The sequence below is a fragment of the Sporosarcina beigongshangi genome (assembly GCF_033485195.1).
Classification (GTDB): domain Bacteria; phylum Bacillota; class Bacilli; order Bacillales_A; family Planococcaceae; genus Sporosarcina; species Sporosarcina beigongshangi.
Genome location: NZ_JAWLIR010000013.1, coordinates 57,672 through 115,342 on the forward strand (window position 1 = coordinate 57,672; position 57,671 = coordinate 115,342).

General features: G+C 41.1%; 56 protein-coding genes (2 of these 56 cut by a window edge). 48 read left to right on the plus strand and 8 right to left on the minus strand.

The annotated features are described in order from the left end of the window. From R2B77_RS08570 to sstT, 3 genes are all read left to right on the plus strand, one after another. Positions 1-279, plus strand: the final stretch of a protein-coding gene (locus tag R2B77_RS08570; RefSeq protein ID WP_203248055.1) for a GNAT family N-acetyltransferase. It extends 588 nt beyond the left edge of the window; the window shows 279 of its 867 coding nt (coding positions 589-867); its start codon lies beyond the left edge, outside the window; the stop codon is at positions 277-279. Positions 280-644: 365 nt separating this feature from the next. Then, positions 645-1,889: a mechanosensitive ion channel family protein gene (locus R2B77_RS08575; protein ID WP_203248054.1), complete on the plus strand. Its 1,245-nt coding sequence runs from the start codon at positions 645-647 to the stop codon at positions 1,887-1,889. 294 nt (positions 1,890-2,183) lie between these two features. Beyond that, on the plus strand, positions 2,184-3,431 hold the full coding sequence (gene sstT / locus R2B77_RS08580; RefSeq protein WP_203248053.1) for a serine/threonine transporter SstT: 1,248 nt from the start codon (positions 2,184-2,186) through the stop codon (positions 3,429-3,431). Positions 3,432-3,759: 328 nt separating this feature from the next. Here the strand turns inward: sstT and R2B77_RS08585 are convergent, their stop codons facing one another. Next, the gene (locus tag R2B77_RS08585) at positions 3,760-4,422 is read right to left on the minus strand and encodes a hypothetical protein (protein ID WP_203248052.1); all 663 of its coding nucleotides are present in this window, start codon (positions 4,420-4,422) and stop codon (positions 3,760-3,762) included. Between the two features lie 208 nt (positions 4,423-4,630). On the opposite strand from R2B77_RS08585, the gene R2B77_RS08590 reads away from it, so the two are divergent. Then, on the plus strand, positions 4,631-5,449 hold the full coding sequence (locus R2B77_RS08590) for an MBL fold metallo-hydrolase (protein ID WP_232843478.1): 819 nt from the start codon (positions 4,631-4,633) through the stop codon (positions 5,447-5,449). Between the two features lie 65 nt (positions 5,450-5,514). Here the strand turns inward: R2B77_RS08590 and chrA are convergent, their stop codons facing one another. Further along, entirely contained in the window at positions 5,515-6,699 is a 1,185-nt protein-coding gene (gene chrA, locus R2B77_RS08595; protein WP_203248050.1) for a chromate efflux transporter, read from the minus strand. Between the two features lie 336 nt (positions 6,700-7,035). On the opposite strand from chrA, the gene R2B77_RS08600 reads away from it, so the two are divergent. The 21 genes from R2B77_RS08600 (at position 7,036) to R2B77_RS08700 (ending at position 24,078) form a co-directional block, all read left to right on the plus strand. Beyond that, positions 7,036-7,542, plus strand: coding sequence for a hypothetical protein (locus R2B77_RS08600; RefSeq protein WP_203248049.1), 507 nt, complete (start codon positions 7,036-7,038; stop codon positions 7,540-7,542). A gap of 57 nt (positions 7,543-7,599) precedes the next feature. Beyond that, positions 7,600-8,013, plus strand: a complete 414-nt coding sequence (locus R2B77_RS08605) for a VOC family protein (RefSeq protein ID WP_203248048.1) — start codon at positions 7,600-7,602, stop codon at positions 8,011-8,013. A gap of 156 nt (positions 8,014-8,169) precedes the next feature. Next, on the plus strand, positions 8,170-8,433 hold the full coding sequence (locus R2B77_RS08610) for a metal-sensitive transcriptional regulator (RefSeq protein ID WP_203248047.1): 264 nt from the start codon (positions 8,170-8,172) through the stop codon (positions 8,431-8,433). A gap of 64 nt (positions 8,434-8,497) precedes the next feature. Then, positions 8,498-8,974 carry a DsrE/DsrF/DrsH-like family protein gene (locus R2B77_RS08615; RefSeq protein WP_203248046.1) on the plus strand — a complete coding sequence of 159 codons (477 nt, stop codon included), beginning with the start codon at positions 8,498-8,500 and terminating at the stop codon, positions 8,972-8,974. Positions 8,975-8,993: 19 nt separating this feature from the next. Beyond that, positions 8,994-9,341, plus strand: a complete 348-nt coding sequence (locus R2B77_RS08620) for a rhodanese-like domain-containing protein (RefSeq protein ID WP_203248045.1) — start codon at positions 8,994-8,996, stop codon at positions 9,339-9,341. A gap of 5 nt (positions 9,342-9,346) precedes the next feature. Further along, positions 9,347-9,649, plus strand: coding sequence for a rhodanese-like domain-containing protein (locus R2B77_RS08625; protein WP_203248044.1), 303 nt, complete (start codon positions 9,347-9,349; stop codon positions 9,647-9,649). 34 nt (positions 9,650-9,683) lie between these two features. After that, positions 9,684-10,247, plus strand: a complete 564-nt coding sequence (locus tag R2B77_RS08630; RefSeq protein ID WP_203248043.1) for a sulfurtransferase TusA family protein — start codon at positions 9,684-9,686, stop codon at positions 10,245-10,247. Positions 10,248-10,330: 83 nt separating this feature from the next. Further along, a complete protein-coding gene (locus tag R2B77_RS08635) occupies positions 10,331-11,458 on the plus strand; it encodes an MBL fold metallo-hydrolase (RefSeq protein ID WP_203248042.1) in 1,128 nt (375 codons plus the stop codon). Between the two features lie 48 nt (positions 11,459-11,506). After that, entirely contained in the window at positions 11,507-11,734 is a 228-nt protein-coding gene (locus R2B77_RS08640; RefSeq protein WP_203248041.1) for a sulfurtransferase TusA family protein, read from the plus strand. 62 nt (positions 11,735-11,796) lie between these two features. After that, on the plus strand, positions 11,797-12,573 hold the full coding sequence (locus tag R2B77_RS08645; RefSeq protein WP_203248040.1) for a sulfite exporter TauE/SafE family protein: 777 nt from the start codon (positions 11,797-11,799) through the stop codon (positions 12,571-12,573). 122 nt (positions 12,574-12,695) lie between these two features. Beyond that, entirely contained in the window at positions 12,696-13,043 is a 348-nt protein-coding gene (locus R2B77_RS08650; RefSeq protein WP_203248039.1) for an ArsR/SmtB family transcription factor, read from the plus strand. Between the two features lie 14 nt (positions 13,044-13,057). Beyond that, complete coding sequence (locus R2B77_RS08655) at positions 13,058-14,353, plus strand: arsenic transporter (protein WP_212391616.1); 1,296 nt, start codon at positions 13,058-13,060, stop codon at positions 14,351-14,353. 27 nt (positions 14,354-14,380) lie between these two features. Then, on the plus strand, positions 14,381-14,800 hold the full coding sequence (gene arsC, locus R2B77_RS08660; protein ID WP_203248038.1) for an arsenate reductase (thioredoxin): 420 nt from the start codon (positions 14,381-14,383) through the stop codon (positions 14,798-14,800). Positions 14,801-15,023: 223 nt separating this feature from the next. Further along, positions 15,024-15,812, plus strand: a complete 789-nt coding sequence (locus tag R2B77_RS08665; RefSeq protein ID WP_203248037.1) for an ABC transporter ATP-binding protein — start codon at positions 15,024-15,026, stop codon at positions 15,810-15,812. 38 nt (positions 15,813-15,850) lie between these two features. Then, on the plus strand, positions 15,851-16,906 hold the full coding sequence (locus R2B77_RS08670; RefSeq protein WP_203248036.1) for a FecCD family ABC transporter permease: 1,056 nt from the start codon (positions 15,851-15,853) through the stop codon (positions 16,904-16,906). Next, a complete protein-coding gene (locus R2B77_RS08675; protein ID WP_203248035.1) occupies positions 16,903-17,940 on the plus strand; it encodes a FecCD family ABC transporter permease in 1,038 nt (345 codons plus the stop codon). The genes R2B77_RS08670 and R2B77_RS08675 overlap by 4 nt, the downstream gene beginning before the upstream one ends. Positions 17,941-17,987: 47 nt before the next feature. Continuing rightward, on the plus strand, positions 17,988-18,971 hold the full coding sequence (locus R2B77_RS08680; protein ID WP_203248034.1) for an iron-hydroxamate ABC transporter substrate-binding protein: 984 nt from the start codon (positions 17,988-17,990) through the stop codon (positions 18,969-18,971). Between the two features lie 69 nt (positions 18,972-19,040). Continuing rightward, the gene (locus R2B77_RS08685) at positions 19,041-20,012 is read left to right on the plus strand and encodes an ABC transporter substrate-binding protein (protein WP_203248033.1); all 972 of its coding nucleotides are present in this window, start codon (positions 19,041-19,043) and stop codon (positions 20,010-20,012) included. Further along, positions 19,993-22,008, plus strand: a complete 2,016-nt coding sequence (locus tag R2B77_RS08690; protein WP_203248032.1) for an iron ABC transporter permease — start codon at positions 19,993-19,995, stop codon at positions 22,006-22,008. Before R2B77_RS08685 ends, R2B77_RS08690 begins: the two co-directional genes overlap by 20 nt. Before the next feature lie 36 nt (positions 22,009-22,044). After that, positions 22,045-23,004: an ABC transporter substrate-binding protein gene (locus R2B77_RS08695; RefSeq protein ID WP_404830747.1), complete on the plus strand. Its 960-nt coding sequence runs from the start codon at positions 22,045-22,047 to the stop codon at positions 23,002-23,004. 15 nt (positions 23,005-23,019) lie between these two features. Beyond that, positions 23,020-24,078 carry an NAD(P)/FAD-dependent oxidoreductase gene (locus R2B77_RS08700; RefSeq protein ID WP_203248030.1) on the plus strand — a complete coding sequence of 353 codons (1,059 nt, stop codon included), beginning with the start codon at positions 23,020-23,022 and terminating at the stop codon, positions 24,076-24,078. Between the two features lie 57 nt (positions 24,079-24,135). Here R2B77_RS08700 and R2B77_RS08705 read toward each other — a convergent pair whose 3' ends face one another. Continuing rightward, complete coding sequence (locus R2B77_RS08705; RefSeq protein ID WP_232843483.1) at positions 24,136-24,819, minus strand: ZIP family metal transporter; 684 nt, start codon at positions 24,817-24,819, stop codon at positions 24,136-24,138. Positions 24,820-25,173: 354 nt separating this feature from the next. Here R2B77_RS08705 and R2B77_RS08710 point away from each other — a divergent pair, with 354 nt between their 5' ends. The 16 genes from R2B77_RS08710 (at position 25,174) to R2B77_RS08785 (ending at position 43,542) form a co-directional block, all read left to right on the plus strand. Further along, positions 25,174-25,464, plus strand: coding sequence for a metal-sensitive transcriptional regulator (locus tag R2B77_RS08710; RefSeq protein ID WP_203248028.1), 291 nt, complete (start codon positions 25,174-25,176; stop codon positions 25,462-25,464). Positions 25,465-25,539: 75 nt separating this feature from the next. Continuing rightward, positions 25,540-25,740, plus strand: coding sequence for a copper chaperone CopZ (gene copZ, locus R2B77_RS08715; protein WP_203248027.1), 201 nt, complete (start codon positions 25,540-25,542; stop codon positions 25,738-25,740). A gap of 128 nt (positions 25,741-25,868) precedes the next feature. Continuing rightward, positions 25,869-28,280, plus strand: a complete 2,412-nt coding sequence (locus tag R2B77_RS08720) for a heavy metal translocating P-type ATPase (protein ID WP_203248026.1) — start codon at positions 25,869-25,871, stop codon at positions 28,278-28,280. 1,114 nt (positions 28,281-29,394) lie between these two features. Next, positions 29,395-30,210, plus strand: coding sequence for a ZIP family metal transporter (locus tag R2B77_RS08725; protein WP_322555678.1), 816 nt, complete (start codon positions 29,395-29,397; stop codon positions 30,208-30,210). A gap of 68 nt (positions 30,211-30,278) precedes the next feature. Further along, positions 30,279-30,488: a hypothetical protein gene (locus R2B77_RS08730; protein WP_203248024.1), complete on the plus strand. Its 210-nt coding sequence runs from the start codon at positions 30,279-30,281 to the stop codon at positions 30,486-30,488. Between the two features lie 47 nt (positions 30,489-30,535). Then, on the plus strand, positions 30,536-31,180 hold the full coding sequence (locus tag R2B77_RS08735) for a sugar transferase (protein WP_203248023.1): 645 nt from the start codon (positions 30,536-30,538) through the stop codon (positions 31,178-31,180). Positions 31,181-31,231: 51 nt separating this feature from the next. Next, a complete protein-coding gene (locus R2B77_RS08740) occupies positions 31,232-32,530 on the plus strand; it encodes a polysaccharide biosynthesis tyrosine autokinase (protein ID WP_203248022.1) in 1,299 nt (432 codons plus the stop codon). Positions 32,531-32,545: 15 nt separating this feature from the next. Beyond that, positions 32,546-33,298, plus strand: coding sequence for a tyrosine-protein phosphatase (locus R2B77_RS08745; protein WP_203248021.1), 753 nt, complete (start codon positions 32,546-32,548; stop codon positions 33,296-33,298). Positions 33,299-33,352: 54 nt separating this feature from the next. After that, the gene (locus R2B77_RS08750; RefSeq protein ID WP_203248020.1) at positions 33,353-34,441 is read left to right on the plus strand and encodes a glycosyltransferase family 4 protein; all 1,089 of its coding nucleotides are present in this window, start codon (positions 33,353-33,355) and stop codon (positions 34,439-34,441) included. Positions 34,442-34,469: 28 nt separating this feature from the next. After that, the gene (locus R2B77_RS08755; protein WP_203248019.1) at positions 34,470-35,405 is read left to right on the plus strand and encodes an NAD-dependent epimerase/dehydratase family protein; all 936 of its coding nucleotides are present in this window, start codon (positions 34,470-34,472) and stop codon (positions 35,403-35,405) included. 15 nt (positions 35,406-35,420) lie between these two features. Next, positions 35,421-37,109, plus strand: a complete 1,689-nt coding sequence (locus R2B77_RS08760; protein ID WP_203248018.1) for a GNAT family N-acetyltransferase — start codon at positions 35,421-35,423, stop codon at positions 37,107-37,109. A gap of 63 nt (positions 37,110-37,172) precedes the next feature. Further along, entirely contained in the window at positions 37,173-38,687 is a 1,515-nt protein-coding gene (gene murJ, locus R2B77_RS08765) for a murein biosynthesis integral membrane protein MurJ (RefSeq protein WP_322555679.1), read from the plus strand. Next, on the plus strand, positions 38,684-39,820 hold the full coding sequence (locus R2B77_RS08770; protein WP_203248016.1) for a glycosyltransferase family 4 protein: 1,137 nt from the start codon (positions 38,684-38,686) through the stop codon (positions 39,818-39,820). Before murJ ends, R2B77_RS08770 begins: the two co-directional genes overlap by 4 nt. Before the next feature lie 17 nt (positions 39,821-39,837). After that, positions 39,838-41,019: a glycosyltransferase gene (locus R2B77_RS08775; protein WP_203248015.1), complete on the plus strand. Its 1,182-nt coding sequence runs from the start codon at positions 39,838-39,840 to the stop codon at positions 41,017-41,019. A 38-nt stretch (positions 41,020-41,057) separates the two neighbouring features. Next, positions 41,058-42,380, plus strand: a complete 1,323-nt coding sequence (locus tag R2B77_RS08780; protein WP_203248014.1) for a hypothetical protein — start codon at positions 41,058-41,060, stop codon at positions 42,378-42,380. Positions 42,381-42,534: 154 nt separating this feature from the next. After that, entirely contained in the window at positions 42,535-43,542 is a 1,008-nt protein-coding gene (locus R2B77_RS08785) for a polysaccharide deacetylase family protein (RefSeq protein ID WP_203248013.1), read from the plus strand. Here the strand turns inward: R2B77_RS08785 and R2B77_RS08790 are convergent. From R2B77_RS08790 to R2B77_RS08800, 3 genes are all read right to left on the minus strand, one after another. Beyond that, positions 43,519-44,421, minus strand: a complete 903-nt coding sequence (locus R2B77_RS08790; RefSeq protein ID WP_203248012.1) for a M20/M25/M40 family metallo-hydrolase — start codon at positions 44,419-44,421, stop codon at positions 43,519-43,521. The two genes, R2B77_RS08785 and R2B77_RS08790, sit on opposite strands and share 24 nt — an antisense overlap. 135 nt (positions 44,422-44,556) lie before the next feature. Then, positions 44,557-46,074, minus strand: a complete 1,518-nt coding sequence (locus tag R2B77_RS08795; protein WP_203248011.1) for a glycine betaine uptake BCCT transporter — start codon at positions 46,072-46,074, stop codon at positions 44,557-44,559. A 441-nt stretch (positions 46,075-46,515) separates the two neighbouring features. After that, a complete protein-coding gene (locus R2B77_RS08800; protein ID WP_203248010.1) occupies positions 46,516-47,358 on the minus strand; it encodes a hypothetical protein in 843 nt (280 codons plus the stop codon). A 339-nt stretch (positions 47,359-47,697) separates the two neighbouring features. Between R2B77_RS08800 and R2B77_RS08805 the strand changes: the two genes are divergently transcribed. The 6 genes from R2B77_RS08805 to R2B77_RS08830 all read left to right on the plus strand — a co-directional run bounded on the left by R2B77_RS08805 (position 47,698) and on the right by R2B77_RS08830 (position 55,687). Continuing rightward, positions 47,698-48,219 carry a sigma-70 family RNA polymerase sigma factor gene (locus tag R2B77_RS08805; RefSeq protein WP_203248009.1) on the plus strand — a complete coding sequence of 174 codons (522 nt, stop codon included), beginning with the start codon at positions 47,698-47,700 and terminating at the stop codon, positions 48,217-48,219. Beyond that, positions 48,212-49,546, plus strand: a complete 1,335-nt coding sequence (locus R2B77_RS08810) for a DUF4179 domain-containing protein (protein ID WP_203248008.1) — start codon at positions 48,212-48,214, stop codon at positions 49,544-49,546. Before R2B77_RS08805 ends, R2B77_RS08810 begins: the two co-directional genes overlap by 8 nt. 406 nt (positions 49,547-49,952) lie before the next feature. Continuing rightward, positions 49,953-51,629, plus strand: coding sequence for a urocanate hydratase (gene hutU / locus R2B77_RS08815; protein ID WP_203248007.1), 1,677 nt, complete (start codon positions 49,953-49,955; stop codon positions 51,627-51,629). Continuing rightward, complete coding sequence (gene hutI, locus R2B77_RS08820; protein WP_203248006.1) at positions 51,626-52,891, plus strand: imidazolonepropionase; 1,266 nt, start codon at positions 51,626-51,628, stop codon at positions 52,889-52,891. Before hutU ends, hutI begins: the two co-directional genes overlap by 4 nt. A 199-nt stretch (positions 52,892-53,090) precedes the next feature. Further along, on the plus strand, positions 53,091-54,569 hold the full coding sequence (gene hutH / locus R2B77_RS08825; protein WP_203248005.1) for a histidine ammonia-lyase: 1,479 nt from the start codon (positions 53,091-53,093) through the stop codon (positions 54,567-54,569). 230 nt (positions 54,570-54,799) lie between these two features. Further along, complete coding sequence (locus R2B77_RS08830; RefSeq protein ID WP_203248004.1) at positions 54,800-55,687, plus strand: 5'-3' exonuclease; 888 nt, start codon at positions 54,800-54,802, stop codon at positions 55,685-55,687. Positions 55,688-55,782: 95 nt separating this feature from the next. Here R2B77_RS08830 and R2B77_RS08835 read toward each other — a convergent pair whose 3' ends face one another. Beyond that, positions 55,783-56,841 carry an LLM class flavin-dependent oxidoreductase gene (locus R2B77_RS08835; RefSeq protein ID WP_203248003.1) on the minus strand — a complete coding sequence of 353 codons (1,059 nt, stop codon included), beginning with the start codon at positions 56,839-56,841 and terminating at the stop codon, positions 55,783-55,785. A gap of 123 nt (positions 56,842-56,964) precedes the next feature. Between R2B77_RS08835 and R2B77_RS08840 the strand changes: the two genes are divergently transcribed. After that, positions 56,965-57,312: a winged helix-turn-helix transcriptional regulator gene (locus R2B77_RS08840; RefSeq protein WP_203248002.1), complete on the plus strand. Its 348-nt coding sequence runs from the start codon at positions 56,965-56,967 to the stop codon at positions 57,310-57,312. A 30-nt stretch (positions 57,313-57,342) separates the two neighbouring features. On the opposite strand, the gene R2B77_RS08845 is transcribed toward R2B77_RS08840, so the two are convergent. Next, positions 57,343-57,671 carry the 3' portion of a cysteine peptidase family C39 domain-containing protein gene (locus tag R2B77_RS08845; protein WP_203248001.1) on the minus strand. Its footprint extends 205 nt past the window's final position, so only the last 329 of its 534 coding nucleotides appear in the window; its start codon lies beyond the right edge, outside the window; it ends in the stop codon at positions 57,343-57,345.

Genomic DNA, 57,671 nt, shown 5'->3' on the forward strand with positions numbered 1-57,671 from the left:
ATGATTTCAAAGAATGGAGAGGTGCAGGCAGCTTGTCTGATTCGGAAAAAATGTGTGTTTGGCAATAAGACGGAAAGCATTACTTTATTTCAGGTAAAGGAAAATGGGAATGAAGATGCTCTAAACAAACTCCTCGCTTACGCATTGGAATATGACCAATCAATCAATCGTACAACGTATAATTTTCTAAAAGGAAATGGCCTAGCAGTTTCATCTTTATTGGCAAGTGGTTTTGAAAATACGCCAATATCACAAGTTTTTATGACGAAAACTTTTTGAAATTGCCGATCGATCACTCGAAAGAAATTTATTGCGTAGGTTCACTATAAGAACGTCACGGGCTTTTGCTACGAACCGTCGATGCCGATTGAAAATGGGACCACCGCTAGGGTGAATGCTTCATCCCTATTAGCTAACGGTTACGTTAACAAGAATCGTGTTAGTTTTGGATTATAGATGTGGGTAAAATAAGCTACAATCGCAATTCAAAGTCTAGAGTCAATCGTAGCATGATTGACAACGAAATTCAGCACGATTTATTTATGTGACTATAACCCGAAATAATTGAAGCGTATATTCGTTCGTGGTATGTTACTTGAATAGCAGTGGTCATTTTTCGACTACAGATACAGCGGAGGATATACATGGATTTTATCAGTAACCAACTTTTAAAAATTGAAATGGACCCTACCTTAGTTCGTTATCTTTCCATTATCATTATGATTATTTTTATAACACTTGTCTGCGTAATTGCGAATTTTATCACGCAAAAGGTAGTTATCCAAATCATTACTCGAATTGTGAAAAAAACTAAATTCAAGTGGGATGACATTTTGTTGGAGCGCAAGGTTTTCCGCAGGTTATCGCATATTGTTCCTGCCGTTATCCTTATTAACTTTTCGACAACCTTCCCAATGTTTCAACAGCTAATCGAAAAAGGGGTAATTGCTTATCTCATCATCATGGGGTTAGTCATTATCAATAGCTTGTTGAATGTCATTAATGACATTTATCTCACGTATGAAATCGCAAAGACTAAACCTGTAAAAGGGTATATACAGGTCGTAAAAATTGTTGTCGTCTTAATAGGGGTCATCTTAGTGGTCGCGAACTTGATAGATAAGAGTCCACTTCTTTTGCTAAGTGGGATTGGAGCTCTTTCAGCGGTGCTCATGTTAGTGTTTAGGGATTCGTTATTAGGCCTAGTTGCAGGAATCCAGTTGACGACCAATGATATGGTTCGAGTCGGAGATTGGATTGAAATGCCGAAGTATGGGGCAGATGGAGATGTTATCGATATCTCATTACATACAGTCATGGTGCAAAACTGGGACAAAACAATTACAATGCTTCCGAGCTATGCTCTCATATCAGATTCCTTTAAAAATTGGCGTGGCATGCAAAATTCTGGCGGACGACGGATGAAACGATCGTTATTTATTGATACAACGAGTATTTCATTTTGCACGGAAGAGATGATTGATCATCTGAAAAGTATCCATTATCTTTCGGATTATCTTATTACGAGGGAACACGAAATCGCGGAGTACAATACTCAAAATGAAATTAATCAAAGCAATCCTGTGAATGGCAGGGCACTTACGAATATTGGTGTATTTAGAGCATATATTAGTAATTACCTTCAACACCATCCTGGTATTAATCAAGAAATGACCTTGATGGTGAGGCAGTTGGCACCTAGTGAACACGGGTTGCCCATAGAAATATACGGATTTACCAATGATATACGATGGGCTGTGTACGAGTCAGTTCAAGCGGACATTTTTGACCACCTTTTTGCCGTAGCGTCTGAGTTTGGGCTTCGAATATTCCAAAATCCATCGGGGAATGATTTGAAATCGATTGGATTAGTCGATCCAAAACGGTAAAATTTATGAATTGCAAGAGCTACAGTTACTGAAGAAAATTTAGTGATTGTAGCTTTTTCATTGCGCTCCTCAAATGACTGTATTATCCGAATTTATGATTAATTCATAGAAGATTTTCATAAAAAATACCAAACGTTTTCTGATATAAAAAAATCATTGCGCAATTCGGAAAGGACATGTTAGAATAAGGCATCAATCTACTTCGAGGCGAGATAAACAGACAGTGCCTTAATGGGGAGAAGTGATTGGGCATTTTTATCATTTAAGTTATCAGAAGAATCTGGGGGGAGTATAATGAAGAATTTATTTGTTAAATGGAACCAAATAAGCTTAGTAAAAAGGATTGTTATCGGTATTATTGTTGGTATTATTTTAGCTTTAATCGTTCCTAATGTAAGCGGAATCTCGATTTTGGGTTCTTTATTTGTCGGTGCATTAAAGGCGGTTGCACCAATCTTGGTTTTATTCTTAGTCATGCACGCAATTGCAGCGCATAAAAGTGGCACGAAAACGAATATGAAATCGATTCTCGGGCTATATGGGATAGGTACACTCCTAGCAGGAGTTGTCGCTGTTGCTGCAAGCTTTATGTTCCCTGTTAAACTAACACTAACAACAGGAGCAGAGGACCTTTCTCCACCAGAAGGTATTTTGGAAGTTTTACAAACATTACTATTTAACGTAGTTGCCAATCCAATTGATGCATTAATTAGTGCCAACTATCTTGGTATATTAATGTGGGCAGTTGTTCTTGGGATTGCATTGAAACAGGCTAATCAAAATACGAAAGATGTATTAGGTAGTTTTTCGGATGCCATTACTAAAGTCGTACAATGGATTATTAATTTAGCACCAATTGGAATTATGGGTCTTGTTTTTGACGCAATTGTCACAACTGGTTTTTCTGCTTTAAAAGTTTACGGTGAATTGATTTTAATTTTAGTGGGATGTATGTTGTTTATCGCACTTGTAATGAATCCGTTAATCGTGTACATCTATACGCGGAAAAATCCTTATCCCCTTGTTTTTATGGTGTTAAGAGAAAGCGGTATCACAGCATTCTTTACACGTAGTTCAGCTGCAAATATTCCAGTAAATATGAAATTGGCTGAAAAACTTGGGTTAGATGAAGATACGTATGCAGTATCCATCCCTCTAGGTGCTACGATTAATATGGCTGGTGCAGCGGTTACGATTTCCGTACTGACGCTTGCAACAGTTCATACACTTGGCATTGAAGTTGACTTTATGACTGCACTTCTGCTTTCTGTTGTAGCGGCTGTCTCTGCTGCAGGTGCTTCAGGTGTTCCAGGCGGATCACTATTACTAATCCCACTAGCATGTGCTTTGTTTGGAGTTCCAAGTGATATTGCTATGCAAGTTGTTGGTGTAGGCTTTATCATCGGTGTAATTCAAGATTCTTGTGAAACTGCACTGAACTCATCTTCTGACGTATTGTTCACAGCTACAGCTGAATATGCTCAAGAGCGTAAGGAAGGTAAACCAGTTTCTATGAAATCTTGGGGATTCCAACAAAAGTAAAAATGCTCATGTGATTTAATGAAAGGCTAAAAGCCACGATTACCGAAGAGGACTCGGTGATTGTGGCTTTCTTTTGGGTTATACTTTATATCTTGTAAAACTTCTGGTTCGTCTCTTCATCAAAAACAACCTCAATCAGCTTGATGTCGCAGATATCCACATGGATTTCAATATTGGAGTCTAGCCTTATTTTACGTTTATACTTATTTCCGCCTAGGCGATTGCACTTTCAGAAATGACCGTTTCGAAGGGGGGTACTGTGTTGACGATCAATTATTTTTGGGTATCATCGATGAAGTGGGTTAATTTACTAGTTGCAGAATCATAACTAATAGCCTTTAACAGCAGTTTTAAACCCGTTGAGTAAGTCTTCCTTCTCTTTAAATTCATCTGGTCGCAAATACGTGCGTTCAAATTGCATATAAGCTAGCATGTCTTCAGCTAATTTTGTATAGGAAAAGCCTGGTTGCTTGAAAATATCAACATAACCGGGATCTCCTTGACGATGAATTTGCCAGCCTCCGCTACTATTCCGATAAGCATTTGCGATTAATTTTTGCACACTAACGGCTATCATTAAGCTCATTTTCCCTCTTAACGATAAGGTACCTTCATAGTCTTTCAATGACTGTGGTGCATCCTCTGGGAATAAACCTTGTCTCGAGGACTCTTGTTCTTTAGCTGGTTGTCCCTCTTCAACAGCTGCTATTTGCTGAATACCTTCTTGAATGGTTTTCTTCCAGTCGTTTAGAGTATCGGTATACTGCCGATGGCTAATCAAATCTCCATGTTTAAAAGCAGCAGCAGCTTTCGTTTCTATTTCCAGCATTTCATCAACTGACATTGTTCTCACATCGTAATGGTCAGCACTTTTGATATTCGCCCTTTGTTCAGCTGTAGCTGACAGTACTGTGTCAAAGCTCACTTTATTTTGATTTGAAGTGATCGTGCTAATATGGATTGCTTTAGTGCCTACTGATTCAACTTTCACATACAACACCCCTTTGAAATGATAAAAACTAGTCTAATTATACTATCGGCATATTGTCCTCTTAATAAAGTGAAGGGTCTTGGATTTGTTAGGAAATTAATCTTAAAATATGATGAAAATGACTAGTTGTGGTTAAATCTGATTATTCGTGAAGAAGCATATACTTTACTGCTATAATTATGGTATGTTTCAGAATAAAGGAAGGGAGATGACGGAAGTGCTGTTAAAGAAATCATCAAACCTTGGGAAGAAAAATGGCGTTTCATTTTTGAATGGCGAAGTGAAATTTCAGGGTGTCGCACTGAATGTCTATAGCTATGTGGTGGATGGTGTGTTGATTGACACGGGGGCGCAGTCCTTGCGCAAGCATTTTGAAACCTTTATAGATGCAGCTGATTTTGATCAAGTGATGCTTACGCATTTCCATGAGGATCATACGGGCTGTGCCGCTTATGTTGAAAAAGTGAAAAAATCTCCAATTTATATACATGAAAAAACGATTGATTATTGTATGCAGCGAGCGGATTATCCATTATATCGGCAGCTTTTTTGGGGAAGAAGAAAGCCGTTTCAAGCGCAGGCGATGCCTGAAACATTTATGTCTAGAAATGCAATATGGGATGTCATTGATACGCCCGGACATGCGCATGATCATAAGGCTTTTTTGAATCAGGGAACAGGTCAGTTGTTTACGGGAGATTTATATGTGAATGAGAAGACAAGAGTCATCTTGAAGGAAGAAAGTGTGCCTACCATCATTCAGTCATTGGAGCGAGTGTTGACGTATGATTTTCAAGAGGTGTTTTGCAATCATAAAGGATTTGTAGAGGATGGACGCCTTGCGCTAGAGCGAAAGTTAAACAACCTACTAGCCCTTCAACAAGATGTATTAACGTTGCACCAACAAGGAAATCCTGCTGAAGTGATTTGCAACCAGCTATTTCCTAGGAAATATCCCATTACCAGATTTTCAGGCGGGGAATGGGATTCCATACATATTGTTACGTCGATTGTGAAAGGGCTTTAGTGCTGTCTTTTCTTTAAAAATACCTGATTCTCAAATGAACCATTTTGAGAATCAGGTATTTTTCATTAGAATAAAGTTAACAGTGAACCCCCAACAGCCCCAGCGACCACGACAATCCAAGGCGGTAGCTTCCAATAAGCGAGCATACTAAACAAAATAGCAGCTAAGGCGAAGTCAGCGGGTATTAAGATTGCACTTGTCCAAATCGGGAAATAAAAGGCGGAGATGAGTATCCCAATCACTGCAGCATTGACGCCCATGATGGCACCTTTAATGGTAGGGTTGCTTCGTAATTGATCCCAAAATGGGAGTGCTCCTATAATGAGGAGGAAGGCAGGTAAGAATACTGCAAACGTTGCGACCAGACCACCTTGCCAGCCTTTCATGACAGTTCCTAAATAAGCGGCGAATGTAAATAATGGGCCAGGCACGGCTTGTGTAGCGCCATATCCCGCCAAAAATGCTTCCTCACTAATCCAGCCAGTTGGCACCAATTCCTGTTCCAGTAAAGGTAACACAACATGCCCTCCACCAAATACTAAAGAACCTGAGCGGTAAAAGCTATCGAACATCGCTACCCAATTGGAGCCAGTGAATTCTCTTATGACTGGTAATAAAAATAACAAACCAAAAAATAACGATAGACAAATTGCTGAAACGCTTTTAGCAATTGGAAATGTCGAACTGACTTCAGTTTTGTCTTCATGCTGTTTAAATAAAAGAAATCCGACGAACGCGGCAAGTAAAATGACAGCGACTTGGGTGAAAGCTGTTTGCCAAAGAAGGGTCCCAAGTAGGGCACACAAAGCAATCGCCTTGCGCTTTAAATCAGGTGTCAAACCTTTAGCCATCCCAATAATGGCATGTGCAACGACTGCTACGGCTACAATTTTTAAGCCATGCAGCCAGCCAGCATTTCCTACGTCAAATCCAGTAAGCAGTAAGGCAAAAAGAATAAGTGCAATAACCGAGGGCATTGTAAAGCCAATGAAAGAAACGATTCCGCCTAAGACGCCAGCGCGCATCACGCCAATTCCGATGCCGACCTGGCTACTCGCGGGACCCGGTAAGAATTGTGCTAACGCGACTAAATCAGCATAACTTTTTTCATCCATCCATTTTCTTCTACGTACATACTCTTCATGGAAATAGCCTAAATGGGCGGTAGGCCCACCGAAGGATGTTAGCCCAAGTCGTGTTGAAACTAACAGTATTTCTAAAAGTAATTTGAAACGATTGGTTGTATTCATTGTGAGCTCCTTCTTATTGATGTGAACTACTTGAATATAACATTGTTTGTAGTGCCCTCCAAGGTACGTTTAAAAATTTACACAATCTTAACATTGTGCAGAATTAGAACTTTGTCAACATGAGAAAGATTTTTCGAAGAGCAATATTTTTGACTATATAGCATGTAAGGGGCTTATTGATTATATAAACTTAAGCTGTTATTATTTGTTATTTCAAGTACGATATGAAGAGTAGTTAGATTAATGACCAAGTGTAATTTAAGGGAGCAAAGAATTAGACTGGATTGATGTAGAAAAGTTTTCTTCGGGTTGACAAATTTACAAGGAGGGTGAGAATTGGTTATTGTTAAACTTTTATTTTTTATGTGTATATTTATAACTTCGTTTTATAAACTGTTTATCAAATCAAAAAATGATGTCTTAGTACGTTATGTAGTTTTCATAATGATTATATCCTTTTTCTTTTTCTTTATTTTTAATGTTAAATCAGTGCTATGGATTACGCTGATTTGCGCTTTTGGATTAATCTTGCATACAAAATCACCACTGAAAAGTAAAATCATTTTTTTGTTTATAGGAATTTTTGTTTTTTGTATGTATCGTGTTCCTACAAACCCAGCCGAATTTGAGACGTACTTAATGGAAGAACATGCGATTCATTGTTCAGTAGTGGAATGTGTAGAGGTTGTTGAAGTTATGAATGATGACATGCTTCAAATGCAAACGACTAAATATACAATTCAAGGGTTAACTTTTGATTGGTATTTCATTTTTTCACAGGGAGAAATCATATTGAACAATGAAACGATAAAGGCTATCAATATCGCTGGCTTTTGGATTTAAGTAAATTAAATAGACATAGCCTTTTTAAGAATATCAATGTTGAACGGAGGAACTAGATTGGACTATGTTTTAGATCACGTTGGAATTGCTGTTAGAAGTATTGATGACGCTCTTCCCTTTTATTTAAATGTGTTAAATGGAGTATTGGAGGACCGTTATACAAGTGATGCACCTGGTGTTGAAGTGCATGTTGCTGTTGTCAGAACGAGTGATAAGGTAATTGAATTACTAGCACCAACGAATAAAAATTCTCCGATGGCTCGGTTTATCAAGCAACGTGGAAAAGGGGTACATCATATTGCCTATCGAGTGGACGATTTGGACACAGCAATACTTGAGGCAAGAAAAACAGGCGTACGTTTTCTAGAGGACACGCTACGTACTAACGCGCGTGGAAGAAGGCTTATTTATTTGAATCCCATATCAACAGATGGAACTTTGATTGAGCTTTGTAGCTATTTGAGTAAGTAAAGAAGAGCTAATTGCTGGCGAGTACTAATGAAATGGTAGAAAAAAAGGGGATAAAAAGATCAACTTAAGTTTATCTATTGACATTATACCTGATGGGGTATAGTATGAAGGGCATAAAGAAGATGTTAATCACGATAAAGAGGGGGGGTACGCGTAATGGCGACATATGATAACAAGTTAGCGAACCGCATCAAACGTTTGGAAGGTCAGCTACGGGGGATTCTGCGTATGATGGAAGAAGGAAAAGATTGCAAAGAAGTCATTACACAACTTTCAGCTGTACGTTCTGGCGTAGATCGTGCGATTGGGGTCATCGTTAGTGAAAACTTAGTAGAGTGTGTGCGAAATGCAGAAGGCGATGATTCAAAAATGAATGAGTCTGTGCAAGAAGCAGTTAATCTACTTGTTAAAAGCCGTTAATCTTCGGTTTTTATTTTTATTTAAATTAATACCTATACAGGTATGGGTAAAAGGAGACGGCAGAATGGAAAAGAAAAGAACAACGATCGTTTTATTTAGTGGAGATTATGATAAAGCAATGGCGGCGTATATTATCGCAAATGGTGCAGCTGCCTATGATCATGAAGTGACAATATTCCATACATTTTGGGGCATTAATGCACTACGAAAACAAGAGCATGTGCCAGTGAAAAAAGGTTTCCTAGAGAAAATGTTCGGTCATATGATGCCGCGTGGAGCAGAAAAAATGGGTCTATCGAAGATGCAAATGGCGGGTATGGGTCCCGAAATGATAAAGCATGTTATGAAAAAGCATAATGCACTGACATTAACGCAACTCATTGAAATGGCACAGGAGCAAGACATTAAAATGGTATCGTGTACGATGACGATGGATCTGCTAGGTTTACAACGAGAAGAGCTATTGGACGGCGTACAGTACGCAGGTGTTGCAGCTTATTTAGCGGATGCAGAACACGGTAATGTAAATCTGTTCATCTGATTATAAGAGGAGGACCATAATGGAGATAGCTATTATAGTCGGCTTAGTCATTGCGTTTATCGCATGGCGTATGATGCCGACAAAAGGTATTCAAACAATTTCAACGGATCAGCTAAAGGGAATCGTTAACGATAAAGATAAAATATTTGTCGATGTACGAACACCAGCTGAATATAAAGGACGCAACATACGACAGTTTAAAAATATCCCACTGGGCTCAGATTTTTCAAAGTTGCCAAAGGACAAAGAAATTATTGTCATTTGTCAAAGTGGTATGCGGAGCAACCAAGCATGTAAGCAATTAAAAAAATTGGGGTATGACAATGTAACGAATGTCCGTGGTGGCATGAGTGCATGGAGAGGGTGAGTAGAATGAAGGAAATATCAGTCAAAGAAGTGGCATTAAAAATCGCGAATGGTGAGCCATTAAACCTAATCGATGTGCGTGAAGTAGCAGAAGTACAAGAAGGACATATTGAAGGAATTACGAATATTCCACTAGGTTTACTCGAATTCCGTATGCATGAACTTGATAAAAATAAGCCGTACATCATGGTGTGCCGTTCAGGTGGACGAAGTGGTCAGGCGACATCCTTTTTACAAAATCAGGGCTTTGATGTGACAAATATGGTAGGCGGTATGATGGCTTGGGAAAGTGAAACAGAGATTAAATAAAATAGTACCCCTTAAGGTATAAGGAGGATTTTACATGACAATTAAAGCAGATGTACAGTTAGATGCAAAAGGATTGGCTTGTCCAATGCCTATCGTTAAAACAAAAAAGGTAATGGCAACGCTAGTAGATGGGCAAATTCTAGAAGTCATTGCAACAGATAAGGGATCAAAGGCAGACTTAGCTGCTTGGGCTGAAGCAGTTGGCCATCAATATATCGGTACGACAGAGCAAGGTGATGTGATGATGCACTATATCCGTAAGTGTTCAGACGATGAATTGATTGAAAAAACGTTTGAACAAACAATTTCTACTGATGAAATCATTGCACGTACAGCTAAAGGTGGCATTATTCTAGATGTCCGTGAGGAAGCAGAATTCGCATTCGGACACATCACAGGGGCAAAATCGATTCCGATGGGGGAATTAGAGGCACGTCTCGGTGAGCTAGACAAAGGACAAGAAATATATGTGATTTGTCGTACAGGTAAACGTAGCGATTTAGCTGCACAAAAATTAGAACATAACGGCTTTACAAACGTATACAATGTCATACCAGGTATGACATCCTGGTCAGGCGATTTAATAAAAACATTTTAATGGCAATGAAAAACAAAGTGAAAGGGTTGAACAGCTCTTTCACTAAAAAATCGCAAAAATAATACCTATGGGGGTAATGAGTTATGACAGTAAATAAATGGACAGCAGCAGATGTTGCACGCAAAGTAATCGACAACAAAGAACTACTTATTTTAGATGTACGAAATGCAGATGCATTCGCAGATTGGAAGATTGAAGGCCATCAATTCGACTACATCAACATTCCTTATTTCGAGCTATTAGATGGTGTAGATGAGATTCTACCTCAAATTCCAACAGATAAAGATGTACTTGTTGTCTGTGCGAAAGAAGGTTCTTCAATTATGATAGCTGAAATGCTAGCAGAAGAAGGGCGTGAAGTGGGGTACTTAGCGGGTGGCATGAAGTCTTGGAGCACCTACCTTGAGCCAATCAAAGTAGGCGATTTAGCGAATGGCGGCGAGCTCTATCAATTCGTTCGATTAGGAAAAGGCTGTCTTTCCTATATGGTGATTTCTGAAGGAGAAGCGGCGGTTATTGATGCTGTGCGCTTTACAGAAGTATTTACAAACTTTGCGGCAGAGAAAAATGTCACAATCAAGCATGTGTTTGATACGCATTTACATGCAGACCATATTTCAGGCGGTCGTCATATAGCTGAAGCAACGGGTGCAACATACTATTTACCCTCGAAAGATGCAGAAGAAGTCGTGTTTGACTACACAGCACTTGAAGATGGGTTAACGGTACAAATTGGTGCTTCGAAAATGGATGTTGGTGCACTGTATTCACCGGGTCACACCATCGGTTCTACCTCGTTCATTGTTGACGGACGCTATTTGCTGACAGGTGATATTTTATTCATTGATTCAATTGGTCGCCCTGATTTAGCAGGTTTAGCTGAGGACTGGGTAGGCGATTTACGTGAAACTTTGTATAGTCGTTACCGTGAATTAGCAGAGGACTTAATTGTTTTGCCAGCGCACTTCATGATTATTGAGGAATTAAATGCAGATGGAACAGTGGCCAAACGCTTGGGTAATCTATTCGCTGACAACCACGGTTTAAACATTGAGGATGAAACAACGTTCCGAAGTATGGTTACTGATCACTTACCGCCACAACCGAATGCTTATCAGGAAATTCGCCAAGTGAACATGGGCAAAATTACGCCAGATAACGACGAACAAACAGAGATGGAAATTGGTCCAAACCGATGTGCAGTACGTTAATACAATGCGTATGTATAAGAAACTAAAACATGAAATGGAGATCGTAAAATGAATTCAAACAACATAGTAGACGCAAAAGGATTAGCATGTCCAATGCCAATCGTTCGCACAAAAAAAGCGATGGATGCAATCGCTACAGGAGAAGTATTAGAAGTTCATGTAACAGACAAGGGCGCTGCAGTAGATTTTCCGGCATGGGCAAGTGCAGGCGGCCATGAGATTTTGGAACTAACAGACGATGAGGGCGTACTAAAAATATTTATTAAAAAAGCGTAATGGTATCGGCGGGCTTTCGACTTTCGAAACCCGTCATTTTTATAAGGAAGAAGGAAAAAAATATGGATTTTACATTTATAGTTGTCATATTCTTAATTGGATTTATCGGCTCTTTCCTATCGGGTATGCTCGGTGTCGGTGGCTCCATTATTAAATATCCAATGCTTCTCTATATCCCACCCTTATTTGGATTAGCGGCTTTCTCAGCGCATGAAGTATCAGGCATTAGTGCAGTTCAAGTATTATTTGCTTCACTTGCGGGTGTTTGGGCTTACCGTAAAGGTGGCTATTTAAATAGATCACTTATCCTTTATATGGGTGGTTCGATTTTAGTGGGGAGCTTTATCGGTAGTTTTGGCTCTTCTTTTTTATCGGAACAAGGTGTGAATATTGTGTATGGCGTGCTGGCAACAATTGCAGCGATTATGATGTTTATTCCGAAAAAACAAGTGGATGATAAACCCTTACATGAAGTGACATTTAATAAGCCGTTAGCTGCCATTTTAGCGTTAATTGTTGGCGTTGGGTCTGGTATTGTCGGGGCGGCAGGTGGCTTTTTGCTTGTACCGATTATGCTTGTTGTCCTTAAAATTCCAACCCGTATGACAATCGCAACGAGTCTGGCTGTTACGTTTATTTCATCCATTGGGGGGAGTATCGGTAAGGTCATGACGGGACAAGTCGATTACTGGCCAGCGTTCATTATGATTATTACCAGTATTATTGCGGCTCCACTTGGCGCGAAAATTGGTAAAACGATGAATACAAAGATGTTACAAGCAATTTTAGCAACGCTTATTTTGGCAACAGCCATTAAAATTTGGGTGGACTTAATTTGAATGACATTACTAAAAAAGTTGGCATTCATTGGATGCCAACTTTTTTTATGAGAGAAACAATTAATACACTTGCACATATAAGCATATGATTATATGATATTCAAGAAACGGAGGGATGGTCGATGAATAAAACTGTGAAAACAGATATGCAAAGAGCATCACAATTACTAAAATTACTGGGAGATCAAACTCGTTTGACAATGATGAAATTGCTGCAGTCGCATGATTGTTGCGTGTGTGAGTTTACTGCGATGTTCAATATGAGTCAGCCGGCGATTAGTCAGCATTTGCGTAAACTGCGAGACATTGAGCTAGTGAAAGAAACGCGCAAAGGAAAATGGATTTTTTATTCGATTAATGAAGATCATGAAGATTATCCATTTATACAGAATGTCCTTGAAGAGCTGCCAGGACAAGATGGATTGGTCACTGATTTGGAAACGCAAGGATTGCGTATTTGTTGTGAGTAGGGGGAGGGCGTAAGATGTTTTTAGTGATAATGGCTGTATTGATTTTCATTGTTACACTTATTTTAGTTATTTGGCAGCCGCGGAATTTATCGATTGGCTGGTCTGCTTGTGGCGGGGCGATTGTTGCTTTGCTAGTGGGGGTTGTTAATTTTCAAGATGTCATAGATGTTACGGGGATTGTTTGGAATGCGACGCTCGCTTTTGTTGCTATTATTATTATTTCTTTAATTTTAGATGAGATTGGTTTCTTTGAGTGGTCGGCTTTACATATGGCACGCTTTGCCAAAGGCTCGGGTGTCCGTATGTTCATTTACGTGAGCATTCTTGGTGCGGTCGTGGCTGCTTTATTCGCGAATGACGGGGCTGCGTTGATATTGACGCCAATTGTGCTGGCGATGGTACGGAATTTAAAATTTAGTGAAAAGATGATTTTTCCATTTATTATGGCGAGTGGATTTATCGCGGATACGACTTCGTTACCACTTGTCGTGAGTAACTTAGTCAATATCGTATCGGCTGACTTTTTCGGCATTGGCTTTGTTGAATATGCATCACGCATGATTGTACCAAACTTATTTGCGTTAGTGGCAAGTATTGCGGTGTTGTATTTATTTTTCCGTAAAAGTATTCCGGGCAAGTACGATGTGGCAGACGTGAAAAAACCACAGGATGCGATAAAAGATCATCGGATGTTTCGCTTGTCCTGGGTTGTTTTAGGGGTATTATTGGTCGGTTATTTCTCAAGCGGGCTGATAGGAATTCCTGTTTCAGTAATTGCAGGTGTTGTGGCCATATTTTTCTTAGCTATGGCGCAAAGAAGTCCTGCGGTTGAGACGAAGCAAGTGCTAAAAGGAGCTCCTTGGGCCATCGTGTTTTTCTCAATTGGGATGTATGTTGTCGTCTATGGATTACGTAATGCGGGTCTGACGAGTGTATTAGCAGATGTTATACAGTTGGCAGCGGACCAAGGACTATTTGTCGCAACGATTTCGATGGGCTTTATAGCTGCGTTTTTATCATCCATTATGAATAATATGCCGACGGTTATGATTGACGCCTTGGCGATTGCGGAAACGAGTACGTCAGGGACGATTCGTGAGGCATTGATTTATGCCAACGTGATTGGCTCAGATTTAGGTCCAAAGATTACGCCGATAGGTTCGTTAGCTACTTTGCTATGGCTACATGTCCTGTCTCAAAAAGGCATCAAGATTGCTTGGGGCACTTATTTTAAAATCGGGCTTATTTTAACTATTCCTACACTGTTAGTGACATTGATAGGATTGTATTTATGGTTACTAATTATCTAAATTAATGATAGAAATGGGGATTTAATCATGTCAAAAAAGACGTTGTATTTCTTATGTACGGGTAATTCTTGTCGGAGTCAGATGGCTGAAGGCTGGGGCAAAAAAATTCTTGGTGATGAATGGCAAGTACTAAGTGCAGGCATTGAAGCACATGGCGTTAACCCGAGTGCGGTGAAGGCGATGGATGAGGCTGGTATTGATATTACGACCCAAACGTCGGATATAATTGATACACAAATTTTAAACAATGCAGATTTTGTTGTTACGCTTTGTGGTGATGCGGCTGATAAGTGCCCGATGACACCGCCTCATGTCAAACGTGCTCATTGGGGATTCGATGATCCAGCAAAAGCAGTAGGAACAGATGAAGAAAAATGGGCATTTTTCCAGCGTGTCCGTGATGAAATTGGTGTGAGAATTACGCAATTTGCTGAAACAGGGGAATAAGTAAATAAGGTGTCTGCTGCTAAAACAATTCAGTTTTAGCAGCAGACACCTTATTTTATTTTCAAATCAATGATCAGTCACATAACAATCACATATACTTATTCAGTTTTCTGTTGACAATTTTCCAAAAAGTATCTAACATAGCAGATGAGACTGATAATCGTTATCACTCAGATTATTATCATTATCATCAAGGAATAATTACATAGAAAGGAAGTCGAGAATGGCAGCTTTTACAGTAGATCAAGTGGCAATTGGTTATTCGAATACCTTAATTATTGATGATTTAAGTGTGTCAATCCCTGAGGGGAAAATTACGACAATCATTGGTCCGAATGGTTGTGGCAAATCAACGCTTTTAAAGGCTGTATCTCGCATATTAAAAACGAAAAGTGGCGCCGTCTACTTGGATGGGCATGCAATTCATAAGTTGGGGACGAAGGAAGTAGCGAGGCAGATGGCGATATTACCGCAAACAGCTGAGGCACCAAGTGGATTAACGGTGTTTGAACTCGTTTCATACGGTCGCTTTCCTCATCAAAATGGATTTGGCTCGTTAAAAAAAGAAGACTATAACTATATAGAGTGGGCTATTGAAGTAACTGGCTTACAGGAGTTCAAGAACCGTCCTATTGAAGCTTTGTCTGGTGGTCAACGGCAACGCGTATGGATTGCAATGGCACTTGCTCAGGATACAAAAATTCTTATACTCGATGAGCCAACTACTTATTTAGATTTAGCACATCAATTAGATATTTTACTTCTGCTCAAGCGCTTGAATGAAGAAGAGGGACGTACGATTGTGATGGTGTTACATGATTTGAATCATGCATCCCGATTTTCGCATTATATGATTGCGATGAAAGATGGAGCATTGATCACAGAGGGAACGCCAGAAAAAGTGATGACTTGTTCAAATCTACAGTCGGTATTTAATATAGAGGCAAGCATAGCGACTTGTCCATTTAGTGCTAATCCGATTTGTTTTTCGTATCAATTATGTCAGCGGTAATCTTTGTCTGGGGAGAGAAGGGGTAAGGGAGGAAAGAAATGTCTACTCCAGCAGAAGTATCTACCGAACTAGAAGAGTTAACAAATCGAAAAAAACATTCTCGTCCTGTCATAGCAGTTGTTGTGTTATTTGGAGGGATGTTCGCGTTGCTGTTGGCAATCGCCCTGTCCATTTCGTTTGGAGCTGCGGACATTCAATTGGCTACCGTATGGACAGCGGTGTTTCAGTTTAATCCAGATTTAACCCCACATCAAATTATTCGAGAAATACGTCTGCCGCGTGTGTTGGGAGCGGCAATGGTCGGTGCATGTTTTGCTGTTGCAGGAGCGTTGATGCAAGGATTGACGCGAAATCCACTAGCAGATTCTGGACTATTAGGGTTGAATGCAGGGGCGGCATTTATGCTGGCGATTTGCTTCGCTTTTTTACCTGGTTTGCCTTATATGTACTTAATTCTGTATTCCTTTTTAGGCGCGGGTTTGGGTGCTGGAATCGTCTATGGCGTTGGATCGATGTCTAGAGGTGGTTTGACTCCGATGCGCCTTGTGTTGGCTGGAGCAGCAGTAAGTGCATTGTTGGGAGCGCTTAGCGAAGGAGTCGCTTTATATTTTCGAATCGGTCAGGATTTAGCTTTTTGGTATGCAGGCGGCGTATCCGGAACGAAATGGATTCATCTGCAAATTATGTCACCATGGATTATTGGAGCCATGATTGGTGCAGTCATTCTCTCACGTTCTATTACACTACTAAGCCTCGGTGAAGAGGTGGCAATTGGGCTTGGTCAACGCACAAAGTCGATTAAATTGATTGGTATGCTACTTGTTTTGATTTTAGCTGGAGCTGCTGTTTCCGTTGTAGGTGCAGTAGGCTTTGTTGGATTAATAGTTCCGCATCTGACACGTTTTCTAGTAGGTCATGATTATCGCTGGATTATTCCTTGTTCGATTGTGCTAGGTGGACTGTTAGTTGTATTAGCTGACCTTGCAGCAAGAATGATTAATCCGCCGTTTGAGACGCCTATTGGTGCATTGATTGCTTTAATTGGTGTTCCGTTCTTCCTGTATCTTGCACGAAAAGGAGGAAAAGAAATATGAGGGTAAAGCAGACGCTACCAAACGGACAGCATCGGGCAAAGACTAAAAATCTAGTGATTATCGGTATTCTTAGTTTGTTAATTGTTCTTGTTTTCATTATTAGTATGAATACCGGTTATATTAAACTATCTCCGTTGGAAGTCATTCGTACATTGTTTGGTTTCGGGACGGATAAGCAACACCTCATTTTATTTGAATTTCGTTTGCCACGCATCATTATTTCCATTCTGGTAGGAATGGGGCTTGCGGTATCAGGCTGTGTGCTACAAGGAATTTCCCGTAATGCTCTTGCTGATCCAGGCATTTTAGGGATTAATGCAGGTGCGGGACTAGCTGTCATGCTATTTATATCATTTTTCCCATCAACAACAGCTACACCAGTCTTTTTTCTACCTATTCTGGCATTCACGGGTGCAGGCGTAACAGCCATCATTATTTACTCGTTAGCTTATAAACGACATGAAGGAATATCTCCTATGCGATTGTTGCTGACAGGTGTGGCGGTTGCCGCAGGCATTAGTGCGGCAATGATTGTGCTAACGCTACGACTAAGTCCAGAAAATTATCAATTTGTTGCGACTTGGCTAGCGGGAAGTATTTGGGGATCGAATTGGAAATTTGTCTTAGCTTTATTGCCGTGGATCGTAGTTTTAATGCCGTTTGTTTTTTCGAAGGCACGCGTCTTAAATGTGCTGAATTTAGGTGATTTAACAGCTACGGGTTTAGGGGCATCGATTGAAAAGGAACGGCGTGTATTACTGGCGGCAGCTGTAGGACTCGCTGGAGCTAGTGTGTCTGTCAGTGGAGGGATTGGATTTGTTGGACTGATTGGTCCTCATTTAGCGCGTCAATTAGTTGGCGCGAGACACCAGTTTTTATTACCGACTGCAGCTTTGACAGGAGGGCTGTTAGTGCTGATTGCAGATACAATGGGTCGCTGGATTTTGCAACCATCTGAGATTCCGGCCGGTATTGTTGTGGCAGTCATTGGATCACCGTACTTTCTCTATTTATTGTCACGTTTGAAAGAATGATGAGGATTTGTGTTTACTATTAAAAAAAGAAATTGGAGAGTGACATGATGTTTATGAATAAAAAAATTGCTGTAATGATGGCTAGTTTTCTAGCGCTTGTACTACTGTTAGTTGGCTGTAGTGATAAAAATAATGGAGCTACGGAGAAAGAAGTCGAACAAGCTGAACCAGAAAGTGGGGAAACTTCAACAGAGCGAACATTAACGGATGCAATGGGACATGAGGTGACGATTCCTGCTAATCCACAACGTATTATTGCTTCTTATTTGGAAGATAATTTAGTGGCACTTGGTATTACACCTGCTGCACAGTGGTCAATTAATGATGGTGCAGGAGTTCAAGATTATTTGCAAGCGTATTTGAAAGACGTCCCTACCATTCCACATGACTTACCATTTGAAGTTGTGACAAGTTTTACACCAGATTTACTACTTATGGAGTCTGCACAGGCTGTTGAAGGATCGAAATACGAACAATATGCTAAAATTGCGCCTACTTATGTTGTTGAAGTAGAAAATAATAGTGATTGGCGTGACAAGTTAGTAAGTGTCGGTGAGATTTTAGGGAAAGCAGATCAGGCGAAACAAGTATTAGCAGATTATGATAAAAAAGCGTCTGAGGCGAAGCAAATAATCCAAGATGCTGTCGGAACTGAGTCTGCCGCTGCAATTTGGCTTGTCAACAATAGCTTTTATATTGTCGGTGAACATGTATCAAGTGGTGCGGTGTTATATGGTGACCTTGGTTTAACAACGCCAAATGTCGTCAAAGAAATTTCAAGTACAGCAACAGCCAATTGGTCAGCAATTTCCTTAGAGCGATTAGCTGAACTTGATGCTGATCATCTATTTTTAATTAACAGCGACAAAGGAAATGGTGCTGAAATGCTACAAGATCCTTTATGGAAAAACATTCCTGCAGTAAAAAATGGCAATATATATGAATATGGTGCTGAGACAAGTTGGTTATATGCCGGAGCCATTGCTAACACACAAATTATTGATGGTGTAGTGGAGTCCATGACTAAATAAAAAATGGTAGGGAATTATTTTTTTAGTTGATTATTGAGAATGAATATCATTATCGAGGAGGATGTAATTATGAAGAAGTTGTTAGTGCTAGTCATTGCGATGGTGTTTGTTTTAACTGCATGTGCAGAAAAAGGGGAAGTTGAACAAGAAGTGAAGGATAGCAATGCGAGTGCCAAGATTGAAATCACTCATGCGTTAGGAACGGCGACATTCGATAAAGTACCTGAACGTGTTGTTGTATTGGAATGGAATTATGCGGAGGAAGTATTAGCTTTAGATGTACAGCCAGTTGGTGTTGCCGATGTTGAAGGCTTTAAGAAATGGGTCAAAATTGATAAAGAGCTAAGTGATGACGTTGTCGATGTCGGTACACGACAAGAGCCTAATTTGGAGGAAATCGCAAAATTGAATCCTGATGTCATTATTACGTTGGCGAATAACCACGGGAAAATACAAAAAGATTTAGAAAAAATTGCACCGACGATTTTCTATGATACAACATCGCCTGAAGCGACGAAAGATTTGTATCAAACGGCTATGGATTCATTCAAAATGACTGCAGCATTATTGCAAAAAGAGCAACAAGCTGATGAAGTGATTAAGCAATTGGAAGAGAAGTATGCAAAAGCGAAGCAGGAAATTGAGAGCTTGAATTTATCGACGAAAGAATTTCTCTTTACGCAAGCTTATACGGTGAACCAGGCACCAACATTCCGTTTGTTTACGAAGAATTCGATGGTGAGTCATGTGTTGGAAGCAGTTGGCTTGGAAAACACGATTACTGACAACCTAGAGGCAGATTGGGGCTTTATTGACGCGAATATTGAAGGGGTGTCGAACTATCAAGAGGCAATTCTCATTCATGCTGTACAAGAGGATGATCCCCTTTTTGACAATATGAAAAATAATAAAGTGTGGAATGATTTAACGTTTGTGAAGGAAAATCAACTCTATGATATTGGCGGTGACACTTGGACATTTGGCGGAGTACTGTCTGCTGACAATCTAGTAGATAATTTGCTTGCGGCTATTAAAGAATGATATGCAAAATCGTAAAGTAAAAACGAGTCTAGCCATAGTAGGATGCATCATTTTGTTCGGTTTACTGGCATCGATTCATGTCAGCCAAGGACAGTCGTCACAAGGGTATTTTGCCTTTTGGCAACAGCTTCGACATGATCCACAGCAAATGAATTTTTTCTTATATACGCGTTTACCGCGTCTGGTCATTGGTTGCATAGCCGGAGCAGCTCTGGCTGTTGCGGGGATGCTCATGCAGTCGATTACTAAAAATCCTTTGGCGAGTGCAAGTACGTTGGGGATTCATGCAGGAGCTTACTTTTTTGTAGTAGCGTGGGCGATATTTTTTCCGAAAATGAGCGGAGAATTTCCTTTACTCATTGCTTTTGGGGGTGGACTTGCCGCCGCGTCACTTGTCTGGGGGCTTGTTGGGAGAGGACTAGATCCGGTTCGCGTGGCATTGACAGGTATGATTGTCAGTATGCTGTTTTCATCATTTACGGGAGCCTTACAGTTATTTTTCGCCAATGAAGTAACAGGTTTATTCCTATGGGGATCGGGCTCGTTAATCCAATTGGATTGGTTAGGGGTTCAATTTGCATGGCCATGGTTTACGGTGACGCTTATTGTCGCGTTGTTGCTAAGCCGGAAATTGGATGTCTTATTGCTTGGTGACGAGACAGCCATTGGACTTGGACAGAAAGTGGGCGGCATTAAAGTACTTGGCTGGCTGATTGCTATTTTCTTAGCTTCCATTACTGTAGCTGTCGTTGGTCCCATCGGCTTCGTCGGGATTATCGCGCCACATATTGTGCGTTTAATAGGATTTAGACTTCATTATTCAATGATTCTGGGTAATATTGCCATTGGAGCTACGCTATTAGTCGGTGCGGATGTGCTCGTTCGTTTCATTACGCAAACGCAGGAATTACCAGTCGGTGCAATGACTGCGATCATTGGCGGTCCTGTGCTTATCTATTTAGCAATCAAGATGAGTAAAGGGAAAAAAGAGCAGGCCTCTACGTTGAATGGGCACGACTTTTTCTCACGTAAATGGTTGATTAATGCTTCCATAGCTGTGGTTGCATTGCTTGTGCTATTTGTCAGTGTGTTATTTGGCGGTACAGCTTTTACGCCAGTGAATGAGGTTGTCCAGGAATTAGCGCATAACATCTATGTATGGGATTTCCGTGTTCCCCGTATACTCGTTAGCATTTTGGTAGGGATGCTCATGGCGGCAGGAGGCATGATTTTACAATCAGTATTGCGTAATCCTTTAGCGGATGCCTCTGTGTTAGGGGTTACGTCAGGTGCTGGTATGGTAGCGATGCTTTTCTTATTACTATTTCCGGGAATGCCCTTTTATTTCATCCCTGTCGGTGCATTTATCGGTGCGATGTTAGCGATGATCGTTATATTAGTATTCAGTTTCCGCAGTGGCTTTCAACCGATGATGCTTGTGCTGATGGGGATATCGATCTCCGCAATAGGTTCGGCTGTTATTCAAATCATTGTGGTGAAATCGAAGTTAAATGTAACGCAAGCTTTAACATGGCTGTCAGGTAGTACGTATGGGAGCTCCTGGGAGCATGTGTCGCTTGCCGCGTTAGCTGTCGTGTTATTTTTCCCGATTATTTATTACTTCTCAAGAACGTTTGATGTGTTGTTGTTTGGGGATGAGCTGGCAACAGGCATTGGATTGAAAACGCAGAAAGTGCGCCTGTATATGATTATTTTAGGTGTTGCACTATCTGCAGTGAGTGTGGCCATTGTTGGAACAATCGGGTTTATTGGACTGCTAGCGCCGCATGCTGCAAGAAGGATGGTTGGTGTGAAGCATCAATATATGTTTCCGATTACGATTTTACTTGGTGGCATCCTATTGACAGTTGCCGATTTTCTAGGTCGCTTTTTATTAGCGCCAAAGGATGTGCCTGCGGGATTATTGGTTTCGCTCGTAGGGGCACCCTATTTACTCTATTTATTAAAAAAGACTAGCAAAATAGTTGGTAAATAGCTTGGGATTCTGTCGGCATGATAAAGGAGATAACGAATTATGAAAAAAACTAAATTTATGATGATGACGGCCATACTTGCGATACTTGCATCAGTGCTAATCGCTTGCAATAAACCTGCATCTACAGAGAAAGAGACAGTGCAGCAAATTGAAGAAACACGAGCATATGAGACGGGGAAAGGAGTCGTTGAAATCCCTTCGAAGCCGTTGAGAATCGTAACGGACTTTTATGCAGGTGAATTATTATCCGTTGGCGCAAATGTTATAGGGGTTGAACCGACAGCATTTGATAATCCATTTATTAAGGATTTATTAAAAGATGCGGTTGAAATTGGTCAGCCGGTCAATGTTGAAAAAGTATTGGAGCTTAAACCTGATTTAATTGTCGTGATGTATGATGAAAATTATGAGCAACTTTCAGAAATAGCGCCAACGATTCATATTCCATATGGAACAGCATCCAATATTCAAGAAACAGTGAAATTATTTGAAGATATTACGGGTAATCACGAAGAAGCAGCGCAATTCATCAGTAAATTTGACCAGAAAGCAAAAGAGGGTAAGGAAAGGCTATCGGGTGTTATTGCTGAAGACGCGACATTTGGTATTTATGAATTAACGGATAAAGGGGATTTATGGATCTTTGGAGACAATGCTGGACGTGGTGGCCAGGCGTTATATAATGCATTGGAACTGAACATGCCTCATAAAAATAACAATGCAGAACAAACACTTCAGCTGTCTATGGAAGTATTGCCTGAGTATGCCGCTGATTACATGTTTTTGACGTCCTATGATCCTGAGAACAGAGGAGAGGCTTTGAATACTTTAAAGGACTCACCGATTTGGCAGGGCTTAGATGCGATGAAAAATAATCAAGTGTTTTACAATGATTTCGACACGTATTATCGATATGACCCAATTGCAATCTATGAGCAAATTGACTTATTTGTAGACATGTTGATTGAAAGAACTAAAGAAAATCAGACAAAGTAAAAAGGGGTTTTTTGGATGACTTCGGAACAGCTATATGATGTAACGATTATTGGTGGCGGCCCTGCAGGATTGTATTCTGCATTTTATAGCGGACTTCGAGAAATGACAACGAAGATTATTGAGTTCCAGCCTTACTTAGGTGGAAAGGTAAATGTGTATCCGGAGAAAATGATTTGGGATGTAGGTGGGCTGACGCCTATTCCAGCTGAAAAGTTGATTGAGCAATTGATTCAGCAAGGACTGACATTCAAGCCTGAGCTTGTAGTCGGTGAAAAAGTGACATCGATTCAAAAAGATGAGGATGGACACTTTGTGATACGTACTTCTACCGAGCAACGCCATCTATCCAAAACAGTCATTTTAGCTGTAGGCGGAGGTATTTTGAAGCCGACAAAATTGGAGATTGAAGGTGCAGAGCGTTTTGAAGTATCCAATTTGCATTATACGGTAAAATCTCTGGCACGCTTTAAAGGGAAGACGGTATTAATTTCCGGAGGCGGTAATACGGCAATTGACTGGGCAAATGAATTAGAGCCGATTGCCAAAAAAGTCTATTTGACGTATCGCAAAGATATGTTGAAAGGGCATGAAGCGGAAGTATCCCGCTTATTCAGAAGTTCAGTGGATTGCTTATTGAACACCTCTATTGAAAGGCTGATTGCGGCAGATAATCATGAAACGATTGAAAAAGTCGAACTAGTCAGTACGGAGGATGGTCAGAAGTTTCAATTAGCTGTGGATGAAGTCATCATCAATCATGGCTATGATCAGGATAAAGAGTTGACCGAAAACAGCGGGCTGAATATAGAAATGGTAGACGAGTATAGCATAGCGGGGAGCCCAATGAGTGAAACATCCGTCCCAGGGCTTTATGCGGCAGGTGATATTTTGAAACATGAAGGCAAGCTTCATTTAATCGCAGGGGCATTTCAGGACGCGGCCAATGCTGTCAATAAAGCCAAGCAATATATTACACCGGATGCGTATGGACATGGCATGGTGTCCTCGCATAATGATGTTTTTAAAGAAAAAAACCGTGAATTGGTGAAGCATTTGTATGAGGTGAAAGGCTAACGATGTAGTTGATACAGTTATTCATGGATTTTCACCTATGAATAACTGTATTTTTTATTACAATAAAAAATGAAATAACGTACTCAACAGATACCCCATAAGGATATATATTAAAAATGAATCTATAGGCAAAGCTCGACGATGCTGTAGGATGAATTCAGATAGACTAGTCGTTGCGAGCAAGCTAATGGAAATACCAAGTAAAATTGCTTGTGCGTGATTTGTTAGATTTATATAATGCCCTAGCCAAATAAATAGGCTGAAGCACAGCGATAAACTGATAAACACAAGCAGCAAGCACCATAATTGTTTGCCTTGCGAGAGGAGTGCCGTTGTTAATGCAAATCCTTCTGGAAGATGATGGAGAATGGTTGAAGCGGTAATGGTGATGCCGAAAGTGGAATCGCCAAGTGCGTTGCCGATGGTCACGCTGAGTGGAATGGTGTGAAGTAAAAGTGCAATGGTTAGTAGGTAGATGGATGGTGTTTGAACCGTTGTCGGGTGAGATAGCTGGTGGAGTACTTGAAATAAGAGATAACCAATGAGAGCGCCATGTACGATGCCGAACGATTGGTACATTTGCAAAGCGGTTGGTATGATATCGAGGATCAGCAATCCAACTAAAAATCCTCCGCATAAAAGTGACAAACCTTGCGTTGTTTGTTGAAAGAGTTTGGAGACAATCCAAGCAAAAATACCTCCTACACTAACGCTTATAAATAGAAATCCACCGAGTATCATGGCACTCAAATGTCTGGCCGCCTTTCTTGCTGAAGTCGTTGTAAACCAACTATATGCGCTAAGATTTGTTTTTTTGAATGAATTATACCCTGTGCGAGTATAAAAAGCTGGTGGCGGTCATAATGTCTTCCATGACGGTCATAAAGCGATGCGTGCCGGTCATAAATGTAGTTATGGCGGGCATAACAAGCGGCATAGCGGTCATAATGAGATGGAACAATAGAGAAATAAGGAATTGACTTGAGGAAGATAGTTAAAGTTTCAGTTAATAAAAAGCGAACTCGTTGACCCACTTCGAATAAAATGTTATTATAGGGGTACGGGGTATATGGAGCTCGTTTATAAGGAGTGATAATGGTGGAGGAAACAACGAAAAAAACAGTTCAACCAAATAAGCAACAGCTACTCAATCGTTTAAAGCGTGTTGAAGGACAAGTACGAGGTGTTCATCAAATGGTGGAGAATGATCGTTATTGTGTCGATATTTTGCATCAGATAAGTGCGATTCAATCAGCGATGAACAAGGTTTCATTGGCGTTGCTAGAGGATCATACGCATCATTGTGTCGTCAAGGCTATTAAAGGGCAGGATGGTGAAGCGGCGATTAAAGAATTAATGGACGTTATGAAAACAATGACGAAGTAAAAAACTTTAGTACTTGACATACCTGTAAGGGGTATAGTAAGTTGTAATTAACAACAAAACAGGAGGTTTTTAATTATGAAAGAAATTTTAAAAGTAGAAGGCATGTCATGTAATCATTGTGTCAATTCAATTGAAACAAGTGTTGGTGAATTGACAGGTGTTTCAGCAGTTAAAGTGGATCTTAGCAGCAAAGAAGTGGCTGTGGAATTTGACGGTGCAGCAACATTGGCTCAAATCAAAGAAACAATTGAAGACCAAGGTTACGACCTCGTTTAAAAGTGAACTTAATTTCCGCTTACACCATGTGGGGGTATAAGGCGGTGGAGGAGATTATACCTCACAGTAGGTATAGTTCTTCTTTTTGAAAATAATATACCCCCACCAAGTATCGGAGGAGAGACATTATGGCAACAGCAGAAAAAACATTACAAATTAATGGTATGACGTGTGCAGCCTGTGCGAATCGCATTGAGAAAGGTTTATCTAAAATAGAAGGCGTTGAAAAAGCCAATGTCAACTATGCATTGGAGCGCTCGACGATTGTTTACGATCCGAAGAAGACGAATGTCAACGACTTTAAAGCTAGAGTGGAAAAGCTCGGTTATAGTGTTGTACAAGAGAAAGTCGATTTTGATATTGCTGGTATGACTTGTGCAGCATGTGCAACAAAAATCGAAAAACGCGTTGCTAAAATGGAGGGCGTTTCAAATGCTAGCGTCAATTTTGCGCTTGAAACGATAGCTGTTGAATATGACAGTAAACAAGTCGCAACAACGGATATGATGACAGTCGTTAAGAAGATGGGCTATGAATTGCTGCCGAAGCAAGATAGTAAGGGTAAAATGGATCATAAACAACAGGAAATTGATAAGCAACGGAAGAAGTTCATCTTTTCATTAATTTTGACGATTCCATTGTTATGGACGATGGTGGCGCATTTTGAGTTTTTATCCTTTATTTATTTACCACATTTCCTCATGAATCCGTGGGTGCAGTTGGCTTTAGCGACACCGGTTCAATTCATCGTAGGTGCGCAGTTCTATAAAGGAGCATTTAATTCACTACGTAATAAAAGTGCTAATATGGACGTTTTGGTTGCACTCGGTACGAGCGCAGCGTATTTCTACAGTTTGTACCTATCCATTGAATGGATGAATGGTGGAAAAATTGGTAGCCCGGAGCTATATTTTGAAGCATCCGCTGTTATTATTACACTAATTGTCCTTGGTAAATTATTTGAAGTGCGTGCCAAAGGAAAAACGAGTCAAGCGATTCAAAAGTTGTTGGGCTTACAAGCGAAAACAGCAATAGTGTTACGTGATGGCGTGGAAATTGAATTGCCGATTGAGGAAGTTATCGCAGGTGATACGATTCTTGTGAAGCCTGGCGAAAAGATTCCTGTGGATGGCGAAATTATTGAAGGACGTTCGGCTATCGATGAATCAATGATTACGGGGGAAAGTCTTCCCGTTGATAAAGTAGTTGGCGATGTTGTTATTGGTGCAACGATCAATAAGAATGGTTCATTGCAAATCAAGGCAACAAAAGTGGGGAAAGATACAGCACTAGCCCAAATTGTTAAAGTGGTTGAGGAAGCGCAAGGATCGAAAGCGGACATCCAGCGTTTAGCAGATAGAATTTCGGGTGTTTTTGTACCAGTGGTTGTTGTGATTGCAGTGGCAACGTTCTTCATCTGGTTCTTTATGGTGACACCAGGCGATTTCCGTTCGGCTTTGATTCCAACGATTTCGATATTGGTTATTGCTTGTCCATGTGCGCTAGGTTTGGCGACGCCGACTTCGATTATGGCAGGGTCAGGTAGAGCGGCTGAAATGGGGCTGTTGTTTAAAGGCGGCGAACACTTGGAAAACACACGCTCAATTGACACTGTTGTGTTAGATAAAACAGGAACAGTAACAAAAGGTCAACCAGCTTTGACGGATATTACGGTGACAGAAGGCTTTACGGAGAATGAAGTGTTGCAATTAGTGGCAACAGCTGAAAATCAATCTGAGCATCCTCTGGCACAAGCAATTGTCCTAGGTGTGAAAGAAAAAGGCTTGCCATTGCTGGAAGTGACTGATTTTGAAGCGTTACCGGGCTATGGTATTCGAGCTGTCGTTAGTGGTAAAGAAGTATTAGTCGGTACAAGAAAATTGATGAATGAGCGCAACATTGCGATTTTAGATTCGAATGCTGCAATGGAAAAGCTGGAGAGTGAAGGAAAAACAGCGATGCTGATTGCTGTGGATCAGCAACTTGCAGGCGTCGTAGCAGTCGCTGATACAGTGAAGGAAACGTCGAAAGAAGCGATTGCACGAATGCAGGCATTGGGTCTAGAAGTGATCATGCTGACAGGTGATAATCAGCGCACTGCAGAAGCGATTGCTCGCCAAGTTGGGTTATCGAATGTTATTGCAGAAGTATTACCTGAACAAAAAAGTGATGAAATTAAAAAGCTACAAGACCAAGGTAAGAAAGTGGCAATGGTCGGCGATGGTATCAATGACGCGCCAGCACTCGCGATGGCGAATATCGGCATGGCAGTCGGAACAGGGACGGATATTGCGATTGAGGCGGCAGATATTACGCTGATGCGCGGTGACTTAAATAGCGTGGCAGATGCGATTATTATGAGTCGCAAAACGATGCGTAATATTAAGCAAAACTTATTCTTCGCATTTTTCTATAACACAATCGGTATTCCAATCGCTGCGATTGGCTTACTAGCTCCGTGGGTTGCAGGGGCGGCGATGGCATTTAGTTCGGTTTCAGTTGTCTTGAATGCCTTGCGTTTGCAGAAAGTTAAATTGTAAAAGGAATAAGAGAAGGCCATGCGGATGAAATTCTGCATGGCCTTCATTCTATAGAATAGTTTCCGCTCGGTAGTCGAGTTCGTTGAAAAGGTAGCCCGGTTTGGTAAACGCGTAGTTGAGTTTCCCAGAGGTAGTCGAGTTTGTTGTTGAGGTAGTCCAGTTTGTCGAAAAGGTAGCTCAGTTTGACAAATGCGTAGCTCAGTTTGACAAATGCGTAGTTGAGTTTCTCAAAGGTAGCTGAGTTTGTCGTTGAGGTAGTCGAGTTCGTTGAAAAGGTAGCCCTGTTTGGTAAATATGTAGTTCAATATCCCGGAGGTAGCTGAGTTTTCTGCCTAGGTAGTCCAGTTTGTCGAAAAGGTAGCTCAGTTTGACAAATGCGAAGCTCAGTTTGACAAATGCGTAGTTGAGTTTCTCAAAGGTAGCTGAGTATGTCGTTGAGGTAGTCGAGTTCGTTGAAAAGGTAGCCCAGTTTGGTAAATATGTAGTTCAATTTCCCGGAGGTAGCTGAGTTTTCTGCCTAGGTAGTCCAGTTTGTCGAAAAGGTAGATCAGTTGGGTAAGTGTGTAGTTGAGTTACTAAGAGGTAGCCGAGTTTGTCGTTGAGGTAGTCGAGTTCGTTGAAAAGGTAGCCCTGTTTGGTAAATATGTAGTTCAATTTCCCGGAGGTAGCTGAGTTTTCTGCCTAGGTAGTCCAGTTTGTCGAAAAGGTAGATCAGTTTGGTAAGTGTGTAGTTGAGTTTCTAAGAGGTAGCCGAGTTTGTCGTTGAGGTAGTCCAGTTCGTCGAAAAGGTATTACAGTTTGGCAAATCCGAAGTTCAATTTTCCGGCGATAGCCAATTTTTTTCTTCGAATGCTCTATTCGTTAAAAATATATGTGATCAGATGGTTTTTGAAAGAGAATAATGTTGCGTCAGGGAAACTTGTAGCATACAATGACATTATATTAAGGAATAACAGGATTCAGTTTTAACTTCATTCAGCAAATACATTTGCTGAATGCAGTTAAGCCTCCGGCGGGTGTTAGGGAGTTTGAGGGGAGATAATTGTGCTGTGCACAATTCAAAATCCCAACGCAATCACGCCGAGACGTGATTGATATAGAGAGGAAGAACAGGATGGTACAATACTTTTTGGAGCTAGATGCCGTTTATCAAGCTTTAATTGCGACGTTATTTACCTGGGGAATGACAGCGATTGGGGCTGCGCTAGTATTTACGACAAAGACGGTCAACCAAAAACTGATGGATGGTATGCTAGGCTTCGCTGGCGGTGTGATGATTGCTGCGAGTTTTTGGTCATTACTAGCACCTGCTATTGAAATGGCAGAGACCGGACCTTTTCCATCTTGGTTTCCAGCGGCTTCTGGCTTTCTGCTAGGTGGATTATTTTTGTGGGGGGCCGATAAAATCATCCCTCACGTGCATCCGACATCCTCTATGAAGGATGCGGAGGGCATACATCCAGAAAAGAAGCGTCGCAGTACACTTTTGGTACTTGCGATTACATTGCATAATATCCCAGAAGGTTTAGCGATTGGTGTTGCATTTGGCGCTGTGGCCGCAGGTTTTCCGTCGGCATCATTAGCAGCTGCGATTGCATTGGCGGTCGGGATTGGGATCCAAAACTTACCGGAAGGCACAGCAGTTTCAATGCCGTTACGAAGAGACGGTATGTCGCGTAGGAGAGCCTTTATGTACGGTCAATCTTCGGGGGCCGTTGAACCAATTGCCGCCGTTATTGGGGTTCTTGCTGCTACATTGATGGCACCCATTTTGCCATTTGCACTTAGTTTTGCGGCTGGCGCGATGATTTTCGTAGTCGTAGAAGAGGTTATTCCAGGTTCTCAGGAAAATGGCAATAAAGACCTGGCTTCCATGTGCTTAATGATTGGATTTACCGTCATGATGATTCTGGATGTGGCGTTTGGATAAGTGAAATAAACTAGGCAACTTCATCCTCGGGTGAGGTTGTTTTTTTATGGTTAAATAGGGGAGTTGTCATGGTAAATAGTGAGACTGTAATGGAGAAAGACGGAACTGTAATGGGTGTACGTGGAACTGTCATGGCAACCACGAACTATAATGGCAAAACGCAAAACTATCCTGGCAAGCATCAAAACTATAAACACAAACTCTTACAACAAACTTCTGCATTTTGGTTCTGTCGCCCTATGCTTCGTGAATACAATGGCGTAAGTGAGGTGATGTAGTCATTATACATTCAGAGTCAAAAATAGAGGGTGTAGGTGATCTTCGAATGGAGCAACGTTTGGCGTTCCGTACAGGAACAGCATGGCGTCATCCATTGTGGAAAAGGGCATTTGATATCGTAGGTAGTCTATTCATTCTTATCTGCTGCCTACCATTATTTTTAACCATTGCAGTCGTTATGGTTATTTTTTCTGAGAGACCGATTTTCTTTAGCCAGACGAGGACAGGCATGTATAACAAGAAATTTCGTATATTGAAATTTCGTACGATGAAGGTATCTATGCATAGTAAAAACAGTCATATGTATTCATGGGAGGAAGGTGTCCCAGATTACTTTCAGTTTAAAACAGAAAGTAATGAAAATGTTACAACAATCGGCAAGTTTTTACGAAAGTACAGTCTGGACGAGTTGCCCCAACTTTTGAATGTATTGGTAGGTCATATGAGCCTGGTGGGTCCTCGTCCTGAAATCCCTGCAATTACAGACTTATATAGTCATAAGCAAGGACAGAGATTGCTTGTGAAACCTGGAATTACGGGCTTTGCGCAAGTCAATGGACGTTCAGATATAAACCACGGCAAGAAAATTGAATTTGATTTGTACTATGTACAAAATCGTAGTTTTCAACTCGATGTAAAAATAATTGTAGCAACCATTCTAGCTGTTATTAAAGCAAAGGGGGCTTATTAAACAAATGCAGCCAATTGAGATGACAACGGTAAACGTTCGATGAATGAGCAGATGAATCTGAAAGAAATTTTGCAACTAATAGGTCAGCATTGGCGGAAAGTCACTTCATTTTTACTGTTAATCACATTATGTGGTGGCTTTAGTAGCTTTGCCATTACACCAACATATGAAGCTAAAATCGATTTACTTATTAATAATCCAACGAATGATGAGGGAAGTAAGGTTTTAGAAACCTATGAAATTGATATACATTTACGTTTAATCGAAACCTATAAATATATTTTGAAAAGTGATCGGATGATGACGAACGTAAATGCAGCATTTCACCAGCCTTATACAAAAAAAGAGCTTACAGAGAAGATAAAAATTGAGTCTACTACCGAATCTCAAATCCTTACAATCATTGCCTATGAAAAATCTCCAGAGCAAGCAGCGTTACTTGTAAATACGTATGCTGCCACTTTTCAGAAAGAAATTAAGGAACTGATGCATCTAGAAAATATAAAGGTGTTGAAAGATGTTTCGGCTGGAAAAGACACAAGGAAGGTAAGACCCAATCATTTATTTTATTTTAGTCTATCGTTTGTTTGTGGCCTTCTTCTCTGTGTAATGATCATCATTACCCGGGAAATTTATTTCACTAAAATGGATAGCGTAGCGAAAACGGAGAAAGTAATGGACATGCCTAATTTAGGAACAATCCCTTTTATGGATAAAACCCCAGGTGGAAGCCTCCCTGACATCGTAATCGAAGAGTACCGGAGGCTTAGGGAGAACGTGGAGTATTTGTTAAAAGGACAAGATATGAAAACAATCATGATTACTAGCTCATCTACTGGAGACGGAAAATCGACCATTAGTGGAAATCTAGCGACGATTATGGCCATGAATGGAAGAAAAACAATTTATATTGATGCGGATTTACGGAAATCTACGGGTAGAACTTTATTTAATTTACCGAAAAGAAAAGGCCTTACTTCAGCCATTTCCGGGCATGAAACACTCGATAGTATTATTCAAACAACTGAAATCGACAACTTGTCATTTATAAGTGCCGGGCCCCAGCCACTTAACCCGACAAAGTTTTTATCATCGCCCCAGATGAAAGAGTTACTTGAGCAATTAGCAATGGAATATGATCTCATTATTATTGACTCACCACCTTTACTTGTTTCCGATGCAGTCACACTATCTTCGATTGTGGATGGTTGCCTATTCGTCATCGATGCAAAAAACACGAAAGAAGAGCTAGCTGTGAAAAGCGTGGCGCAACTGACTAAAGTAAACGCACCTCTACTAGGAACGGTGTTGAATAGAACAGATCCGGCCAAAAGCGATACTTACTATTGAAGATGAAGAAAGGTAGTGGCAACTATTGTAATTGATATACACAATCATATCCTTCCAGGGATTGATGATGGTCCACAAACGGAAGACGAAGCCATTGAGTTAGTGAAAAATGCAGCTGCAGTTGGAATTACTCATATTATCGCCACTCCGCATCATCGGAATGGAAAATTCAATAATAATACATCAAACATTCAGTACTTAGTTAATAAATTAAACCAGCAGCTAAGTAGCCAAGGTATCCCTGTGACGATTTTAGAAGGTATGGAAATTCAATTGTATGAAAATCTGTTGAATGAACTTACTGACAGTTTGCTACCACTTGCGGGGAGTAAAAAGTATATGCTCATCGAATTACCTAAAAATCATATCCCACATTTTACAGCTCCTATTTTTTTTGAAATGCAGCTTAGAGGATATATTCCAATTATCGCGCATCCAGAAAGAAATTCCATCATTAGAAGTGATCCAGGTCAACTGTTTGAATTAGTCAATCGAGGTGCGCTTGTACAAGTTAATGCATCAAGCATTACAGGTGCAAACGGACGTGCGAAGAGAAAATTTGCTTTGAAGTTATGTAAAAATCATTTAGTTCACTTTATTGCTTCTGATGCACATCATTATAAAAAAAGACCCTTCCTTTTACAATCTGCTTATGCGCGCCTTCAACGTAAGATGTCACCTGACTTTGTCGAATATGTAAAACAAAATGCCCAACATGTATTAAGCGGTACCGAGTTTCACAGTTTACCTCCAATTCACCCGAAATAATGGAATTTCTATTTCATCCAAAGCTGATCACTCGATAAAGTGGGGGGACCCAATATGAAAATTGTTCAAGTCATTACCCGAATGGACACGATTGGTGGGGCACAACTACATGTGAGGGATCTTTCTATCGCTTTAATGGAGAAGGGACATTCCGTTTATGTTGTGACAGGAGGAAATGTGACACTCTATAAGGAGCTTGACACGATTCATTGCCATTCGTTAATACGTAATCTTCATGTTTTTGCAGATATAAAAGCATTCGTAGAAGTACGTCGAGTCATAAAAAACATACAACCAGATGTGATTGCCACGCATTCATCGAAAGCGGGAGTGATTGGTAGACTTGCTGGCTGGTCGCTTCGTATCCCGACCATTTTCACAGCACATGGTTGGTCGTTTACAGAAGGAGTAGAAGGAAAGAAGAAAAAAGTATATCGAATAATTGAAAGATGGATGGGACGTCTGACTAAGGGTGTAATCACTGTTTCGGAATACGATAAGCAATTGGCTGTTACGCATAAAATTTTGCCGCGAGACAAGTTACTGATGATTCATAACGGTGTGCATGAAATAGTACGATCCAACGATAGTAAGCAACCGAGAAATCGGTTAACGATGGTGATGGTTGCCAGATTTGCACCACCAAAGCAACAGCTCGAATTGCTAAAAGCCTTAACTAAATTACAGCAGTTTGAGTGGGAAATGTTGTTTGCTGGCGAGGGACCAACACTAAAAGAAGCGCAATGCTTTGTAGACAGAGAGGAATTGCATGACAGGGTTCGGTTTTTAGGTAATCGGCATGACATCACAGCGATTTTACAGAGGTCCGATATTTTTCTATTGCTTTCTGATTGGGAGGGGCTTCCCCTTAGCGTTCTAGAAGCGATGCAATGCGGTTTACCAATTGTTGCTTCTGATGTTGGAGGCGTACCTGAAGCGGTGAAGGCTTCAGTAAATGGTTATTTAATTCCACCCAAAAATGAAGATGAGTTAGTACGTGCACTCTCTGCATTACTCACGAGTTCATCACTTCGGCTACAGATGGGAGAGCAAAGTAGATTGCTTTACGAGCAGCACTTCACATTTGAAAAGATGTATGACAAGACATTTGCATACTATGAAAAAATAATCGAACGGTCATAGGTTACCTGAAATGAAGGAGATGTTGAGTATGAAAATATTAGTGACTGGTGGGGCAGGATTTATCGGATCACATGTTATTGAAGAATTAGTAAATCATCAATATGAAGTTGTGTTAGTCGATAATTTAGTAACAGGATCCCTTGATAACCTATTAAATATGGTGAAAATATACCAGTTCGATATTAATGATCCAGAAATCGAGTATGTATTTGATAAGGAAAGACCGGACTATGTTATCCACTTAGCTGCGCAGGTCTCGGTTACAGCATCTATGAATGATCCTTTTTTTGATTTGCAGGCGAATATTGTTGGCACAGTTAAACTTATTTCGCTGGCGAAAAAATACAATGTGAAAAACTTTGTATTTGCCTCTTCAGCAGCGGTCTATGGTGAGCCGAATTATCTCCCAATTGATGAAAATCACCGTCTACATGCATTGTCCTTTTATTCGCTTTCGAAGTATTCAGCAGAGAAATATATTGAACTATATGACGAAAAATTTGGCGGAAATAGCTGTATATTACGTTTTTCAAATGTATATGGTCCGAGACAGAATGCCGATGGAGAAGCGGGTGTCATCTCAATCTTCATCAAAAAATTAGTTCATGGGGAAGATGTTGAAGTGTTTGGCGGCTTCCAAACAAGAGATTTTGTTTATGTGAAAGATGTTGCAAGAGCTTGTCGACTAGCAATCGAGGGAGAGCATAAAGGGATTTACAATATTTGTTCAGGGATAGAGATGTCAATTGAAGGCCTGTTGGCGCAAGTCTTCGAGGCAACTGGGGTAACGAAAACACCAATCTACCAACCGATAAGAGTCGGAGAGATTGAAAGAAGTGTGCTGGATAATAGAAAAATCACTAGTTCCTTTGACTGGCGTCCACGTTATTCTTTGCCAGAAGGGTTACGTGAAACGGTTCATTATTATTCAACAGTCGCGAGTTCGAAGCTTTCTATGAAGTAATAGAGGGAGGAAAAAATGAATCTCATTACCATTACATCGATTGATCAACTAAAGGACTTTAAAAATGATTGGTCTTTAATTTTGGAAAGTATTGATAACACAAATCCATTTATCGAATTTGAATGGTTGTATGAATGGTGGAGTTATTTAGGGGAAGGAAAAAATATTGAAATAATTGCTGTTCAACATAACGATCGTTTTGTTGCATTTTTCCCCTTTATGTATTCCAAAAAAGGGCTCGGGTATGAATATAATTTTATGGCGCTGGGACAGGCAAATTACATGGATTTTATTGCGTATGCGTCTATCTTGGATCAGGCAATCGAGTTGGTATTTGACTACCTGCTTGAAACGAAGAAACGGGTATTGTTCAACTTACATGGGCTATTAGAAAGCAGTCAGACACCTAAAAGTTTGGAGAGCTACTTGGAGAAACGAGGGATAGAAAATCGTACTTATCGAATTGTGACCCCTTTTGTTGACTTGGAAAATATCAAACTCGATGACTATATGAAAGAGAGAAAGACATTACATGGATTGGATAGAAGACAAAAAAGACTACGATCTTTAGGGACAGTGAAGCTTGCAACGAGTCGTCCAGAAGAAATGGATACTATTTTTCATCTGCATAATAAAAGATGGGAAAAGAAAAATGATACAAGTGGATTTACGAGCCAGGAAAAAAGGCGCTTTTTTCGGAAATTAGCTGAAAATACGACGGGGGCCATGCGTGTACAAATCGAATCACTCTATTTAGAGGATAAACTCATTGCCTTCACTTACGGATTCAAATGCCGTGGAAGGTATATGGGATATGTGCTAGGACATGACGATGCATTCGATTATTTTAGCCCAGGTCGTATACTTGTCAAAGAAAAAATTAAGAAGAGTGTTAATAGTTCAACGAAAATTTTAGATATGAGTATTGGCTATGAGCCTTATAAATTCGAATGGAACACTGGTCTGGATCATACGACGAGAATAGTTTTTTCTTCGAATTCTATACAAGAAAAAGGAAGAAGGAATCTCATATGGGGGAAAGAGTGGCTACTTTCTGGTATCAAAAAAAGTAGAAAAGCCGTGTTATTTAGACGTAATACGGTCGGGAAGATGAAATACATTTTGAGGAATCTGCGTTCAACTGAAACGTTCAAAAAGGTGACACCGGACATCGTGAATGCTATCCATTCCGTAAGAAAATTCTTTTATGAACAACAGCAACATATGGTTTTAAAAATGGATGTGAAATCGACTGACAGTTTAGTCACATATAAAACATTTACACCTTTAACGATAAAAAAAGTGTTTGAGAACAACGATTTTGGAGATCAGGATATGAAGGAAATAGGCAATCGACTTTACCGTGGGTTTACTGGTTATTCTGCCGCAGAACGATTGTCTTTTGATACGATTTGTTGGATTAATCCAAATGTCTTGCGAATAGATGCGATCTCTTATCTTACACAATTAAGAAAGGGAACTATCTATATCGATAAGTGGAATCTAGATAATATCATAGATATATGTGCCCTCGTCAAGAGGGATTATAACGCAAAAACAATCGTTATAGACCTGGAAAAGCCAGATAAGAAAAGAGTAACTTTTTTAAGGGGGAAAGGCTTTTTCATAGATAAAGTAGTTTCAAACCGAACACTTTTTGGTTTTAGGTCATCTAGAGTTATAGAAGGCGATAAAGGAAAATAATTAGGAAATCCGTAAAAAGGATTTAAAAAACAACTAGCGGAGAAGGGGCAACTCATCGAAACGATAAAAAAAACGGCAGCACTATTGATGATTATAACTGTTCTATCCAAAGTATTTGGGTTTCTCCGAGATATTACGCTGACTTATTTCTATGGAGCTTCGGTCACGACGGATGCCTATTTCATTTCTATTTCAATTACAACTATGTTATTCAGCTTTGTGATGACAGGAATCGCTTCAGGATATATCCCGCTCTACAAAGAGATTGAAAATACTAGCGGTGAAAAACAAGCACTGGATTTTACAAATCGCTTACTAACGGTCGTCCTGCTCATCACAACCGTACTTCTTATTGTGGGAATCCTGTTTTCAAATCAACTCGTAACTGTATTCGCTTTAGGTTTTAATGAAGAAACGAAGAGAATGGCTGTCCTTTTCACACGTATCGGACTAGTGGGTATCTATTTCACAAGCCTTACCCAGTTACTCGCAAGTTATCTCCAGCTCAACGGGAAATTTACGACAGTTGCTATGCTAGGATTTCCTTTCAATTTCATCATTATTCTCTCAATCATCATCAGTGCTCAGACACATAGTATTGGTTTAGCAATTGGTAGTATTGTTGCTTCACTGGCTCAATTGCTATTTTTACTACCCTCCCTGTTAAAGATGAAATATCGGTATTCTCCTGTAGCTCCGTTTCTAGACGAAAATATAAAGAAAGTAGCATTATTTGTGTTACCAATCACAATGGGAATGTCTGTTGATCACATCAATACTATAGTCGATAAAACATTAGCATCCAAGATTGTAGAAGGTGGGATCTCAGCATTAACGTATGCTAGCCGATTAAATGATTTTGTCCATGGGATATTTGTTCTGTCATTTATCGCTATTCTATTTCCACATCTATCAAAAATGGCTGCTGAAAAAAGCATAGAAGAAGTGAAGAGGTCGATGCGTGAGGTTCTTTCAAGTGTAATTCTTCTAGTTGTACCAGCAAGCATCGGCATTATGATTGTCGCTAAACCAATTATTCAATTGCTATTCGGACGTGGACAATTCGATGAGCAAGCCATTCTGCTAACAGCGGAGGCATTGTTTTTTTATTCGATAGGTATGATAGGCTATGGCATTCGGGAAATCCTATTGCGCACTTTTTATTCACTCCAGGATATGATCAGCCCGATGGTCAATGCTGCAATTGCGGTGGCTCTGAATATCGTATTGAATATCATTTTATCGGCTTATATGGGACTGAACGGATTGGCATTGGCAACAAGTATTTCGGCACTCATTAGTGTCGCGCTCTTATGGATTAGTCTTCGAAGAAAGATTGGTTCGCTGGGTTTAAAAAGTATGGCAATCACTTTTTTGAAAGTGCTGATGGCGTCCGGAGTTATGGGAGTTGTCATTGTCATATTGAATGGCTATGTATGGCTCCAGATGAATGAACTTTTGAAAATGATGGTCATTGGGCTTGTAGGGAGTAGTCTCTATTTCTTTTTATTGACAATTTTAAAGGTAAAGGAATCGAAAGAAATCCTTACTTTTATGCGAAGGAAGTTACGTTTATGAGAATTATGATGGCAAGATCAAACCCAGTCAATCCTGATCCGCGCGTTGAAAAGGAGTTGAACACGTTACTGACATATGGCTATGACTTAAGGGTTCTAGCATGGGAAAGAAATTTAGAACAACAGTTAGAAAAGAGAGATGTTGTATCGCTGGACAATGGACAGGTACAGATTGATTTATTCCGCAAAGAGGCATTATTTGGGCGAGGGATTATTAATTTGTGGTCTTTGCTGTTATTTCAACTTTTCTTACTAAAAAAACTAATCCACTACCGCAAAGAGTACGATGTGATTCATGCATGTGACTTTGATACAGTCATACCTGCGTTTATTGTATCGAAAATCTTTCGTAAAAAGTATGTCTATGATGTGTTTGATTACTATGTCGATGCGTTTAGAGTTCCAACAATACTGAAGCCTATCATCGAAGGTCTGGACATTCGGATGATGAATAAGGCGGATGCGGTCATTATTGTCAATGAAAGTAGGATCGAGCAAATACGAAAAAGTGTACCTAAAAGTTTATGGATCATTCATAACTCACCAGTTAGGTTACCAAGTGTAAATGGTGGATTTGTTCCTATGGGTGAACTAAATAAAAAGCTGAAGTTTGTCTACGTTGGCGTATTATCGAAAAGTCGCTTTCTACTTGAAATTGCAGAAGTGATTGCGAAGTTTAAGGATGCTGAACTTCATATTGGTGGTTTTGGTGATTTAGAGAGTTATTTTAAAAAGCAAAGTGTGAAGTATGACAATATCTTTTATTATGGAAAATTGGACTATGAGTCAACCCTCGCTTTAACGAGGTATTGTGATGTGATGCTAGCTATTTACAATCCTGTAGTTCCGAACCATCGCTTTTCGTCACCGAATAAATTATATGAAGCAATGTTATTGAAGAAACCAATTATTGTAGCAGAACAAACAGGAATTGACGAAATCGTTGCAGCCAATCATACAGGGTTTGTTATTGCTTACGACAAGCTTAGTTTAACAGCTCTGATTGAACAACTCCTCCAAACGAATCCTTATGTATTTTTGGAAATGGGCATTCGATCGCATCGTTTATATGTAGAAAAATATGCATGGTCTATCATGGGGGAACGGTTAATACGTCTGTATGAGCAACTCTAAAAAAGGAATGACATGTGATGAAAATTCTAATTGTAGGATACAACCTGTCAATGGGAGGAATTCAACGAGCGCTCATTAATACATTACACATAATAGCGGAGGATCCTTGCAATGAAATTGATTTATTCCTGTTCGCGAACAAGGGAGAGCTAGTAGAGGAACTGCCTAAAAATGTGAACGTCGTTTCTAGTAATTATTTATTGACGCTGACAGCAACGCCGTTCTCGGAAGTTGTAAAAAATGGTAGCCTATTCGATAAAATGATTCGGATCCTATTGATGATATTCGTTAGACTCATTGGATCGACACTCTATTTTAAACTACTCTTTTCATTACAGAGAAAAAAGAAGCCGTATCAGGTTGCGATATCCTATTTTAATGATGTGCCGCAAGGCTATTTTAATAGAGGAAGTAATCAATACGTGATTGGAAATGTCGTGGCGGATAAGAAAATTGCTTGGATTCATACAGATCTTATCAAAGCGCAATTTAACCGGGAGTGCTGTTTGAAGAGTTACGAGAACTTTGACACAGTCGTCAATGTATCAAAAGCGGGCAAAGCGAAATTTGATCGATTTATTCCCGAATATGAGCATAAGTCCGCAGTCGTGTATAACTTTTTTCCCTATAACACGATTCGGAATGGTGCCGATGAGTTTGAGCCAATGGACAAATCGGATAAAACTCATTTCGTCACAGTTGCTCGAATTGATAATGCTACCAAACGGATTGATCGAGTTATAGAAGTTGTGTATCTGTTGAAAAAGGCAGGATATACCGGTTTTAAATGGTGGATAGTAGGAGATGGGCCGGACTGGGACAAAAATTACGAGCTTGCTGACAAATATGGCGTGTTGGAGCAGCTTACTTTTACGGGGGAAAAGTCGAACCCCCTTCCCTATATTAAGCAGGCTGATATTTTCGTCTTAGCCTCTGATTATGAAGGTTATCCGATGGTTATCGGTGAGGCGCTCGCTTTAGGAACACCAGTTATCACGACTGCCTATGCTTCTGCGGCAGAGCAACTTGATAACGGAGTGAATGGCATCATTGTCGAGACAGACACGCAGGCATTATTTAATGCGTTGAAAGCCGTTCTTGACGATCGAAGCATTCTCGTAGGCTTACAAGATGGTAGTAAAAAAAATCGAGGTAGCAATGAAGTGGCAATGAAACAACTCCAGGATATTTTACGTTGAGTGACTCAATTTTTTTGCATGAGGGGCGGGAGGATAATGTGAGACTCAGGATGAATGGGACGATTCCAACTAGCGTACTCATTATGGTAGCTGCATTATCCGTCTTGGCTAAACTGGTTAGTGGTCATAATTTATTTTTGGTCCTTTTCTTACTGGTGTCCTGCTATGGGATCCTGAAAGAAAGGACAGAAGATAAAATTATTTTCCTGCTTTTTTTCTCGACATGGATATACGTATTGAAATTCGATGGAGATCGTTTTTCCTTTTTCCATATCATTCAATTCGTCTACTTGCTATCCTGTCTTTTTTCGATGCTGAACAATAAAATACGTGTCAGTCTAACGGTCATCATAGGATTTCTGTTTTTTGCTCTCTATATTCTGTTGACTTCAGGTTTCGCCTCGAGTAATAATTCACTTGTTATCGTTGGGTTCCTGTTGAATTTCCTGACGATAGCAGTAGCTAGTGCGACGCTCAACGAGAATGCCTCCTATGAACGATATGTACTATCCTATGCTTCTGGTCTGGTATTTTCAGGCCTTGTTGCCCTACTTGGGCGTTGGATACCCGAAGTGGAACAGTACATTCAAAATATGGGAGAAACTTATACATTGTATGAAAATAATCACTTATATACTCGATTTAGCGGACTGGACGTAGACCCTAATTATTTTTCTTTACAAGTATTAGTGGCAATTGCGCTCCTGCTTGTTGTCTCGGGTTATAAAAAACAACTAGTCAAAGAAAGTGTGCTTATACTAGTCTTGGCTTTTATGGGTTTGCATACACTTTCTAAAATGTTTTTGCTTATGGTCATTATTATCTTGATTTACGTCTGTATCATATATGTCACGTCTAAATATAGAAGTGTCATGAAGTATTTATTTGCGTTAACGGTCCTTATTTTAATTGCCATGCCATTCGGTTTACTCGATTTTATTGTTGTGACGATTGCCCGATTTTCAGAACAAGGGGGCACAGTCGTTTCGGTCACAACGGGTAGATCATCTTTGTGGGTAGCTTATCTCCAAGAAATCACGGCGAATCCACGTATTTTTCTAATAGGGAATGGCATTGGGACTGGTTTTTTAGACGGCTATGCAGCTCATAATATGTATTTGTCCTATTGGTATTTCACAGGATTTCTAGGTATCGTTGCATTACTAGTTTTTGTTGCCTATTCATACAATCACATGAAGAAAACAACGACGGGATCCATCAAAATGGCGAAACGAGCGTTGAATAGCTTGCCCCTATTCGTAGTCATTGTGGCGAATTTCTCACTTGACTCAATTGTAATGGATTTTTTTCCCCTAGTCCTGTTTCTGTCTTTGCTATCACTGAATCATGTAAAAGTTTAGATATGGAGGCGGTTTGTATTTTATTATGTGGGAGGGAATTATTTTATATATTGAGAGACCGAAATTTAATAAGGCTAACTAATGCGCGGGTTCAGCGACAGAAGCTCCTTTATTACCAAAGGTTTATTACAATTGGTAATGGTGTGATGAGAATATGAGTAAACAAGGAATCTTCGTCGTTTCCCTAGATTTTGAATTAAACTGGGGTGTCCATGATGTTTACACATTAGGACAGTACCAAGAAAATATATTAGGTGTGCGGCAAGCCATTCCAAAAATATTGGAGCTGTTCCATCACTTCGATATTCATGCGACATGGGCGACAGTTGGTATGCTTTTTTTTGATAATAAGAAAGAGCTACTAGTAAACCTGCCTCCTCTCTATCCAAGTTATATCCATGCAGCTTTTTCGCCATATAATAAGCTAACGGGGCTTGGAGAGAACGAGGAACAGGATCCATTGCATTTTGGAGCTTCATTGATAAAGGAAATTATGGATTACCCGAACCAAGAATTGGCAACCCATACTTTTTCACATTATTATTGTTTGGAGGGTGGTCAGACTGCGGAACAATTTGAAGCAGATCTAAAGGCTTCTATAAAGGTTGCGGAAGCAATTGGTAAGCCAGTGAAATCACTAATATTTCCAAGAAATCAAATCAACCGTGACTATTTACAAATTTGTAAAGAAAACGGTCTTCAAAGCTTTAGAGGACACGAGGATAGCTGGGTCTATCAAGTTGGCTCTTATCATGATGAAGGAATCGTGAAGAGAATGCTTAGGCTGGCAGACTGTTATTTACCTATGTTCGGCGATCATACGTATCCGATTGATGAAGTGGCGGTGGAACCTCTTGTCAATTTGCCATCGAGTCGATTTTTGAGACCTTATCATGCAAGCTTAAAAAGTCTCGAATCATTACGCTTAAGAAGAATTAAAAAAAGTATAACGAATGCTGCGATAAAGGGAGAAGTGTTTCATCTTTGGTGGCATCCTCATAATTTTGGTAAAGATATCGATAGCAATATTCGTTTTTTGTCGGAAGTCCTGCTCCACGTAGCCGCAATGAGAGAGCAATACAATCTAACAAGCCTTACGATGGGGGAGGCTTCAACACTTGCTTTACAGGTAAAAGATTCACTTACCCCCAAGGACGATTAATTCAAGAATGGACATTGCTAGTATACGGGTAATATTTTCTAATCGCTGTTCGCTCAATTTATCGATGGTGTCATCAGGCGAATGGTAGGCTTTCTCCAAAGGGAAATGAGTGAACATTACTGCGTCAATGGCTGCATTGTGGAAGGCTGAATGATCGCTTTGTGCAGAGGACGCGAGAGATAAAGTTTCGCCAAATAAATCCTCATTCGCTTTGCTGGCTATCTTCGTCGCGGTGTTTGGCATGCCGTCTACCGTAAACAGCTTTAGTGGGCCCGCATCTGCGCTACCGACCATGTCCAGGTTGAACATAGCAATTGTTCGCTCGATTTCCTCTGCCGTCATTCCATTGACATAACTTTCAGAGCCTGCTAGTCCATTTTCTTCGGAGCCAAAAAAGATGAAACGAATTTCAGACGGGCTCGGCGTGTCTTTTAACATACGAGCCACTTCGAGCAATACGGCAGTTCCACTTGCATTATCACTCGCTCCTGGAGACTGAAAGACGGAATCATAGTGTGCACCTATCATAATGATATCTCCAGTTGATGGAAGACCATCTGTAGCTTTTTTTGTAACAATGAGGTTTTGAGATTCGTGCTCATCTACTGTAGAGCCATGTAATGTAAAGGTTTGTTCATCGACCTCATACCCATATAGTTCGAGTTGTGTCGTTAAAAATACGGCAGCCTGCCGTTCGGATTCGGTTCCAGCTATGCGAGGCTCCTTCGTTAATTCTTGAATAGTTGCATATAATTGATCGCTATCAAAACGACTTAACACAGCAGATTCGGTGTCAGTTAACTGTCGTCCAACTTCAGCTGTAGCTGAGCAGGCTGAAAGGATGAAGATGAGTGAGAAAATCAGAACTTTACGCAGCAATCGAATCCCCTCCATTGTCGTTTAGAAAATTGTACCATGATTAAAGGATAAGAAAGGATATCATCAAAAAGTGACAAAACTAGTGAACAAAGAACAAGACTAAGCAGTTTGCTTAGCCTTGATTCGACAGCATGTTCATTTTTTCGTTTTCCTCGGATATGGTCTCACCATTAACCCCATTTCTTTGCGCTCCTTATTAAGTTCCTTATAAAGTGAAACCATCATACAGATGATAACGAAGGAAAAAGGCAGTGCGGCAATAATTAAGGCATTTTGCAGTGCAGTCAATCCATTTGCCGACAGGAGAATGATGGCAATTGCTGCTTGTGCAATACCCCACGTCAGCTTGACGATGTTAGGTGGATGAAGTGACCCGTACGTTGTCTGCATGCCGAGAACGAATGTGGCCGAATCGGCCGATGTGATGAAAAAGATGGCAATCAGCAGGATGGCGATAATTGAGAGCAGCATGGACATCGGCAATTCATGAAAAACGGCGAAAAGCGTTTCTTCGGTCAATAGTTTTGTTAAATCTACTCCTTTTATTTGCACATCCATTGCAGTGGAGCCGAAAACAGAGAACCAGAAAAAGCTAAGTAATGTCGGTAATAACAGGACGCCTGTCAGGAATTCACGTATAGTCCGCCCACGTGATACACGAGCGATGAATATGCCGACAAACGGTGACCATGAAATCCACCATGCCCAATAGAAAATAGTCCAGTCATTAATCCATGTTCGATTGCTGTCATCGAGTGGCGCAGCACGAAAGCTCATGCGTGGTAAGTTTTGAAAGTACGAGCCGATGGTGTCCGTAAATGTATCAAAAATTAATAGCGTAGGTCCGAGAATAATGACAAGAATGAGCAGTATAGCCGCAAGTACCATATTGGCGTTGGACAAATATTTAATTCCTTTACTGATACCTGACCAAGCTGAGATAATAAATAAAATGGTGACAATGATAATAATGATGACTTGAACAAGAAAACTAATCGGTAAACCGAATAGATAAGAGAGTCCTCCGTTGATTTGAATGGCGCCAAAACCGAGTGTTGTCGCAACACCGATGACAGTGGCGAAAACGGCGAGTACGTTGACGATTGTGCCGGACATACCATTCATCCGATTGCCGAAGATTGGTTTTAACGTTGCGGATATCAATCCCGGCTCGCCTTTTCGAAATTGGAAATAAGCTAGTGACATGGCAACGATTGCATAAATGGCCCAAGCATGAATGCCCCAATGGAAAAAGGTATAGCGCATCGATTCTCGAAAAGCAGCATCTGTGCCAGGTTGTTCTGTTGCAGGGTTTATCGCGAAGTGAGATAGCGGCTCCGCTGCGCCCCAGAAGACAAGACCGATTCCCATCCCGGTTGAAAATAGCATCGCGAACCAGCTCATCCGGGAATATTCGGGTTTTTCATCGGGCTTACCAAGTGTGATTTGTCCCATGGGACTAACGATAAAGAACAGACAGAACAGTACAATGCCTGTGACGAAAAGTAAATAATACCAGCCAAAAGCCGATGTAATAAAGTTTTTCATATTGCCGGTTACAGTTTCAAAGCTTTCAGGTGCTAGCGCTCCATACAACACTGCAATGCATACAAGGCTAAGCGTAATCCAGAATACATTTGAGGTTTTTTTCATCTGACCACCCATATTTCCTATGTGATAATGTGCATGTTTGTACAGAGTAATCTTGTCCATTTTTTATAGTGGGTATGCACGTACATCGATTACTATTTATTCTTGATAGGCAATAATAAAAGAAGCAATTCCCTCGGAATGAGGGGATTGCTTCTTTTATATGATCAATCATGCCTCGGCATGATTGCGTCCAGATTTTGAATTGCGCTTGAGGCCTACAGGAAGTAGGTCATGCAGTGGAGAGGGATTGAACTGCATCCCTCTTTGTTGCGACAGGACGTCGCGCACTTAGACTGCCTACATTAATTCCCTTCAAAATCTGTGACATCCGCCGGAGGCTTAACATAATTCAGCGGTAGTTTGATCCTTAACTGAATTTTATAACATATTCAGCATACATTCCTTTACTTAATTAGAGGTGGAGTTGAATGCTGAATTATGTTAGAAACAGGTGAACCGATCAATTTGACTCAAGCTAATCCCCGTATACTCCCATCTTCTTTGACGATTGCGCCATCTGTAACCTGCCACGGAAGTTCGCCCAACAAAGACTGGAAAGAACCAAAAACCTTGTCTTCTTGATAACCAAACGTATGTCTGGCGATAGAGGCAACCACGAATAGCCCCTGGATCTACTGCGAATGTCTGTGTAGTCGGATAAGCAGGGATGGTGTTCGGTGGTGGTGATGTTGGACCTTGTTGGCCAGGTGATTGACCTGGCGGACGTCCTGGAGGTCCAAACCCTGGTGGGTCTTGGTTAGGTGGACGTCCCGGAGGTCCGAAACCTGGAGGACCTTGGTTAGGTGGAAATCCTGGAGGTCCGAAACCTGGCATCCCTTGATTTGGCGGTCGGCCTGACGGACCGTATCCGGGCATACGAGACCCTGGTGCGAATGCCAACATATTGTGTCCCGCCATGTCTTGTTCTAGCGAGAGATCTTGCATATCGTAGCCCATCATCCCTTGCTGAGGAGAGAACCCTTGCATATCGTAGCCCATCATCCCTTGCTGAGGAGAGAACCCTTGCATATCGTAGCCCATCGTCTCTTGCTGTGGAGAGAACCCTTGCATATCGTAGCCCATCATCCCTTGCTGAGGAGAAAACCCTTGCATGTCGTAGCCCATCATCCCTTGCTGGGGAGGGAAACCCGGCATTCCGTAGCCCATCATCTGGTTGCCAGCTCCATAACTTGGCATACTTTGGACATTTCTTTCCTCATATCCCTCAGGTAATCGTGGCGACCATTGTTGTCCGCCTTGATTATCCGGCTGCATGTTAACCATTTTTTCACTCCTTCCAAGTGATTCCATCTAGTCTATGCGACAATGGGTGAAATGGAATGGACTTTAATTTTATCTAGCAGGGATTTAACCCCCTGCTAGATAAAATTAAGCCTCCGGCGGATGTCACAGATTTTGAAAGGAGTTAATTTAAGGAGGGCAGTCTAAGTTCGCGACGTCCTGTCGCAACGACTGCATGACCTACATCCTGTAGACCTCAAGCTCAATTCAAAATCTGGACGCAAATACGCCTTGCCGTATTTGATCTTTATTCGGCAAATTTTTACGCAAACTTTTTCAAGTTTCGCAGGTCTAATGGATAACATGAAATGAGGTGGGGTTTTGACAGACAAAGAATTGGTGGAGAAGGCGATTGTGGGAGATGACGATGCATTTCTATCACTGATGCTGACACATAAAGAGGCACTTTATCGAACAGCGCTTGCTTATTTGAAGAATAATGAGGATGCATTGGAAGCCGTTCAAGAAGTGACGTTTCGTGCATATGAAAAAATCCATTCATTAAGAAAGCCGGAATATGCGAAGACATGGCTTATCCGTATCATGATGAATTATTGCCGCGATGTTTTGTACAAACAAAAGCGTCTTCTTTTAGATGAGGATTTTATCATGCAGCAAGGCATTAGTGAAGATTATACCTATCTTGAGGTAGAAGAAGCACTTAGGCAATTAACCGACGACCAACGTGAACTTATCCATTTAAAATATTTACAGGATGTCAAAATTAAAGAAATTGCTGAAATGACTGCAACTCCAGAAGGTACAGTCAAAACGAGACTGTATAAGGCGCTTAAGTTACTTCGTTCATTCATCGTGGAGAAAGGGGAGATCCGCCGTGTTTAAGGATGAGGAAGATAAGTTAAGGAAATGGAAAGTAGAAATTGAAAACGCTGGTGTACCAGAAGATGAGCTTGAAGTAGCGATTCGACAAGGTTTACAACGTGCTCAGCAGGTTGCGAAGCCGTTGAAAAAACGTCCTGTTATTAAACGTGGTGTGTGGGCGGCGGTTGTAGCGGCGATTTTGCTTATTGCATTCGCTACATCAATTCGAGTCTCCCCAGCTTTTGCGAATGTGGTTGCCTCGATACCGGGGATGGAGAAGATTGTTGCGCTTATTCAGGATAATAAAGGGCTGCAGTCGGCAATTGACAACAATCACTATCAGGAAATCGGTGTGTCGGGCGAATCATCTGGTGTTAAAGTGATTGTCGATGGCATCATAGCCGACAAAATGAACCTTGTGTTATTCTATACTATTAAATTCAAGGAAAATCATAAAAGTGATTTCATTAATCATGTTCGAATTAAGGGGGCAAATGGAGAAGATTTGAAATGGGGAGGAATTTCCCAAAACTACGCAGTTAATTTCCATGATAGTATGGTTTCTACTAATTCACTCGAAATCGATTTTCAGGAACCGCTATCAACGAAAAACGTAATATTAGAATTTGAAATTAACGGTGGTAACGGGGAAACTGAAGTGATTAAACTGCCATTTACGATTAAAATGAATGACGTGGAGAGTAAGAGATACGTACTGAATGAAGAAGTTAATGTAAATGGGCAATCCCTGACGATTGAAGAAGTCACAATTAGTCCAGTTAGAACAGCAATTCAGGTGAGATTTGACCCCGAAAATACGATGAAGATTTTTAGATTTGAGGATCTCCAAATTGTAAATGAAAAAGGAAAAGTATGGAGTTCAATCGCAAATGGGACAACTGCAAGTTCAGATGGAGAAAAACCGAATGTCGTTATTTACTATTTACAAAGCAACTATTTTGAAAAGCCGAAACAGCTTTATTTGAAATTCGGTAAATTGATGGCGTTGGAAAAGGAAGAGGCATTTCTGGTAATTGATACGGATAGAATACAAATACTTCAACAGCCAAAGGATGCTAGATTCAGCAATTTGACTATGCTAGACAATCACATCAGTATCGATTTCCGTGGTGAAGAAAATTTCAACCATTACCCATTTAGCTCAGACTTTTACGATGCAAATAATGGCTATTTCTATTTTCCGTCTAGGAGTGGGGGGCCAAACGGGGAACTGGAATCCACACTAGTTATGGAAATGCCTAAAGAGTCATACAAAAGTCCAGTGAAGTTTGTAATAGCCGGATATCCTTCTTATATAGAAAAAGATGTGAAAATCAAAATTAAGTGATGAAAAAGTTCCGTGGTAGTGTAGACTGCTGTGGAACTTTTTTGTATGGTAATCCAGTTTGGCTGATTGGTAGTCGAGTTTCTTGTTTAGGTAGCTCAGTTTGCAAAATAGGTAGTCTAGTTTCCCCGAGGTAGTCCAGTTTTCATAATGCGTAGTCGAGTTTCTTGTCTGGGTAGCTCAGCTTGCAAAATAGGTAGTCCAGTTTCCACGAGATAGTTCAGTTCCTTCCCCCCGGCTAGTCCCAAGCCCTATCTAATGTAATCCTTTATTTCGATTATATCTAAACTTTACCACTTTACCCCACTACAACAGCATCACGTTACCACAGACTAAACTTTCTGAATACCGTACAATAAAGCGCTTACATCGTGTACGATAATAGTAGATTAGTCAGGAGGGAATCCTAATGGGAAAAGCAGCTGAACGGGTAATTCGTTATCGGGGGACGGAGTTAAATACGAAAGGTTGGCAGCAAGAGGCGGCACTTCGTATGCTGATGAATAACTTGGACGCGGAAGTGGCAGAGCATCCGGATGAGTTGGTAGTGTACGGGGGAATCGGCAAGGCAGCGCGCAATTGGGAGTCGTTTGACGCCATTGTTCGCTCGTTGAAGGAACTTGAAAATGATGAAACCTTACTTGTGCAATCGGGAAAACCGGTTGCGATATTCAAGTCACATACAGACGCACCAAAAGTATTGATTGCCAACTCGAATTTAGTTCCGGCCTATGCCAATTGGGAGCATTTCCACGAGCTCGATAAAAAAGGATTAATGATGTACGGGCAAATGACGGCGGGCAGTTGGATTTACATCGGTTCGCAAGGAATCGTGCAAGGGACATATGAAACATTTGCGGAGCTGGCGAAGCAGCATTTTGGTGAATCACTGAAAGGGACCATTACATTAACAGCTGGACTTGGCGGCATGGGTGGTGCCCAACCATTGGCGGTGACAATGGCTGGCGGTGTTTGTATTGGTATTGAGGTCGATGAAACACGTATTGATCGACGGATTGAAACGCGTTATACCGATGTCAAAACAGCTTCTTTAGATGAAGCTATTCGTTTGGCGAAGGAAGCGAAATCCAAGGGTGAAGCACTGTCGATTGGACTTCTTGGCAATGCGGCTGAAGTGTTGCCTGCTATGATTGCTCGTGGGTTTATTCCAGATGTGTTAACGGACCAAACATCAGCGCATGATCCATTGAATGGCTATATTCCAACAGGCATGTCACTTGGGGAAGCGGCGGTACTACGTTCTGCCAATCCAGAGGACTATGTGAAACGCTCGAAAGCATCAATGGCTACACATGTCGAAGCCATGATTGACATGATGGATAAAGGCGCAATTACATTCGATTATGGCAACAACATCCGCCAAGTAGCGAAAGATGAAGGCGTTACACGCGCATTTGATTTCCCTGGATTTGTGCCTGCGTATATTCGTCCGCAGTTTTGCGAGGGCAAAGGTCCGTTTCGCTGGGTGGCATTGTCAGGAGATCCGGAAGATATTTATAAAACGGATGAAGTGATTTTACGGGAATTTAGCTACAATACGCATTTATGCAATTGGATTCGAATGGCGCAAGACAAAATCCAGTTCCAAGGATTGCCGTCGCGCATTTGCTGGCTTGGCTATGGGGAACGCGCGCGATTTGGGAAAATTATTAATGATATGGTCGCTTCGGGTGAGTTAAAAGCACCTATCGTAATTGGGCGGGATCATCTCGATTCTGGCTCAGTGGCATCACCAAACCGTGAAACAGAGGCAATGAAGGATGGTTCGGATGCTGTAGCAGATTGGCCGATTTTGAATGCAATGATCAATGCAGTTGGAGGCGCGACGTGGGTTTCCGTTCATCATGGGGGTGGTGTCGGAATGGGCTACTCCATTCACGCAGGAATGGTGATTGTTGCGGATGGTACGAAAGAGGCAGAAGCTCGAATCGAACGAGTTTTAACGACGGATCCCGGTATGGGCATTGTTCGGCATGTGGATGCTGGTTATGAACTTGCCGAGAAAACAGCCCGGGAAAAGGGAGTCAATATTCCGATGATGGCAAAAGGGGAGATTCAAGAATGACAAATATCGTTTGGATTAAACATGCATCCCAACTCGCGACATTAGCTCAACCGAGCAAGGGACCGCGAATAAAAGATGACATGAACAATATTTCAATTATTAGAGATGGCAGTGTTTGGATTGAGGATGGCATTATTCAAGCAGTTGGGACAACGCGACAGCTTGAAGAGCAGTTCAAAGACCGTGCACATGAAGCGGTGATTACAGATGCAAAAGGTCATTTGGTTACACCAGGACTTGTGGATCCGCACACGCATGTCGCTTATGGGGGCAGTCGCGAACGCGAATTTGAAAGGCGGCTTCAAGGCGCGACATATATGGAAATTATGAACGCTGGCGGGGGGATTCACGCAACGACAACGATGACGCGAGAAGCAAAGGAAGAGGAGTTGGTGCAGCAAACGAAGCGCCGACTGGATTCCTTTTTGCAACATGGCGTCACGACAGTTGAAGGGAAAAGTGGCTATGGGCTCAATCTAGAAACGGAGTTGAAGCAGCTACGTGTCATGAAACGATTGCAGGCGGAGCATCCCATTGATATCATCCCAACATTCATGGGAGCGCACGCTGTTCCGACAGAGTACAAGGGGCGCGAAGAGGAGTATGTCGATTATATTATCAATGAAATGCTACCAGCCGTCTCCAATGAAAAACTTGCGGTTTTCAATGATGTGTTCTGCGAAGTTGGTGTTTTTACGCCTGAACAGTCGGAACGTATTTTAGAAGCAGGTAAAAAATACGGACTCATACCCAAAATCCATGCGGATGAAATCGAACCATATGGCGGGGCAGAATTAGCGGCTAAAGTGGGAGCGATTTCAGCAGAGCATTTATTGAAAGCTTCTGATGAAGGAATTGCGGCGATGGCTAAAGCGGGGACGATTGCTTGTTTATTGCCAGCGACTGCACTTTTTTTGAGAGAACAGGCGGCAGAAGGACGAAAAATGATTGATGGGGGCGTACCTGTTGCGATTTCAACAGATTGTAATCCCGGTTCATCCCCAACAACATCCATGCCATTGGTGATGAATTTGGCATGTATATCAATGCGCTTGACGCCATCAGAGGCTTTGACGGCTGCGACGTATAATGCGGCATGTGCCATTCAGATGGAAGACAAAGTAGGGTCGATTGAGCCAGGCAAACAAGGGGATATCGTGTTGTGGGATATTGCTAACTATCAGGAACTACAGTATTTATTTGGCGTCAATCATGTTAGATCTGTATGGAAAAAAGGTGTCAAAGTCATCGATCGCTCTTAGGTCAACAAGGATATAGTTCGATCCTTGTTGACCTAAGCCTCCGGCGGATGTCACCAATTACGAGGGGAGTTAAGGAAGGCAGTCTAAGTTCGCGACGTCCTGCGGCAACGGTCGCATACCTGCATCCTGCAGGCACAATTCGAAATTTGGACGCAACTACGCCTTGGCGTAATTGATTAAGGAATAAAGGATGGTTGCTATGATTACATTAACAGGTTCCTCTCTTCGTTTGGATGAGATGAAAGCTATTTTATATAGGATGTCCCAGGTTTCATTGGATGAAGAAGCATTGGTCCGAGTGCGAAAAAGTCGTGCTGCAGTGGAGAGAATCGTGCAAGAAGAACGGACTGTTTACGGCATTAATACGGGATTTGGCAAGTTTAGTGATGTGAAAATTGATGAGAAGGATACGAAGGCTTTGCAATTGCATCTAATTCGCTCGCATTCATGCGGTGTTGGAGAGCCATTTCCTGAAATGGTTTCACGGGCGATGGTAGTGCTGCGGTTGAATGCGTTACTGAAGGGCTTTTCAGGTATTCGTGTAGAAGTGTTGGAGCGTTTTGCGTATATGGTCAATAACCAGATTCATCCGGTGATTCCGCAACAAGGGTCACTTGGGGCATCGGGCGATCTTGCACCATTGTCGCATTTGGCCCTTGTTTTACTGGGAGAAGGATTTGTCTGGCAAGAAGGAAGGCAAGTTCCGTCAGCGGCTGTTTGGCAGGAGCATGGTCTTGCTCCGATTGTGTTGGAGGCGAAAGAAGGTCTTGCGCTCATTAATGGAACGCAGGCGATGACGGCACAAGGCGTGGTCAATTATTTGGAGGCGGAGTCGTTGGCTTACAATAGTGAGTGGATTGCGGCGATGACGATGGAGGCGCTACATGGAATTACGGATGCTTTTCATCCAGCGATTCATGAGGCACGTGGCTATTCAGAACAAGTGGACGTGGCGACCCGGATGCTGAAATGGTTAGCGGGAAGCCAGCTGACGACTGTTCAAGGAGAAAAGCGCGTGCAAGATGCGTATTCAATTCGTTGTATTCCACAAGTCCATGGTGCCAGCTGGCAGGTGCTTGGTTATGTGAAAGAGAAATTAGAGATTGAAATGAATGCAGCAACGGACAATCCGCTTATTTTCGATGATGGGGATACGGTTGTATCTGGCGGTAATTTTCATGGGCAGCCAATTGCGTTTGCTATGGATTTTCTGAAGCTCGGTGTGGCGGAGCTGGCAAATATTTCGGAACGGCGTATTGAACGATTGGTAAATCCGCAGTTAAATGAAGGATTGCCTCCGTTTTTGAGCCCAGAACCTGGCTTGCAATCAGGCGCTATGATTTTGCAATATTCAGCAGCAAGCCTCGTGTCGGAAAATAAAACCCTCGCACACCCGGCGTCTGTTGACTCGATTCCATCATCAGGCAATCAGGAAGATCATGTGTCAATGGGGACAATTGGCGCTAGGCATGTCTATGCAATTATTAAAAATGCGCGACATGTTTTGGCGATTGAAGCGCTATGTGCGTTGACGGGCTGTTCGATTCGAGGTGCTGAACAGATGGCACCGAGAACCCGTGTGAAGTTTGAACAATTAATGGCCATCGTTCGACCAATTGAAGAAGACCGTATTTTCACACCGGATATCGAAAAGCTAGCACAGTTTTTGGTGGAGTGAAGGCAGAAAAGCCGAATTCTTTTTGAATTCGGCTTTTTTGATGTCCAGTGTGTTTTATGGTGGGAAAAGTGTCCAACGAAATCGTCAAAGCCTCCAACAAAGCGTGTAAAATGTCCAACAAAATTGAGGAAGTCTCCAACCATTTCGCCAAAGTGTCCAACAACGAGAGCAGTCTCTACCGAAATCGTATGCTATGATAGAGCCAGTAATTATTCGAGGAGGAATACATAATGGATACTCAAGAGAAACCACATATTTTATTAATCGACGGGATGGCATTGTTATTCCGATCATTTTTTGCAACGTCTGCCATGGGGCATTACTTCCCGAATGCAGCAGGCACGCCGACGAACGGAGTGCAAGGGTTTGCGCGCCATACGATGACAGCAACTTCATTATTCGAGCCCTCGCATCTAGCAGTTTGCTGGGATATGAGTGCACACACGTTTCGCAATGATTTATTTGACGGTTATAAAGCGAATCGACCTGCACCAGCACCAGAGCTTGTGCCACAGTTTGATATGGCGAGAAATGTTTCGGAACTGATTGGTTGGAAAAACTACGGCATTCATGGCATGGAAGCGGATGATTTGATTGGCTCGATGGTTACGACATGGGATGGTAAGGCGGACATCACTATCGTTACTGGAGATAAAGATCTGCTGCAATTACTCAGACCTGGAGTTCGCATTGCCTTTATGAAAAAAGGCTACAACGTTTATGACATCTATACATATGATCGATTTGTTGAAGAATATGGCATTTCGCCACAGCAATTCATCGATACAAAGGCTTTCGTGGGCGATACAAGCGATGGTTATCCAGGCGTGAAAGGCATTGGACAGAAAACGGCACTGAAATTAATAAAAGAATATGGTTCAGTAGAGGGGGTTATTGAATCCCTACACGAATTAACACCAGGAATGCGCAAAAAAATCGAGGAAGATATCGACATGCTTCATCTATCAAGGAAGCTGGCGGAAATTCATTGTGAAATTGATATGAACGATCCGATAGAGGATTTAAAGATACCTTTATATGATGATAAGGTTCGAGAGTTAATGGAACGAGAAGGGTATTCGATGATTACTAGACAGGCAAAATCGCTTTCATTGTAAATCTATCAGCTAGTTGTCTATTATAATTTTTTGAAATGAATCATTTACAAATGCTATATAAAAAGCTAACCGGACAATTTTTCCGGTTAGCTTTTTTAAACAATGGCTGTATATTTTTTTATGGCTGGTAAAATTTCTGTACCAATCAGTTCAATATTTTTCATTAACTTATCAAATGGGACACCGCCAAAGTCCATTTGACCGATATAACGCTGATGTCCAAATAGCTCATGCTGATAGAGAATTTTTTCAATAACCTCTTGAGGGCTACCGATATTCATAACATCACGCGGGTCTGCACCCTGTGCAAAATGCTGCTTCGGATAACCACGCCCATTCGTGAGCTGCATTCCTTCATTAATATGAGGATAGGTTTCCCTTTGCGCCTGCTGTGTCGTTTCAGCTACATAGAAAAATCCTGCAGTTGCAATGGGGAGTTTAGCTGGATCAAAGCCGCTACGCTCGGCAGCTTCGCGGTAAGCAGCAATTGTTTGCTGAAAGATAGTTGCCGGTCCGCCCAATGTAGCTAAAAACATAGGAACCCCTGCGTATCCAGCTTTAATCGCACTCGCGGAATGCCCACCGACTGCACGCCAAATCGGCAATGATCCGTTTTGTGGTCGAGGAAGAATAGTTGCATCGTTTAATGGTGCACGGAACCGCCCATTCCAATTGACGGTTTCTTCTTCATTAATTTTCAACAGTAGCTCAAATTTCTCTTCAAACAATTCTTCATAATCGCGCACGCTATAACCCAATAAATCAAAAAGTCCAACGCGTGAAGCGCGTCCAGCAACAATCTCAGTACGACCGCCGGAAATTAAATCGATTGTGGAAAAATCTTCATACACACGAACAGGATCTGACGTGCTAATTATGGTGGAAGAGCTTGCAATTTTAATGTTACTAGTTGCCTGTGCAATCGCAGCTAATACAACGGAGTGTGCTTGTGTTGCAAAATACTCCTGGTGACTTTCTCCAACACTGAAAAAGTCGATACCAGCTTGATCTGCTAATTTGGCTAATTCAATGATTTCATGTATACGCTCTTTAGCAGAAATGCGACTCCCGGTATGTGGATTTGGAAGGTGATCCCCTAATGTATAAATTCCGAATTCTAGACCTTTACTTTGATCAATGCGATACTTTTCCATATATATCAACTCTTTTCTTGAAATTAATTTGTCTACTGATAGTTTAATTTGTAATAGCTTATTATGTAAGTACGCACTTTGAAGTGGTATAGTATCTAAAAGGATACTAAGGTGGGAAGTAATATGGAAATGAAACCGGAATTATGTCGTGTAGAGGATGCGTTAGGTATATTGGTAGGGAAATGGAAGCCGATTATTTTATTAATTCTATTGCAGCAAGGCACGCATAGATTTGGAGAACTAAGGCGAAGAGTGCCAGCGATTACACAAAAAATGCTAACCAATCAGCTACGTGAATTGGAAGAAGAGGACATTATTACACGTAAGGTATATCCACAGGTGCCGCCGAAAGTAGAGTATTCAATTACTGAATATGGAAAGAGTTTAGAGCCGATTTTGGTAGCAATGCATGAATGGGGAACGGAACATACACTTCGTAAAAGGAATAATATTAATCAATCTTCAAGCTAACACCAGCATTTATTCGTTATGAAAATTCCTTCATAATGAATAAATGCTTTTTAAATTTGGGGGTTCAATCTTCACGAATGACAACACGGGTTTATTCTTGTTATACGAAATATGTCGTACCTGACTCGGACGGTTTCTCGCACCGTTATCATGAATAATTAACTCAACGTCGCCCTCTTTTTCTTCATATCCAATAACAGGTACCCAATGATAATCAAATTCGTAGCCCCCACGCCAACGGAAATTAAACCACTTGTCAAACTTTGCGGCAACAAGTCGCCCATTATCGATTTGGACTTTTACTTCAGTAATATCACAGGCTTCGACAGTCCAATCAGCACCAAGCAATTTACGCATAT

Excerpts from the sequence above, each read along its gene's own strand:
- R2B77_RS08575 (WP_203248054.1), top strand. The coding sequence starts at position 645 with ATGGATTTTATCAGTAACCAACTTTTAAAAATTGAAATGGACCCTACC.
- sstT (WP_203248053.1), top strand. The coding sequence starts at position 2,184 with ATGAAGAATTTATTTGTTAAATGGAACCAAATAAGCTTAGTAAAAAGG.
- R2B77_RS08590 (WP_232843478.1), top strand. The coding sequence starts at position 4,631 with ATGACGGAAGTGCTGTTAAAGAAATCATCAAACCTTGGGAAGAAAAAT.
- chrA (WP_203248050.1), bottom strand. The coding sequence starts at position 6,699 with ATGAATACAACCAATCGTTTCAAATTACTTTTAGAAATACTGTTAGTT.
- R2B77_RS08610 (WP_203248047.1), top strand. The coding sequence starts at position 8,170 with ATGGCGACATATGATAACAAGTTAGCGAACCGCATCAAACGTTTGGAA.
- R2B77_RS08615 (WP_203248046.1), top strand. The coding sequence starts at position 8,498 with ATGGAAAAGAAAAGAACAACGATCGTTTTATTTAGTGGAGATTATGAT.
- R2B77_RS08620 (WP_203248045.1), top strand. The coding sequence starts at position 8,994 with ATGGAGATAGCTATTATAGTCGGCTTAGTCATTGCGTTTATCGCATGG.
- R2B77_RS08625 (WP_203248044.1), top strand. The coding sequence starts at position 9,347 with ATGAAGGAAATATCAGTCAAAGAAGTGGCATTAAAAATCGCGAATGGT.
- R2B77_RS08630 (WP_203248043.1), top strand. The coding sequence starts at position 9,684 with ATGACAATTAAAGCAGATGTACAGTTAGATGCAAAAGGATTGGCTTGT.
- R2B77_RS08635 (WP_203248042.1), top strand. The coding sequence starts at position 10,331 with ATGACAGTAAATAAATGGACAGCAGCAGATGTTGCACGCAAAGTAATC.
- R2B77_RS08640 (WP_203248041.1), top strand. The coding sequence starts at position 11,507 with ATGAATTCAAACAACATAGTAGACGCAAAAGGATTAGCATGTCCAATG.
- R2B77_RS08645 (WP_203248040.1), top strand. The coding sequence starts at position 11,797 with ATGGATTTTACATTTATAGTTGTCATATTCTTAATTGGATTTATCGGC.
- R2B77_RS08650 (WP_203248039.1), top strand. The coding sequence starts at position 12,696 with ATGAATAAAACTGTGAAAACAGATATGCAAAGAGCATCACAATTACTA.
- R2B77_RS08655 (WP_212391616.1), top strand. The coding sequence starts at position 13,058 with ATGTTTTTAGTGATAATGGCTGTATTGATTTTCATTGTTACACTTATT.
- arsC (WP_203248038.1), top strand. The coding sequence starts at position 14,381 with ATGTCAAAAAAGACGTTGTATTTCTTATGTACGGGTAATTCTTGTCGG.
- R2B77_RS08665 (WP_203248037.1), top strand. The coding sequence starts at position 15,024 with ATGGCAGCTTTTACAGTAGATCAAGTGGCAATTGGTTATTCGAATACC.
- R2B77_RS08670 (WP_203248036.1), top strand. The coding sequence starts at position 15,851 with ATGTCTACTCCAGCAGAAGTATCTACCGAACTAGAAGAGTTAACAAAT.
- R2B77_RS08675 (WP_203248035.1), top strand. The coding sequence starts at position 16,903 with ATGAGGGTAAAGCAGACGCTACCAAACGGACAGCATCGGGCAAAGACT.
- R2B77_RS08680 (WP_203248034.1), top strand. The coding sequence starts at position 17,988 with ATGTTTATGAATAAAAAAATTGCTGTAATGATGGCTAGTTTTCTAGCG.
- R2B77_RS08685 (WP_203248033.1), top strand. The coding sequence starts at position 19,041 with ATGAAGAAGTTGTTAGTGCTAGTCATTGCGATGGTGTTTGTTTTAACT.
- R2B77_RS08700 (WP_203248030.1), top strand. The coding sequence starts at position 23,020 with ATGACTTCGGAACAGCTATATGATGTAACGATTATTGGTGGCGGCCCT.
- R2B77_RS08705 (WP_232843483.1), bottom strand. The coding sequence starts at position 24,819 with ATGATACTCGGTGGATTTCTATTTATAAGCGTTAGTGTAGGAGGTATT.
- R2B77_RS08710 (WP_203248028.1), top strand. The coding sequence starts at position 25,174 with ATGGTGGAGGAAACAACGAAAAAAACAGTTCAACCAAATAAGCAACAG.
- copZ (WP_203248027.1), top strand. The coding sequence starts at position 25,540 with ATGAAAGAAATTTTAAAAGTAGAAGGCATGTCATGTAATCATTGTGTC.
- R2B77_RS08720 (WP_203248026.1), top strand. The coding sequence starts at position 25,869 with ATGGCAACAGCAGAAAAAACATTACAAATTAATGGTATGACGTGTGCA.
- R2B77_RS08725 (WP_322555678.1), top strand. The coding sequence starts at position 29,395 with ATGGTACAATACTTTTTGGAGCTAGATGCCGTTTATCAAGCTTTAATT.
- R2B77_RS08730 (WP_203248024.1), top strand. The coding sequence starts at position 30,279 with ATGGTAAATAGTGAGACTGTAATGGAGAAAGACGGAACTGTAATGGGT.
- R2B77_RS08735 (WP_203248023.1), top strand. The coding sequence starts at position 30,536 with ATGGAGCAACGTTTGGCGTTCCGTACAGGAACAGCATGGCGTCATCCA.
- R2B77_RS08740 (WP_203248022.1), top strand. The coding sequence starts at position 31,232 with ATGAATCTGAAAGAAATTTTGCAACTAATAGGTCAGCATTGGCGGAAA.
- R2B77_RS08750 (WP_203248020.1), top strand. The coding sequence starts at position 33,353 with ATGAAAATTGTTCAAGTCATTACCCGAATGGACACGATTGGTGGGGCA.
- R2B77_RS08755 (WP_203248019.1), top strand. The coding sequence starts at position 34,470 with ATGAAAATATTAGTGACTGGTGGGGCAGGATTTATCGGATCACATGTT.
- R2B77_RS08760 (WP_203248018.1), top strand. The coding sequence starts at position 35,421 with ATGAATCTCATTACCATTACATCGATTGATCAACTAAAGGACTTTAAA.
- R2B77_RS08770 (WP_203248016.1), top strand. The coding sequence starts at position 38,684 with ATGAGAATTATGATGGCAAGATCAAACCCAGTCAATCCTGATCCGCGC.
- R2B77_RS08775 (WP_203248015.1), top strand. The coding sequence starts at position 39,838 with ATGAAAATTCTAATTGTAGGATACAACCTGTCAATGGGAGGAATTCAA.
- R2B77_RS08785 (WP_203248013.1), top strand. The coding sequence starts at position 42,535 with ATGAGTAAACAAGGAATCTTCGTCGTTTCCCTAGATTTTGAATTAAAC.
- R2B77_RS08795 (WP_203248011.1), bottom strand. The coding sequence starts at position 46,074 with ATGAAAAAAACCTCAAATGTATTCTGGATTACGCTTAGCCTTGTATGC.
- R2B77_RS08800 (WP_203248010.1), bottom strand. The coding sequence starts at position 47,358 with ATGGTTAACATGCAGCCGGATAATCAAGGCGGACAACAATGGTCGCCA.
- hutU (WP_203248007.1), top strand. The coding sequence starts at position 49,953 with ATGGGAAAAGCAGCTGAACGGGTAATTCGTTATCGGGGGACGGAGTTA.
- hutI (WP_203248006.1), top strand. The coding sequence starts at position 51,626 with ATGACAAATATCGTTTGGATTAAACATGCATCCCAACTCGCGACATTA.
- hutH (WP_203248005.1), top strand. The coding sequence starts at position 53,091 with ATGATTACATTAACAGGTTCCTCTCTTCGTTTGGATGAGATGAAAGCT.
- R2B77_RS08830 (WP_203248004.1), top strand. The coding sequence starts at position 54,800 with ATGGATACTCAAGAGAAACCACATATTTTATTAATCGACGGGATGGCA.
- R2B77_RS08835 (WP_203248003.1), bottom strand. The coding sequence starts at position 56,841 with ATGGAAAAGTATCGCATTGATCAAAGTAAAGGTCTAGAATTCGGAATT.
- R2B77_RS08840 (WP_203248002.1), top strand. The coding sequence starts at position 56,965 with ATGGAAATGAAACCGGAATTATGTCGTGTAGAGGATGCGTTAGGTATA.